The organism is Cellulomonas denverensis, from assembly GCF_012396125.1.
GTDB lineage: Bacteria > Actinomycetota > Actinomycetes > Actinomycetales > Cellulomonadaceae > Cellulomonas > Cellulomonas denverensis.
Genome location: NZ_JAAXOX010000007.1, coordinates 1 through 57671 on the forward strand (window position 1 = coordinate 1; position 57671 = coordinate 57671).

General features: G+C 71.8%; 54 protein-coding genes (1 of these 54 running past the window's edge). 51 read left to right on the top strand and 3 right to left on the bottom strand.

Translation table 11 applies throughout. The features are described from left to right. From HGA03_RS12765 to HGA03_RS12865, 21 genes are all read left to right on the top strand, one after another. A partial coding sequence (locus HGA03_RS12765) for a flagellar hook-length control protein FliK (RefSeq protein WP_168630674.1) occupies positions 1-730 on the top strand: 730 nt, incomplete at its 5' end. Between the two features lie 10 nt (positions 731-740). Next, on the top strand, positions 741-1208 hold the full coding sequence (locus tag HGA03_RS12770; RefSeq protein WP_168630675.1) for a flagellar hook assembly protein FlgD: 468 nt from the start codon (positions 741-743) through the stop codon (positions 1206-1208). Positions 1209-1229: 21 nt separating this feature from the next. After that, entirely contained in the window at positions 1230-2417 is a 1188-nt protein-coding gene (locus HGA03_RS12775) for a flagellar hook protein FlgE (RefSeq protein ID WP_168630676.1), read from the top strand. A gap of 137 nt (positions 2418-2554) precedes the next feature. After that, positions 2555-2863, top strand: a complete 309-nt coding sequence (locus HGA03_RS19400; protein WP_168630677.1) for a flagellar FlbD family protein — start codon at positions 2555-2557, stop codon at positions 2861-2863. Further along, the gene (locus HGA03_RS12785; protein ID WP_168630678.1) at positions 2863-3630 is read left to right on the top strand and encodes a motility protein A; all 768 of its coding nucleotides are present in this window, start codon (positions 2863-2865) and stop codon (positions 3628-3630) included. The genes HGA03_RS19400 and HGA03_RS12785 overlap by 1 nt, the downstream gene beginning before the upstream one ends. Next, on the top strand, positions 3627-4532 hold the full coding sequence (locus tag HGA03_RS12790; protein WP_168630679.1) for an OmpA/MotB family protein: 906 nt from the start codon (positions 3627-3629) through the stop codon (positions 4530-4532). Before HGA03_RS12785 ends, HGA03_RS12790 begins: the two co-directional genes overlap by 4 nt. 1 nt (position 4533) lies before the next feature. Next, positions 4534-5055: a flagellar basal body-associated FliL family protein gene (locus HGA03_RS12795; protein WP_168630680.1), complete on the top strand. Its 522-nt coding sequence runs from the start codon at positions 4534-4536 to the stop codon at positions 5053-5055. A gap of 187 nt (positions 5056-5242) precedes the next feature. Then, positions 5243-6175: a flagellar motor switch protein FliM gene (locus HGA03_RS12800; protein WP_345719372.1), complete on the top strand. Its 933-nt coding sequence runs from the start codon at positions 5243-5245 to the stop codon at positions 6173-6175. Further along, positions 6175-6888, top strand: coding sequence for a flagellar motor switch protein FliN (gene fliN, locus HGA03_RS12805; RefSeq protein ID WP_168630682.1), 714 nt, complete (start codon positions 6175-6177; stop codon positions 6886-6888). Before HGA03_RS12800 ends, fliN begins: the two co-directional genes overlap by 1 nt. 8 nt (positions 6889-6896) lie before the next feature. Continuing rightward, positions 6897-7580 (top strand): flagellar biosynthetic protein FliO, encoded by a 684-nt coding sequence (locus tag HGA03_RS19405; RefSeq protein ID WP_168630683.1) that lies wholly within the window; start codon positions 6897-6899, stop codon positions 7578-7580. Further along, positions 7577-8431: a flagellar type III secretion system pore protein FliP gene (gene fliP / locus HGA03_RS12815; protein ID WP_239073433.1), complete on the top strand. Its 855-nt coding sequence runs from the start codon at positions 7577-7579 to the stop codon at positions 8429-8431. The genes HGA03_RS19405 and fliP overlap by 4 nt, the downstream gene beginning before the upstream one ends. Continuing rightward, positions 8431-8700 (top strand): flagellar biosynthesis protein FliQ, encoded by a 270-nt coding sequence (gene fliQ, locus HGA03_RS12820; protein WP_168630684.1) that lies wholly within the window; start codon positions 8431-8433, stop codon positions 8698-8700. The genes fliP and fliQ overlap by 1 nt, the downstream gene beginning before the upstream one ends. Continuing rightward, positions 8700-9458 carry a flagellar biosynthetic protein FliR gene (locus HGA03_RS12825; protein WP_168630685.1) on the top strand — a complete coding sequence of 253 codons (759 nt, stop codon included), beginning with the start codon at positions 8700-8702 and terminating at the stop codon, positions 9456-9458. The genes fliQ and HGA03_RS12825 overlap by 1 nt, the downstream gene beginning before the upstream one ends. Then, positions 9458-10618 carry an EscU/YscU/HrcU family type III secretion system export apparatus switch protein gene (locus HGA03_RS12830; RefSeq protein WP_239073434.1) on the top strand — a complete coding sequence of 387 codons (1161 nt, stop codon included), beginning with the start codon at positions 9458-9460 and terminating at the stop codon, positions 10616-10618. Before HGA03_RS12825 ends, HGA03_RS12830 begins: the two co-directional genes overlap by 1 nt. Positions 10619-10629: 11 nt before the next feature. After that, positions 10630-12702, top strand: a complete 2073-nt coding sequence (locus HGA03_RS12835; RefSeq protein WP_168630686.1) for a flagellar biosynthesis protein FlhA — start codon at positions 10630-10632, stop codon at positions 12700-12702. After that, positions 12680-14149 carry a hypothetical protein gene (locus HGA03_RS12840; RefSeq protein ID WP_168630687.1) on the top strand — a complete coding sequence of 490 codons (1470 nt, stop codon included), beginning with the start codon at positions 12680-12682 and terminating at the stop codon, positions 14147-14149. Before HGA03_RS12835 ends, HGA03_RS12840 begins: the two co-directional genes overlap by 23 nt. Before the next feature lie 623 nt (positions 14150-14772). Continuing rightward, positions 14773-15174 (top strand): carbon storage regulator CsrA, encoded by a 402-nt coding sequence (gene csrA, locus HGA03_RS19410; protein ID WP_168630688.1) that lies wholly within the window; start codon positions 14773-14775, stop codon positions 15172-15174. A gap of 562 nt (positions 15175-15736) precedes the next feature. Then, positions 15737-18478: a chemotaxis protein CheA gene (locus HGA03_RS12850; RefSeq protein ID WP_247602137.1), complete on the top strand. Its 2742-nt coding sequence runs from the start codon at positions 15737-15739 to the stop codon at positions 18476-18478. Further along, positions 18475-18891 (top strand): chemotaxis protein CheW, encoded by a 417-nt coding sequence (locus HGA03_RS12855; protein ID WP_168630689.1) that lies wholly within the window; start codon positions 18475-18477, stop codon positions 18889-18891. Before HGA03_RS12850 ends, HGA03_RS12855 begins: the two co-directional genes overlap by 4 nt. Positions 18892-19031: 140 nt before the next feature. After that, on the top strand, positions 19032-20717 hold the full coding sequence (locus tag HGA03_RS12860) for a methyl-accepting chemotaxis protein (RefSeq protein ID WP_168630690.1): 1686 nt from the start codon (positions 19032-19034) through the stop codon (positions 20715-20717). Positions 20718-20732: 15 nt separating this feature from the next. Next, on the top strand, positions 20733-21686 hold the full coding sequence (locus tag HGA03_RS12865; RefSeq protein WP_168630691.1) for a 5'-3' exonuclease: 954 nt from the start codon (positions 20733-20735) through the stop codon (positions 21684-21686). Between the two features lie 70 nt (positions 21687-21756). Here the strand turns inward: HGA03_RS12865 and HGA03_RS12870 are convergent, their stop codons facing one another. Continuing rightward, complete coding sequence (locus tag HGA03_RS12870) at positions 21757-25911, bottom strand: S8 family serine peptidase (RefSeq protein ID WP_168630692.1); 4155 nt, start codon at positions 25909-25911, stop codon at positions 21757-21759. Between the two features lie 408 nt (positions 25912-26319). On the opposite strand from HGA03_RS12870, the gene HGA03_RS12875 reads away from it, so the two are divergent. From HGA03_RS12875 to rplL, 9 genes are all read left to right on the top strand, one after another. Beyond that, positions 26320-27531 (top strand): M15 family metallopeptidase, encoded by a 1212-nt coding sequence (locus HGA03_RS12875; protein ID WP_168630693.1) that lies wholly within the window; start codon positions 26320-26322, stop codon positions 27529-27531. An 84-nt stretch (positions 27532-27615) separates the two neighbouring features. Next, the gene (locus HGA03_RS12880; RefSeq protein ID WP_168630694.1) at positions 27616-28056 is read left to right on the top strand and encodes an OsmC family peroxiredoxin; all 441 of its coding nucleotides are present in this window, start codon (positions 27616-27618) and stop codon (positions 28054-28056) included. A gap of 60 nt (positions 28057-28116) precedes the next feature. After that, complete coding sequence (locus tag HGA03_RS12885; RefSeq protein WP_168630695.1) at positions 28117-28344, top strand: FeoA family protein; 228 nt, start codon at positions 28117-28119, stop codon at positions 28342-28344. Continuing rightward, positions 28341-30242, top strand: coding sequence for a ferrous iron transport protein B (gene feoB / locus HGA03_RS12890; RefSeq protein ID WP_168630696.1), 1902 nt, complete (start codon positions 28341-28343; stop codon positions 30240-30242). Before HGA03_RS12885 ends, feoB begins: the two co-directional genes overlap by 4 nt. Positions 30243-30249: 7 nt before the next feature. Continuing rightward, positions 30250-30474, top strand: a complete 225-nt coding sequence (locus tag HGA03_RS12895) for a hypothetical protein (protein WP_168630697.1) — start codon at positions 30250-30252, stop codon at positions 30472-30474. Positions 30475-30594: 120 nt separating this feature from the next. Next, positions 30595-33414, top strand: a complete 2820-nt coding sequence (locus tag HGA03_RS12900; RefSeq protein WP_168630800.1) for an FAD-binding and (Fe-S)-binding domain-containing protein — start codon at positions 30595-30597, stop codon at positions 33412-33414. Positions 33415-33419: 5 nt separating this feature from the next. Further along, positions 33420-33944, top strand: a complete 525-nt coding sequence (locus tag HGA03_RS12905) for a GNAT family N-acetyltransferase (protein WP_168630698.1) — start codon at positions 33420-33422, stop codon at positions 33942-33944. Between the two features lie 227 nt (positions 33945-34171). Then, a complete protein-coding gene (gene rplJ / locus HGA03_RS12910) occupies positions 34172-34699 on the top strand; it encodes a 50S ribosomal protein L10 (RefSeq protein ID WP_168630699.1) in 528 nt (175 codons plus the stop codon). A gap of 81 nt (positions 34700-34780) precedes the next feature. Beyond that, positions 34781-35170 (top strand): 50S ribosomal protein L7/L12, encoded by a 390-nt coding sequence (rplL, locus tag HGA03_RS12915; RefSeq protein WP_168630700.1) that lies wholly within the window; start codon positions 34781-34783, stop codon positions 35168-35170. 86 nt (positions 35171-35256) lie between these two features. Here rplL and HGA03_RS12920 read toward each other — a convergent pair whose 3' ends face one another. After that, positions 35257-35904 (bottom strand): DUF2625 family protein, encoded by a 648-nt coding sequence (locus HGA03_RS12920; RefSeq protein ID WP_168630701.1) that lies wholly within the window; start codon positions 35902-35904, stop codon positions 35257-35259. A 261-nt stretch (positions 35905-36165) separates the two neighbouring features. On the opposite strand from HGA03_RS12920, the gene rpoB reads away from it, so the two are divergent. The 7 genes from rpoB to HGA03_RS12955 all read left to right on the top strand — a co-directional run bounded on the left by rpoB (position 36166) and on the right by HGA03_RS12955 (position 49502). Further along, positions 36166-39672 carry a DNA-directed RNA polymerase subunit beta gene (gene rpoB, locus HGA03_RS12925; RefSeq protein WP_168630702.1) on the top strand — a complete coding sequence of 1169 codons (3507 nt, stop codon included), beginning with the start codon at positions 36166-36168 and terminating at the stop codon, positions 39670-39672. Positions 39673-39790: 118 nt separating this feature from the next. Continuing rightward, a complete protein-coding gene (locus HGA03_RS12930) occupies positions 39791-43657 on the top strand; it encodes a DNA-directed RNA polymerase subunit beta' (protein ID WP_168630703.1) in 3867 nt (1288 codons plus the stop codon). Positions 43658-44012: 355 nt separating this feature from the next. After that, entirely contained in the window at positions 44013-44381 is a 369-nt protein-coding gene (gene rpsL / locus HGA03_RS12935) for a 30S ribosomal protein S12 (protein WP_168630704.1), read from the top strand. Between the two features lie 4 nt (positions 44382-44385). Continuing rightward, positions 44386-44856 carry a 30S ribosomal protein S7 gene (rpsG, locus tag HGA03_RS12940; protein ID WP_168630705.1) on the top strand — a complete coding sequence of 157 codons (471 nt, stop codon included), beginning with the start codon at positions 44386-44388 and terminating at the stop codon, positions 44854-44856. 42 nt (positions 44857-44898) lie between these two features. Then, the gene (fusA, locus tag HGA03_RS12945; protein ID WP_168630706.1) at positions 44899-47001 is read left to right on the top strand and encodes an elongation factor G; all 2103 of its coding nucleotides are present in this window, start codon (positions 44899-44901) and stop codon (positions 46999-47001) included. 111 nt (positions 47002-47112) lie between these two features. After that, positions 47113-48303, top strand: a complete 1191-nt coding sequence (gene tuf / locus HGA03_RS12950; RefSeq protein WP_168630707.1) for an elongation factor Tu — start codon at positions 47113-47115, stop codon at positions 48301-48303. Between the two features lie 251 nt (positions 48304-48554). Further along, a complete protein-coding gene (locus tag HGA03_RS12955; RefSeq protein WP_168630708.1) occupies positions 48555-49502 on the top strand; it encodes a hypothetical protein in 948 nt (315 codons plus the stop codon). Positions 49503-49578: 76 nt separating this feature from the next. On the opposite strand, the gene tsaA is transcribed toward HGA03_RS12955, so the two are convergent. Continuing rightward, positions 49579-50052, bottom strand: a complete 474-nt coding sequence (tsaA, locus tag HGA03_RS12960; protein WP_168630709.1) for a tRNA (N6-threonylcarbamoyladenosine(37)-N6)-methyltransferase TrmO — start codon at positions 50050-50052, stop codon at positions 49579-49581. A 139-nt stretch (positions 50053-50191) separates the two neighbouring features. Between tsaA and HGA03_RS12965 the strand changes: the two genes are divergently transcribed. The 14 genes from HGA03_RS12965 to rplN form a co-directional block, all read left to right on the top strand. Then, positions 50192-50869, top strand: coding sequence for a hypothetical protein (locus tag HGA03_RS12965; RefSeq protein ID WP_168630710.1), 678 nt, complete (start codon positions 50192-50194; stop codon positions 50867-50869). Positions 50870-50968: 99 nt separating this feature from the next. After that, on the top strand, positions 50969-51631 hold the full coding sequence (locus HGA03_RS19415) for a hypothetical protein (RefSeq protein ID WP_168630711.1): 663 nt from the start codon (positions 50969-50971) through the stop codon (positions 51629-51631). Between the two features lie 309 nt (positions 51632-51940). Continuing rightward, the gene (gene rpsJ / locus HGA03_RS12975; RefSeq protein WP_012867945.1) at positions 51941-52249 is read left to right on the top strand and encodes a 30S ribosomal protein S10; all 309 of its coding nucleotides are present in this window, start codon (positions 51941-51943) and stop codon (positions 52247-52249) included. Positions 52250-52271: 22 nt separating this feature from the next. Next, positions 52272-52931, top strand: a complete 660-nt coding sequence (gene rplC, locus HGA03_RS12980; protein ID WP_168630712.1) for a 50S ribosomal protein L3 — start codon at positions 52272-52274, stop codon at positions 52929-52931. 5 nt (positions 52932-52936) lie between these two features. Beyond that, on the top strand, positions 52937-53626 hold the full coding sequence (rplD, locus tag HGA03_RS12985) for a 50S ribosomal protein L4 (protein WP_168630713.1): 690 nt from the start codon (positions 52937-52939) through the stop codon (positions 53624-53626). Then, entirely contained in the window at positions 53623-53925 is a 303-nt protein-coding gene (gene rplW, locus HGA03_RS12990; RefSeq protein WP_168630714.1) for a 50S ribosomal protein L23, read from the top strand. The genes rplD and rplW overlap by 4 nt, the downstream gene beginning before the upstream one ends. Positions 53926-53958: 33 nt before the next feature. Next, positions 53959-54795 (top strand): 50S ribosomal protein L2, encoded by an 837-nt coding sequence (rplB, locus tag HGA03_RS12995; protein WP_168630715.1) that lies wholly within the window; start codon positions 53959-53961, stop codon positions 54793-54795. Between the two features lie 15 nt (positions 54796-54810). Beyond that, positions 54811-55092: a 30S ribosomal protein S19 gene (gene rpsS / locus HGA03_RS13000; RefSeq protein WP_168630716.1), complete on the top strand. Its 282-nt coding sequence runs from the start codon at positions 54811-54813 to the stop codon at positions 55090-55092. A 56-nt stretch (positions 55093-55148) separates the two neighbouring features. Further along, complete coding sequence (rplV, locus tag HGA03_RS13005; RefSeq protein WP_168630717.1) at positions 55149-55517, top strand: 50S ribosomal protein L22; 369 nt, start codon at positions 55149-55151, stop codon at positions 55515-55517. A gap of 2 nt (positions 55518-55519) precedes the next feature. Further along, entirely contained in the window at positions 55520-56353 is an 834-nt protein-coding gene (gene rpsC, locus HGA03_RS13010) for a 30S ribosomal protein S3 (protein ID WP_168630718.1), read from the top strand. Positions 56354-56356: 3 nt separating this feature from the next. After that, positions 56357-56773: a 50S ribosomal protein L16 gene (gene rplP / locus HGA03_RS13015; RefSeq protein WP_168630719.1), complete on the top strand. Its 417-nt coding sequence runs from the start codon at positions 56357-56359 to the stop codon at positions 56771-56773. Then, entirely contained in the window at positions 56773-57012 is a 240-nt protein-coding gene (rpmC, locus tag HGA03_RS13020; RefSeq protein WP_168630720.1) for a 50S ribosomal protein L29, read from the top strand. The genes rplP and rpmC overlap by 1 nt, the downstream gene beginning before the upstream one ends. A gap of 7 nt (positions 57013-57019) precedes the next feature. Next, the gene (gene rpsQ, locus HGA03_RS13025) at positions 57020-57307 is read left to right on the top strand and encodes a 30S ribosomal protein S17 (protein ID WP_168630721.1); all 288 of its coding nucleotides are present in this window, start codon (positions 57020-57022) and stop codon (positions 57305-57307) included. A gap of 83 nt (positions 57308-57390) precedes the next feature. After that, on the top strand, positions 57391-57671 hold the 5' portion of the coding sequence (gene rplN / locus HGA03_RS13030) for a 50S ribosomal protein L14 (RefSeq protein ID WP_168630722.1). It continues 88 nt past the right edge of the window; 281 of the gene's 369 nt are visible here — the first part of the coding sequence; it begins with the start codon at positions 57391-57393; the stop codon falls past the right edge of the window.

Consider the following 57671-nt stretch of genomic DNA (forward strand, 5'->3'; position numbering starts at 1 on the left):
GGCCTGGCGGACGCGCCACACCGGCGCGCGACCGCGCTGGGCGCTGCCCGCCCTCGCCGTCTGGCTGGTGGCCACCGCCGGCTCCGCTCTCCCGCCCGCGGCCGCGCAGCAGCCCACCGCCCCGGCGCTCGCCCCCGCCACCGAGCCGGCCACCGCCTCCGCCTCGACCCGGACCGCCGAGCCGGCCACCCCCGCCGCGTCGGCCCCCGCGGCATCGGCCCCCACCCCGGTGAGTACGCCGTCCGCCCCGGTCCAGGTCGGCTCGGTCGCCCTGCCCACGGCCGCCCGGGAGACGGCCGCCCCGCTGGCCGACCAGCTGGCGGGCAAGCTCGCCGAACAGTTGCCCGCGCTCCGGGCCGCCGGTCCGGGCCGGCACGTGCTGAGCATGACCGTGACCCCGGAGCACTTCGGCACCGTGCAGGTGATCGCGCACATCAGCGCCGAGTCGGTGCGGGTCGAGCTGGTCGGCGCGACCGACGCGGCCCGCGACTCGCTGCGCGCGGCCCTGCCCGACCTGCGCCGGGACCTGGCCGGGTCCGGGCTGTCCTCGGACGTCCAGCTCGGCGACCCCGGGTCCGGCGCCTCCGGTTCCACCGGTGACGGTGGCCGGTCACCGCAGTCCACCCGGACCGGCACCGGCCCGGTCACCCCCGCGACGGCCGACCGGCCCGACCCCGTCCCCACCGTCCGTCCCGGGTCCGCCACCGGCGGGCTCGACCTGCTGGTCTGAGGAGCAGCCCATGTCGATTGACGTCAGCTACATCACCGAGGGTGCCGGGAACTCCGGCACCACTCAGAAGACCGCCTCCAACGAGCTGGACCGGCAGGCGTTCCTCAACCTGTTCGTCGCCCAGCTGAAGTACCAGGACCCGTCCAGCCCGATGGACACCTCGCAGATGATGGCCCAGACCACCCAGCTGTCCACCATGGAGTCGCTGGAGGAGCTGACCGCCACCGCCCGCGAGACCTTCGCCCTGCAGATGCGGATGTCCGCCGCCGACCTGGTCGGCAAGCAGGTGTCCTGGACCGACGCCGACGGGAAGACCCAGAACGGGACCGTCAGCGGGGTGTCCTACGCCGGCTCGGTCCCGATCGTCCTGGTCGGCGACGAGCAGATCAGCCTCAACTCCGTGTCCTTCGTCGCCACCCCCGGCGGGCCGTCCGAGCTGCCCGGCTCCGACGACGACGACACCTCCACCGACGCCTGACCCACCCCGAAGGGATCCACCATGCTCCGCTCGCTCTTCTCCGGTATCAGCGGTCTGCGTTCGCACCAGACCATGCTCGACGTCACCGGCAACAACATCGCCAACGTCAACACCACCGGTTTCAAGTCCTCGCAGACCCAGTTCCAGGACACCCTCAGCCAGCTGGTCACCGGCGCGGGCGCCGCCGAGGCCGGCACCGGTGGCACCAACCCGGCACAGGTCGGCCTCGGGGTCCGGGTCGCCGGGATCACCACGTCCTTCACCCAGGGCGCCTCGCAGCTGACCGGCCGCAGCACCGACATGATGATCCAGGGCGACGGCTTCTTCGTGGTGCGCAAGGGCGCCGAGACCTTCTACACCCGAGCCGGGTCCTTCGACTTCGACTCCACCGGCCAGATGACCCTGCCGGGCGACGGCGCACTGGTCCAGGGCTGGATGGCGGTCAACGGCGTGATCGACACCAACGGCCCGGTCACCGACCTCAAGGTCCCGGCCGGCACCGTGATGGGCGCGGTGGCCAGCACCACCGGTTCCTTCGTCGGCAACCTGCCCTCGGACGCGGCGGAGAACACCGTGAAGTCGCTGGACCTGGAGGTCTACGACGCGCAGGGCAACGCCCGGGACATCACCCTGACCCTGACCAAGACCGCCACCGGCTGGACCATGTCCGCCACCGACGGCACCGCCTCCTACCCGGCCACCGGCACCGAGGCGATGACCTTCAACGCGGACGGCGCGCTCACCTCCACCGGCTCCTTCACCCTGGGCGGGGTGACCGTCGACCTGTCGACCATCACCGGCTACGCCTCGGTGGACACCGTGGCCACCGGCACCCAGAACGGCCGTCCGGCGGGCACCCTGCAGTCCTTCCAGCTCGGCGCGGACGGCACGATCACCGGCTCGTTCTCCAACGGCCTGAAGCAGGCGATCGGCCGGATCGCCCTGGCGAACTTCACCAACCCGGCCGGTCTGCAGAAGGCCGGTGGCTCGCTGTTCAGCTCCTCGGTGAACTCCGGTGACGCCCAGGTCGGCGTGGCCGGCGCCGGTGGCCGTGGCTCGCTGGCCGGTGGCGCGCTGGAGATGTCGAATGTCGACCTGTCCAGCGAGTTCACCTCGCTGATCATCGCCCAGCGCGGGTTCCAGGCGAACTCCCGGGTGATCACCACCTCGGACGAGGTGCTGCAGGAGCTGGTGAACCTCAAGCGCTGACCGTTCGGCCGCCGGAAGCGCTCAGACCGCGCCTCCGGCGGCCGATCAGATCGGGTGAACGGCCCACGGAAGGGCCACCGCGGCAGGCCCGGCAACGGGCCCCGCCGCTTCGGAACCACCAGGGATGGGATACGGCCGTGATCGTCGTGACGCGCTTGAACGGGGCACAGTTCGGGGTGAACCCCGACCTGCTCCAGCGCGTGGACAGCGCGCCGGACACCATCCTCACCCTCATCGACGGGACGAAGTACATCGTCCGCGAGTCGATGGCCGAGGTGATCGCGCGGGTCAACGAGCACCGCGCCCAGCTCCTGGCGCGAGCCCAGGAGCTCCAGGCGGACCCCACCCCCGCGGTCGAGCTGGTCCGGGACGGCGACCCGGAGACCGGTGACGACGACCGCGCCCCGCTCGCCGATCCCGTTCCCCTCCGTCCCAGGAGTCGTTGATGGACCCCGCAGGTTTGATCGGTGTGGTCGTCGCCTTCGCGGCGATCTTCGGTGCGCTGTTCATGGAGGGCGCCGACCCGATGTCGATCTTCCTGCCCGCACCGCTGCTGCTGGTGTGGGTGGGCACGATCGGCGTGGGCATCGCCGGGCACACGCTCAAGGACGTGGTGGCCTCCTTCGCCGCCGTCCCGCGCGCGTTCATGAACAAGGTGCCCGACCCGTCGCAGACCGTGGACACCCTGGTGTCGCTGGCCGACCGGGCCCGCCGCGAGGGGCTGCTGGCGCTGGAGGACGCGGCCAAGGACATCGACGACCCGTTCCTGCGCGGCGGGTTGCAGGCCGCGATCGACGGCACCGACCCGGACGACCTGCGCCTGATCCTGGAGGACAAGATCGCCACCAAGCGGTCGCGGGAGAAGGTCTGGTCCAAGTACTTCCAGGACATGGGTGGCTATGCGCCGACCATCGGCATCATCGGCACGGTGATCTCCCTGGTGCACGTGCTGGAGAACCTGTCCGACCCGTCCAGCCTGGGCCACTCGATCGCCGCGGCCTTCGTCGCCACCCTGTGGGGCATCCTGTCCGCGAACGTGGTCTGGCTGCCGATCGGCACCCGGATCAAGCGGTTCTCCGACCTGGAGTGCGCGCAGATGGAGGTGACGCTGGAGGGGCTGCTGGCCGTCCAGGCCGGCGCCAACCCGCGGCTGGTCGGCGAGCGGCTGCGCAGCCTGCTGCCGGAACAGCCCGCCGCGAAGGAAGCCGCATGAGCACCACCGCCAAGGGCCGCCGCCGCGGTCACGAGGAGGAGGAGCACGTCAACCACGAGCGGTGGCTGGTGTCCTACTCGGACATGATCACCGTGCTGATGGCGCTGTTCATCGTGCTGTTCGCGATCTCCCAGGTCGATCAGGAGAAGTACGTCCAGCTCAAGGCGTCGCTGGCCGCCGGCTTCGGCGACGGCTCGGTGAACCAGTCGGTGCTGGACGGCACCGACGGCTTGATGGACGGCACCTCCGCCGCGGCCGACGCCCCGGATGTCGGCACCGCCGGGGTGGTGGACGCCGACGAGGGGCTGGGCCTGCAGGCCGCGGACCCGGCGACCAACCCGGACCCGGCCACCCAGGTCGATGCCGCCACCCTCGCCGCCGCACAGGCCGAGGCCGCGCACCTGGAGGAGGTCAAGGCGCAGATCACCGCCGCCCTGGCCAAGCAGGGGCTGGACGGCACGGTGCGGTTCCGGATCGACGAGCGCGGGCTGGTGCTCGGGCTGGTCGCCGACGACGTGTTCTTCGCCCCGGCCTCCGCGGAGCTGACCCCGACCGCCCAGGCGGTGCTGGACAACGCCGCACCGACCATCGTGGCGCTGAAGGAGCAGATCGCGGTCGAGGGGCACGCCAACACCATCCCGGTGTCCGGCCGCTACCCGACCAACTGGGAACTGTCCGCCGACCGTGCCACCCAGGTGCTGCGCCGCCTGGTGGAGGTGGACGGGCTGCCCGGCGCCCGGGGCGAGGCCACCGGGTTCGGCGACACCCGCCCCCTGGTGCTCGGCCAGGGCGAGGACGCCATGACCGCCAACCGGCGGGTCGACATCGTGATCCTGAGCGCGGCGCCGGAGACGGTGCGCGCCCTGCTGCCCACCGTGGCGGCCGACGGAACGGAGGGGTGAGATGCCCATCGAACAGCGTGTGATCGGCGGCGGTCAGAAGATCGGCGGCGGCAAGATCGGCGGCACCCCCGCCAAGGAGGAGCCCGCGCCCGAGGCCCCGACGAAGAAGTCCCGCAAGCTGCTGGTGATCGTGCTGGCCCTGGTGCTGGTGATCGGTGGGGCGGCGGCCTACTTCCTGGTGCTCAAGCCGGGCGGCAGCGACGAGCCGGCCGCCGAACCCGAGCCGGAGCCCGGGGAGATCCTCACCGTGGAGCCGATCAGCCTGAACCTGGCCGACGGGCACTACCTGCGATTGGGCTTCGCCGTGCAGCTGTCTGCCGACGCCGCTGCGGACGGCCACGGGGAGCTGGATTCCTCCAAGGCGGTGGACACCGCGATCGAGCTGTTCTCCGGCCGGTCGGTGGCGGACATCTCCGGCGCCGACAGCCGTGCCGCGCTCAAGGACGAGTTCCTCGCCCTGCTGAACGAGGCGTACCACGACGACGTGCTGGAGGTGAACTACACCAACTACGTGACGCAGTGATGCCGTAGCACCGCAGTCGGGGCGCCATGGAGGGCGCCGCATCGCCACGGAGCTGGACGGCCCATGGAGGGCCGGTGCCGTGGACGGGTCCGCGTGTTCCCGGACATTTCCGCCAGGAACAGGACGACCTTTCGGACCTTCCGGACGACCCCTCAACACGGCCTGCCGTGCGCCGATGGGGGACAGCGTGACGGTCCACACCCCGGGGCAGACCCCCGCACGCTCGCGGCGGCGCACGCACGCCCCCGAGCCCTACGACTTCCGCCGGCCCATGACGATGGCCCGCGAGCACGCCCGGGTGCTGGAGATGGCATTCGAGACCTTCGCCCGGCAGTGGGGCAATCAGCTCACCGCCCGGCTGCGCGTGATGGCCCAGGTCACCTTCGACCAGCTCACGCTCACCTCCTACGACGAGTACGTCCGCTCGCTGCCCGGCACCACCACCATGATGTTGTGCACGGTCGAGCAGACCCGGCAGACCGCCGTGGTCCAGCTCCCGCTCAGCACCACGATGACCTGGATCGACTTCCTTCTCGGCGGCCCGGGCATCGGGGAGGCCGAGGAGCGCGAACTCACCGAGATCGAGTTCACCCTGGTGCGCGGCCTGATGCAGGCCACCCTGGGCGACCTGGGCTACGCCTTCGCCGCGCTCACCCCGCTGGAGGTGAACGTCCGCTCGGTGCAGTACAACCCGCAGTTCGTGCAGGTGGTGCCGGCCTCGGACGCGGTGCTGGTCGCCGGGTTCACGCTGCGGATCGGTGAGCGGGAGGACGTCGCCACCGTGATGTTCCCGGCCGAGCTGCTGCTGGGCGCGGTACGCGCCGGCGACGGCACCTCGGGCCGGTCGGACGAGGACCAGCGGGCGCACGAGGCCGCGCTGGCTGATCTGGAGTCCGCGGTGGAGGACGTGCCGGTGGAGCTGGCCGTCCGCTTCGCCCCGCTGACCGTCCGGCCCCGCCAGGTCGTGGACCTGGCCGTCGGCGAGGTCATCCCGCTGTCCCACCCGTCGTCGCAGCCACTGGATGTGGTGGTGGACGGCGTGGTCCTGGCCCGGGCCGCCGCCGGCAACAACGGTTCCCGCCTGGCCTGCATGGTCGTCACCGTCGAGGAGAAGCACTGATGAACGCCCAGACCATCGCCGACACCGGCGCGGTCGCGCTGTCCGCCGCGGCGGCCGCCGCCCGGCTGCTGCCCGCCGCCACCCCGCTCACCCCCGCGCCCGCGCCGGCCGGCCAGGCCCCGGCCGCCGACGCGATCGCCGTGGTCGCCAGCTTCGTCGGGCCGAACAGCGCCGACGTGCTGCTGGTCGCCGACCAAGCAGTCCGCGACGCCCTGGTCGCCGGGGCCCCGGACGGCACCGCCCTGGACCTGGCCGACGCCCTGCGCCCGGCACTGGAGGCCGCGGTCGCCGAGCTGGGCGCCGGGGTGCTGGAGTCCGCCCGGACCGAGCCGGTGTCCACCGCCCTGGCCCCGGACGCCGCCCTGGTCGCCCTGACCGGCGAGGACGGCACCGCCCAGGCCTGGTTCGCGCTCCGGCTGCGCGCCGAGCCCACCCCGCAGGCGGCCGGCGTGCCGACCCAGCGCGCCAGCCTCACCGTGCTCTACGACGTGGAGATGACCCTGACCGCCGAGCTGGGCCGCACCAAGCTGCCGGTCCGCCAGGTGCTGGAGCTGACCCCGGGTGCGGTGCTGGAGCTGGACCGCGCGGCGGGCAGCCCGGCGGACGTGATGGTCAACGGCAAGCTGATCGCCCGCGGCGAGGTCGTGGTGATCGACGAGGAGTTCGGCATCCGGATCACCGAGATCGCCCGCGGCGACGAGACGCAGGGCTGACCGCAGCCATGGACACACTGGTGCTCGCCGCGCGGACCGCGCTCGCCCTGGCCTGCGTGCTCGGCCTGATCTGGGTCGTGGCGCGCAAGGCCGGGTGGGGCAAGGGCGGCCGCCGCGCCACCGGCCCCGCGATCGAGGTGGTCGGCCGCCAGGCGCTCGGCCGGCACGCCGGGGTCGCGGTGCTCGCGATCGGCGAGCGCCGGCTGCTGGTCGGCTTCGGCGAGCAGCAGATCACCATGCTCACCGAGCTGGACCCGGTCGCCGCCGAGGCCGAGCCGGTGCCCGCCGAGCCGGTCCGGTCGGCCAAGCCGCTGTTCTCCTGGCGCCGGACGGAATCCTTCGAGTCCGCGCTGGCCGGGGCGATGGCCGAGACTGAGCCGGCCGCGCCCGCCACCCCCGCAGTCGCCCCGGTCGCTCCGGCGGCCGCCGCCCTGGCCGCGGCGAACTCCGCCCTGGCCACCGCCGCCCGGCTGAACGCCGCCACCGCGGTGCCCACCCAGCCCTCGCCTGGCGAGCACACCACGGTGCCCGGCCTGGCCGGCGCCCGGGTCGCCGACATCGACCCCACGGACCTGGCGCCCGCCGCCGAACCCGCCGCGGTGAACGCCGGTCCGCTGGACGGGTCGATCCTGGCGCCCTCCACCTGGAAGCAGGCGGTCTCCGCGCTGCGCGAGCGGACGGTGCGCCGGTGAGCGACACCCTGCTGCGCGCCCGCGCCCAGCTGCCCCGGATCGCCCTGCTCACCGCGGCGGTCCTGCTGGTCACCCTGTTCCTGGTCACCCTGGCCGCCGCCACCGGGCACGCTGCCCCGGTCCCGCCGGCCGACCCGGCGGCACCCGCCGCACCGGTGGCCCCCACCGACCCGGGCACCGGGCAGGTCTCGGTCGCGATCAACGGCGTCAACGGCACCCCGAGCAGTTCGGTGGTGGTGCTGATCGGCATCACCCTGCTGTCCATCGCGCCGTCGCTGCTGCTGATGATGACCGCGTTCACCAAGATCTTCGTGGTGCTGTCCCTGACCCGGAACGCGCTCGGGCTGCAGGGTGTGCCGCCGAACCAGGTGATCGCCGGGCTGGCGCTGTTCCTGTCGCTGTTCGTGATGGCGCCGGTGCTCTCCCAGGTCAACGACCTCGGGGTGCAGCCCTATCTGGACGGCACGTTGGACTTCCAATCCGCGATCGACGCCGGGTCGGCCCCGCTGCGGGACTACATGCTCGGGCACACCCGGCAGGAAGATCTGGCGCTGATCACCCGGGCCGCCGACCAGGCCAACCCGGAGTCGCCGGAGACGGTGCCGATGCTCACGCTGATCCCGGCGTTCATGCTGTCCGAGCTGCGGTCGGCGTTCATCATCGGGTTCGTCATCTTCATCCCGTTCCTGGTGATCGACCTGGTCGTCTCCTCGGTGCTGATGAGCATGGGCATGATGATGCTGCCGCCGGTGATGGTGTCCCTGCCGTTCAAGCTGCTGCTGTTCGTGCTGGTCGACGGGTGGGGCCTGATCGTCACCGCCCTGATCGGCGCCGCGACGGGTGGTGGCTGATGGACACCTCCGCGGTCCTGGACATCGGCCTGGACGCGCTGATCGTCGCCGCCAAGCTGTGCGCCCCGGTGCTCATCACCGCCCTGGTGATCGGCTTCGCGGTGTCGCTGGTGCAGTCGGTCACCCAGATCCAGGAGGTCACGCTCTCCTTCGTGCCCAAGGCGATCGGTGCCGCGGTGGCGCTGCTGGTCTGCGGGCACTGGATGATCGCCGAGCTGGTCAGCTTCACCAGCCAGCTGTTCGGCCGGATCCCGGAGCTGCTGGGCTGATGGACGTCACGCTGCCGCTGGCCACCGTGCAGACCGCCATGCTCGCCGGGGTGCGGTTCGCCGCCTTCCTGGTGATCGCCCCGCCGTTCGCGCACCGCGGCATCCCGGGCCGGATCAAGGCGATGCTGTCGGTCGGGCTGGCGCTGGCGGTGCTGCCCCGGCTGGAGCAGCACGAGATCGTCTCCACCGGCCAGTTCCTCGGCGAGCTGGTCATGCAGGTGGTGATCGGCGGCGCGCTGGGCTTCCTGGTGTCGCTGGTGTTCAGTGCGGTGCAGGCCGCCGGTGGGCTGATCGACCTGTTCGGCGGGTTCCAGCTCGCCCAGGCCTTCGACCCGATGAACATGACCGCCGGTGCGCAGTTCGCCAAGCTCTACCAGTGGACGGCGCTGGCCCTGCTGTTCGCCTCCGGCGGGTACGGGGTGCTGATCGCCGGGATGGCCCGCTCCTTCGACGCGCTGCCGCTCGGCGCCTCGCTCGACCTGGCGCAGATGGCCTCGGCGGTGACCTCCGGCATCGGGCAGATGTTCCTGGCCGCGCTGCAGATCGCCGGTCCGCTGCTCGCGGTGCTCTTCCTCACCGACGTCGGGCTGGGGCTGCTGACCCGGGTGTCGCCGGCCCTGAACGCCTTCGCGCTCGGCTTCCCGCTGAAGATCTTGATGACGGTCACCTTCGCCGGCTTCGTGTACCTGGCGATGCCGGGCGTGATCAACGGCCTGGCGACCGACGCGGTCGACTCCCTGCTGGGGGTGGCGTCGTAGTGGCCGGCAACGAGTCCGGGGAGAAGACCGAGAAGGCCTCCGCCCAGCGGATGAAGGAGGTGCACAAGGAGGGCAAGCTCTCCCGGTCCACCGACCTGTCCGCCTGGATCGGCCTGGCCGCCGCCGCGATCACGCTGCCGATGGTGGCGGGCAGTGCGGCGGACGCGGCCCGGGACCAGATGTCCGCCGTGGCCGACGCGATCGCCGACCCGGACGCCGGCACCGTCACCCAGCTGCTGTTCGACGGGATGGGCACGATCGTCGGCACTCTGACCCCGATGTTCGCCGTCGTGGTGCTGGCGGTGCTGATCACCGCGGTCGCGCAGGGCGGCGTGCACGTGAAGAAGTTCAAGCCGCAGACCCAGCAGTTCAACCCGGTGAACGGGATGAAGCGGCTGTTCGGCAAGCAGTCCTGGTGGGAGGGCCTGAAGACCCTGATGAAGACCGCCGTGGTCGGGGTGGTGCTCTACACCGTGGTCCAGGGCCTGCTGCCCAAGCTGATGGTCTCCGGCACCATCCCGCTGCCGCACATCCTCGGGGTGGCCGGGGACGGGGTCACCCAGTTGCTCCGGCTCGGCATCGCCGCCGGTGTGCTGCTGGCCGTCATCGACGTGATCGTGGTGATGCGCCGCAACCGCCAGCACACCCGGATGTCGAAGCAGGAGCTCAAGGAGGAGAACAAGCGCACCGAGGGCGACCCGCACGTCAAGGGCGCGATCCGGTCCAAGCAGATGGCGATGTCCCGCAACCGGATGATGGCCGCCGTGGCCGACGCCGACGTGGTGATCGTCAACCCCACCCACGTCGCCGTCGCGCTGCGCTACCAGCCCGGTACCGGTGCGCCCCGGCTGACCGCCAAGGGTGCCGGCGCGGTCGCCGCCCGGATCCGCGAGCGGGCCCAGGAGGCGCACGTGCCGATGATCGAGGACATCCCGCTGGCCCGGGCGTTGCACGCCGCCTGCGAGGTCGACCAGGAGATCCCGGCCTACCTGTTCACCGCGGTGGCCCGGGTGCTCGCCTTCGTCATGCAGCTCAAGCGCCGCGGTGCGGCGATGGGCAAACACGTCATCCCGGGCGGCTCGGTCGCCCCCGACGACGTCCCGACCACTCCCGCGGCCGCCCGCAAGGCCCTCCGCGACGCCGCCACGACTGCCGCCTGAAGGAACCCGCGATGAAGAACCGGTCGATCTCCCAGCTCGCCGTCCCGGTGGGCGTGGTCGGCATCGTCCTGCTGCTGGTGGTGCCGCTGCCCGCCGCGCTGCTGGACGTGCTGATCGCGATCAACATCACCGCCTCCCTGGTGATCCTGCTGACCGCGATGTACGTCAAGCGACCCCTGGACTTCAGCGTCTTCCCCTCGCTGATCCTGGTGTTCACCCTGTTCCGGCTCGGGCTGAACGTCGCCTCCACCCGGCTGGTGCTGCGGGACGGCTTCGCCGGACAGGTGATCGACGCGTTCGGGCACTTCGTGGTCGGCGGGTCGCTGGTGATCGGGCTGGTGATCTTCCTGATCCTGGTGGTCATCCAGTTCGTGGTGATCACCAACGGTGCCGGCCGGGTCGCCGAGGTGGGCGCCCGCTTCACCCTGGACGCGATGCCCGGCAAGCAGATGGCGATCGACGCCGACCTGAACTCCGGGCTGATCGACGAGGACACCGCCCGCAAGCGCCGCGCCGACGTCGCCGCCGAGGCCGACTTCTACGGCGCGATGGACGGTGGGTCCAAGTTCGTCAAGGGCGACGCGATCGCCGGCATCGTGATCACGCTGATCAACCTGATCGGTGGCTTCGTGATCGGCATGGTCCAGATGGGCCTGACCATCAACGAGTCGCTGGAGAAGTTCTCCCTGCTGACCATCGGCGACGGCCTGGTCACCCAGATCCCCGCGCTGCTGCTGTCGGTGTCCACCGGCATCGTGGTCACCCGGGCCACCGCCGAGGGCGACATGGGCACCGCGGCGTCCAAGCAGCTGATGCAGTCCCAGTCGGCGCTGATGATCGCCGGCTGCGGGGCGATCGCGCTGGCCCTGCTGCCGTCGATGCCCAAGCTGCCGTTCGTGCTGGTCGGCGCCTCGCTGATCGTGATGGCGCAGCGGGTCAAGGCCGGGCAGAAGAAGGAGGCGGCCGCGGCGGAACAGGCGGCGCAGCTCACCGCGACCGCCGCCCCGGCCAGCGCGGACACCCCGGAGGCCCTGATCGAGCAGATGCGGGTGCACGCCCTGGAGATCCTGCTCGCCCCCGACCTGGTCGACCTGGTCGGCAACGGCCCGGACCAGGACCTGCTGCACCGGGTCCGCGGGCTGCGCCGCAAGATCGCGATGGAGCTGGGCATCGTCGTCCCGCCGGTCCGCACCCGGGACTCGGTGGACCTGCCGCGCTCGACCTACGTGGTGCGGATCTCCGGCGTCGAGGTCGGCCGGGGCGAGACGCCCTCCGGGAAGGTGCTGGCGCTGGGCGACGACCTGGCCGCACTGCCCGGGCAGACCACGGTCGAGCCGGTGTTCGGCCTGCCCGGCAAGTGGGTGCCCGCCGAACTGCGGCACGCCGCGGAGATGTCCGGCGCCACCGTGGTCGACCGGGTCTCGGTGCTGATCACCCACCTGGGCGCGATCATCACCCGCAACGCCCCCAGGCTGCTCGGCCGGGAGGACGTCCGGGTGCTCACCGAGGGGGTCAAGCAGGTCAACCCCTCGGTCGTCGACGAACTGATCCCCGGCCTGCTGTCCCTCGGCGAGGTGCAGCGGGTGCTGCAGGGCCTGCTGGCCGAAGAGGTGCCGATCCGCGACCTCGGCCGGATCTACGAGGCGCTCACCCTGCGCGCCAAGGTGTCCACCGACCCGGAGGGCCTGATCGAGGCCGCCCGTGGTGCGCTCGGCCCGGCACTGGCCGCCCAGTACGCCTCCGACGGCGTGCTGCGGGTGCTCACCCTCGACCCGGTGTGGGAGCAGCAGCTGGTCGAGGCGCTGCGGCCCTCCGACAGCGGCGTGCAGATCGTCACCGACCCGAGCCGGCTGGAGGCGATGCTCGAACGCCTGCGCCTTGCGGTCGCCGAGGCCGAGGCCAGCGGGCGCACCGTCGTCCTGGTCTGCGCCCCCGCCCTGCGCCCGGCGCTGCACAAGGTGATGCTGCTCGGCGGCCCCGGCACCGAGCGGCTCGCCGTGCTCTCCTACTCCGAGGTCACCGGTGGTGGCGTCCAGATCGAGACGGTCGGGACGGTGAGCGGTGCCCACGCGATTGCTGCTTGAGGGCTCCGACCTGGCCGAACTCATGGCCCAGGTCCGCGCCGAGTTCGGGCCGGCCGCCCGGATCGTCCGTGCCGAACGGGTGCGCACCGGGGGACTGGCCGGGTTCTTCGCCCGCGAGCGCTACGAGCTGACCATCGACGTCCCCGACGCCCCGGTCACCACCACCCCCAGCCTGCGCGCCCGCCGTGCCGCCCTCGCCGGCCGGACCGGCGCCCCCGCCCTGTCCGGGATGGACGCCCTGCTGGCCGCCGCCGACGCCGCCGACGGTGCCCCCGCCCTGGCCGCCGTCCCCAGCCAGGCCGGCCCCGACGACGCGCCCCGGGTCTCCACCGGCGAGGCCGCCTTCGCCGACCTGCTGGACCAGATGCGCGCGCTGTCCGGCCTGCCGCCGGAGGACCGGGTGGTGGAGGGGGAGGACCTCGGCGCCTACGACGCGCGGGGGCGGACCGGGGGTGCGGGGGCGGTTGCCGGTGCGCCGGGTGCGGGGGCGGTTGCCGGTGCGCCCCTCGCCGACGCGGGGCCCAGCGGTTGGCCCGCCCCGGACTCGGGGTCCGACGGATTGCCTGCCCCGGACGCGGGGCCCAGCGGTTGGCCCGACTCGGCCTCGGGGCCCGCCGGTTCGCCTGCCCTGGACGCGGGGCCCACCGGTTGGCCCAACCCGGCCTCGGTGCCCAACGGCTCGCCCGAGCGTGACCCGGGCACTGCCGGTGCTTTCGAGCGTGACCCGGGGTCCGCGTCCGCCCCCGATCGCGACCGCTGGACCACGGGCTCCGCCGGTCCGGATCCGGCACCCCCCACCGGCCCGGTCACGCGGCACCACCTGGCCGACCTCGGTGTGCCCGCCCACCTGCTCACGATCGTCGGCGACGGCCCGGTGCAGTTGTCCCGGCTGCTCGCCGCCGTACCGCCCGCTCCGCCGCTGCCCCGCGACCCCGGCAGCGTCCTGGTCGTCGCCGGTCTGCCCGAGGACGCCCTCCGGGTCGCCGAGCTGCTGGTCCTGCGGCACACCTCCGGCGGCGCCGTCGTCCGGGCCGGTGACCTGGACGCCCCCGCCGCCCGCCGGCTCGCCACCCCTGCCGTCGCCGCCCGCTGGCGCACCCAGCTCGATCCCGGCGCCGACCTCACCGTGGTCGCCGTCGGCGCCACGCCCGGGCGCTCCCGCGAGTCCGCCGCCGCCGAGCTGATCGCCGCCCTCGACCCCACCCAGGTCTGGGCCGTGGCCGACGCGCGCTCCAAGCCCCGCGACTGCACCCGCTGGCTCGGTGCGGTCGGCGCCCACCGCCGGATCGACGCCCTCGCCGTCACCGGCCTGTTCGACACCAGCGAGCCCGGCACCGTCCTCGGCCTGCCGGTCCCGGTCGCCTGGATCGACGGTGTGCCCGCCTCCCGGATGGCCTGGGCCGCCGCCCTCGGCGAACACCTCCCCGAGGGCACCGACTGGGGCTGACCGGCCCCGCCTCGGCCCCGCCCGAGTCGCGCGCCCCGCCTGCCCCGCAGCCCGACGCTCACCGCCCACGCCGCACCGCGTCGCCTGGCCCGGCCGGTGCCGAGCCCGCGCCGCGCTGCCCGGCCAGGCCGGTGCCGCAGACGGCCCAGGCCGGGCCGAGCCTCTGCGCCGCGTCGCACGCCCCGGGCTGGCCCGAGCGACCCGCACCGCGCCGCCCCGTCGCGGCTGCCGCCGGACCCGCCTGCGGACCCTGCGTCAGCCGAGAGTGCACGAATGCACGCCTCCCGGGCTCTGAGGCGTGCATTTGTGCACTCTCGGCGCAGCGGCCCCGCGGACAGCCAGGGCCGGGCTGAGCGTCCAGTCCCGCGCCGCCCGCCCGGGGTTGGCCCGAGCGTCCCGCCCCGCGCCGCCCCGTCGCGCCTGCCGCAGGACCCGCCTGCGGACCCCGCGTCGACCGAGAGTGCACGAATGCACGTCTCCCGGGCTCTGAGGCGTGCATTCGTGCTCTCTCGGCGCAGTGACGCCGCGGACGGCCCGCTGGGCCGGGTGATCGTGGCGGGTGAACGGCCGCGCGGCGGTTCGGCGCGGTGATTCGGGCGACTTGGGCGGGTAGGGTCGGCGGCATGCTGGTGCTGAGCAGGCGGGTCGGGGAGCGACTCGTGATCGGAGACGACATCGTCGTGACCGTGATCGAGGTCCGCAGCGACGGGGTCCGCCTGGGGATCGACGCCCCCCGCTCGGTCGCCGTGCACCGCGCCGAGGTCCTGGAGGCCGTCACCGCCGCCAACGTCGCCGCCAGCTCGGCCGACGACGACGATGCCGAGTCGCTGCGCACGCTCCTCGCGCCCCGCCCGGCGGACGGCAGCTCGGCCGACCAGCAGGTCCCGGCCGACCGCAGTGCTGCCGATCAGCGTGATTCGACGGTTGCGGCTCCGGCCGAGGAGCCCGCCCCGGAGGCACGGACAGCCAGTGCCGAGCCTTCCCGCGGCTCCCGCCCGGTCCCGCGCCCCCGCCCGCGTGCCTGACCGACGGCTTCCGCGGGACTGCTCCGGCTCTCGCGCCTGAGCGCGCAGTCCCGACTCTGCGGTCGAGCCGCGCAGCCCGGTCCCCGCGGCCGACCAGCGTCGCGCCGGGAGGGCGGGCCGCGCCTCCGGCGCACGCCAGCGTGCCTGACTCGCCCGGCTCCGATTCCACGGCTGCCCCGGTCCCGCGCCCGCCCGCCTGGCTGCCGGCTCGGCGCGTGCCGGTCCACTTGGCTGCCGGCTCGGCGCGTGCCCGTCCGACCCTCGCGCGCTGCCCGACTTCCCCGGCGCCCTCGTCGAGTGCGGAGTTCCTGAGGCGTTTCGGGCGGAATCGGGCTCAACTTCTCCGCATTCGACGTCGGGGTCCGGGCGACCCGACCCGTGAGGACGGTGCGGCCCTGCTGCCACCGGCGGCACAGGGGGTCGGTCGCGCGCCGGGCGGTCTGCGGCGGCTCGGCTTCACCCGGGCGCGGTGCGCGCTCGGCCGCGGAAAGGCTCACGACCCTGCTCGCGCCGCCGATGTGCACCCTGACGGGCAGTGCCGGAGGAGGCAGACGTGGAGGACATGGACGAGATCGTCCGCGAGTTCCTGGTGGAGAGCTACGAGAACCTGGACCAGCTGGACCAGGACCTCGTGGCCCTGGAGAGCGACCCCGGTTCCCGGGCGCTGATCGCCAGCGTGTTCCGGACGATCCACACCATCAAGGGCACCAGCGGGTTCCTGGCGTTCTCGAACCTGGAGCGGGTCGCGCACGCGGGGGAGAACCTGCTGGTCGAGCTGCGGGACGGTCGCCGGTCGATGGATCAGCCGACCACCGACGTGCTGCTGCGGCTGGTCGACACGATCCGCGACATCTTGCGCTCGATCGAGAACGAGGGTGGCGAGGGCGCGGTGCAGGTCGACCCGGTGATCGCCGCGATCGAGGCGGTGCAGGCCCGCGACCCCCAGGCCGCCGAGCAGGCTCAGCCCAGTGGTCAAGCCGCTGCCGAGCCGGCCCAGCCCAGCGCTCAGGCCGCAGCCGAGTCGGCCCAGCCCAGCGCTCAGGTAGCCGCCGAGTCGGCCCAGCCCGCTGGTCAGGCCGCCACGGCGGAACCGGCCGGACCGGCCGATCAGTCCGGCCCGACGCAGCCGTCCGGGCCAGTCGACGAGGCCGCCGCCGAGCACCGGGCACCCGAGCAGCAGGTCCCGGCGCCGACCGTCGCCGGGAGCCTCTCGCCGACCATCACCCCGGCGGCCGGCGCACCGGCAACCGAGGCCGTCGCCGAGCCTGCACCCGCCCCGGCGGGCCTGATCCAGCCCCAGTCGGCCCCGGCCGTCGAGCGCATCCCGGCAGCGACCCAGGCCACCCCGGCGACCCAGGCCACCCCGGCCACCCCGGCGACCCAGGCCACCATCGAAGCCCAGGCCCTCGCCACCCCCGCGGCTCCGGCCCCTGCGGCTCCGGCCCTCGCCACTCCCGCGGCCCCGGCCCCCGCCACCCCCGCGGCGCACCAGCCCGCACCGGCACCCACCCCGGCAACCCCGGCCGCCGCCACCCCGGCAGCACCCCCCGCCGCACCCCCGACCCCGCCCGCGGAGGAGGTCGGCGCCCTGCGCACCGGCGCCGCCGACGCGTCCATCCGGGTGGACGTCGACCTGCTGGACGCCCTGATGCGCCAGGTCGGCGAGCTGGTCCTGGCCCGCAACCAGATCAGCCGCCTGGCCTCCGGCACCGAGGACGTCGACCTGGCCCGTTCCGCGCAGCGGCTGAACCTGATCGCGGGGGAGCTGCAGGAGGGCGTGATGAAGACCCGGATGCAGCCGATCGAGCACGTCTGGTCGAAGATGCCCCGGATCGTGCGCGACCTGGCGGCGGTCTGCCATCGCGAGGTGCGTCTCGACCTGTCCGGTGGTGACACCGAGCTGGACCGCAGCCTGTTGGAGGCGGTGAAGGACCCGCTGACCCACCTGGTGCGCAACGCGGTGGACCACGGCATCGAGTCCGCCGAGGACCGGGTCGCCGTGGGCAAGTCGCCGAAGGGTGAGCTGGCGCTGCGGGCGTATCACGCGTCCGGGCAGGTGGTGGTGGAGGTCGCCGACGACGGCCGGGGCATCGACCCGGAGAAGATCGGCGCGAAGGCGGTCCAGCGCGGGCTGCGCACCCAGGCGCAGGTGGACGCGATGAGCCCGTCCGACCTGTTGCAGCTGCTGTTCCTGCCCGGGTTCTCCACCGCGGAGGCCGTGACGAACGTGTCCGGCCGCGGGGTCGGGATGGACGTGGTCCGGACCAAGATCGAGGCGATCGGCGGTGCGGTCGAGGTCGACTCGGCAGTCGGCCGGGGCACGACCTGGCGGCTGCGGATCCCGCTGACCCTGGCGATCATGCCCGCGCTGACCGTGGAGTGCGCCGGTGACCTGTACGCGATCCCGCAGGTGAACCTGCTGGAGCTGGTGGCGCTGGACTCGCAGCGTTCGGAATCGGGCATCGAGCACATCCACGAGGCCCCGGTGTACCGGCTGCGCGGCGAGCTGCTGCCGCTGGTATCGCTGTCCAGCGTGCTGGAGGTGCCGGCCGACAGCGCCGCGCAGGTGATCGCGGTGGTGCAGTCGGACCACCAGCGGTTCGGCCTGCTGGTCGACCGGGTGCTGAACACCGAGGAGATCGTGGTCAAGCCGCTGTCCGCCCGGCTGAAGGCGATCGGTGCCTATGCCGGTGCGACGGTGCTCGGCGACGGGCACGTGGCGCTGATCCTGGATGTGCAGGCGATCGCCCGGCGCGCCCTGGCCGGGGAGCTGGAGCTCGCGGCCCGGGAGGCGCATGCGGCGGCGGCCGCTGCCGAGGCGCACGACCTGCAGCAGGTGCTGGTGGTCGGCATCGGTGGTGGCAGGCAGGTGGCGATGCCACTGGCGTCGGTGGCCCGGCTGGAACATGTCCGGGCGGACCAGGTCGAGTGGGTCGGCGGCCGGGAGGTGGTGCAGTACCGGGGCACCATCCTGCCGCTGGCCCGGCTGGATCGGATCCTGGGTGCCTACGGCGAGGAGGAGTCCTCCGAGCTGCTGCTGGTGGTGTACTCGCGGGCCGGTCGCAGTGTCGGCCTGGTGGTCCGGGAGATCGTGGACATCGTCGACGACGACTCTGCCCGGCACTCCGACATCGAGGACGCCGGCCTGGTCGGTTCCACGGTGCTCGGCGACCGAGTGACCGAACTGCTGGACGTGCGCCGGGCGATCCTGGCCGCGGATGCCGCCTTCTACGACGAGCGGGTCGAGGCGGCCGTGCTGCCGACCCAGTTCAGCGCCGACGACCTGGTGGGAGTGGCCCGATGAGCCAGTACGTGACCTTCGCCCTCGGCGGCAGCCTGTACGGGGTCGATGTGACCCGGGTGCAGGAGGCGCTGCGGTCGCACACCCGGACCCGGGTGCCGCTGGCCCCGCCTGGGGTGGCCGGGTTGGTGAACCTGCGCGGGCAGGTGGTGCTCACCGTGGACCTGCGCCCGCGGCTGGGCCTGGCGCCGCTGGACGAGGACGCCGAGCCGATGATGGTGGTGGTGCAGGTGGACGGTGAGCCGGTCAGCCTGCTGGTGGACGAGATCGGCGACGTGATGGAGGTCGGCCCGGACTCGTTCGAGGCCCCGCCGGAGACCCTGGACGCCGGGCTGCGCCCGCTGATCCTGGGCGCGCACAAGCTGGACGGCCGGCTGTTGCTGGTGCTGGACGTCGACCAGGCCACCGCCGCCTGATCCGGACCGCACACGAGGGCGGGCACCCACACCGGGTGCCCGCCCTCGGTCGTTCTCACCCGGCGCATCCCCTCACAGCCCTCCGCACGGGGCCGATCAGACCGCCGCAGGGACCGCACACTCACGCCGAAGGACCGACCATGCCGACAGCGACGTCCACCCACACCGCGCTCATCCCGACCCAGCGCGGCGCCCACCCCTCGGAGACCGGGCACCGGCCCACCCGGCGCGGCACCGCCTGGTTCACCAACCGGGGGGTGCGCACCAAGATCCTGATGCTGCTGGCCCTGCTCGGCGTGGTCTCGGTGGTGATCGGCACGGTCGCCACGGTCCGGCTGAACTCGCTGGCCGCCTCCACCGCCACGGTGACCGACGTGAGCCAGAACGTGATCGCCCCGCTGGCCGTGGTGCATCAGGAGGAGATCAAGGCCCGGATGCTGATCGCCCAGGCCGGTGCGGTGGACACCAGCACCCAGGACGAGCAGGACGCCGCCCTGGCAGGGATGGCCGCCACCGACGCCGACCTGCAGGCCGCCGCGGACGCCTTCGAGCAGGGGATCGGCAGCACCGTGGTCCCGGGCTGGAGCGACTTCAAGGACGCCTGGGCCGCCTGGACCCAGATCCGGGACGACCAGCTGGTGCCCGCCGCCTTCGCCTCCGATCAAGCCGCGTTCGAGCAGCTCAGCGAGGAGGTCTCCCAGCCGGCGATCGACGCCATGGTCACCGCCCTGGAGCAGGCCGAGCAGTCCGCGCAGGACTACCTGTCCACCGTTTCGGACACTGCCGCACACGAGGCGTCGTCGGCGACCCGACTGCTGCTGACCCTGCTGGTGGTCGGGATCGGCCTGGTTGCCGGGGTCGGCCTGGTGATCGCCGGGATCATCCGCCGTCAGGTGCAGGAGGTGCAGCGCGCGATCGTGGCGATGGCGGACGGCGACCTGACCGTGGCCCCGCGGGTGGACACCGACGACGAGCTGGGGCAGATGTCCCGGGCGCTCGCGGTCGCCCAGACCAACCTGCGCGACACCATCTCCGGCGTGGTCGAGACCGCCCAGACCGTGGCCGCCGCCGCCGAGGAACTGTCCGCCGCCTCGACCCAGGTGGTCGCCGGCTCGGACCAGACCTCCGCCCAGGCCGGGGTGGTCGCCGCGGCCGCCGAGCAGGTCTCGCGCAACGTGCAGACCGTCGCGGCCGGCGCCGAGCAGATGGGTGCCAGCATCCGGGAGATCGCCCAGAACGCCTCGCAGGCGGCCAAGGTCGCCGGCCAGGCCACCGACGTCGCGGTCGCCACCAACGACCAGGTGTCCCGGCTGGGCGAGTCCAGCCAGGAGATCGGCAACGTGGTCAAGGCGATCACCTCCATCGCGGAGCAGACCAACCTGCTGGCCCTGAACGCCACGATCGAGGCGGCCCGCGCGGGGGAGGCCGGCAAGGGCTTCGCCGTGGTCGCCGGTGAGGTCAAGGAGCTCGCCCAGGAGACCGCCAAGGCCACCGAGGACATCGTGCGCCGGGTCGAGGCGATCCAGGCCGACACCGGTGCCGCCGTGACCGCGATCGGGGAGATCGGCCACATCATCGCCAGCATCAACGACTACCAGCTCACGATCGCCTCGGCGGTGGAGGAGCAGACCGCGACCACCACCGAGATGTCCCGGTCGGTCGCCGAGGCCGCCACCGGCTCCGGGGAGATCGCCACCAACATCACCGGGGTGGCGTCCGCTGCCTCGTCCTCCAGCCAGACCCTGGGCCAGATGGGCGACGCGATCGCCGAGCTGGCCCGGATGTCCGAGGACCTGCGCGGCCGGGTCGCCCGGTTCACCTACTGAGCCTAGGTTTCCCCCATGACCGCCACCGGCCCCCTGATGCTGCTGGACACCGCGTCCCTGTACTTCCGCGCCTACTACGGCGTCCCGGACTCGGTGAAGGCGCCGGACGGCACCCCGGTGAACGCGGTCCGGGGCCTGCTGGACATGATCGCCCGGCTGGTCACCGACCACCGGCCGACCCGGCTGGTGGCCTGCTGGGACGAGGACTGGCGGCCGGCTTTCCGGGTCGAGGCGATCCCGTCCTACAAGGCGCACCGGGTGGCCGAGGGCTCCACCGAGCAGGAGGAGGTCCCGGACACCCTGGCGCCCCAGGTGCCGGTGATCGCCGAGGTGCTGGCCGCGCTCGGGATCGCCCGGGCCGGTGCGGCGGGGTTCGAGGCGGATGACGTGATCGGCACCCTGACCCACCGGGAGTCCGGTCACGGCCCGGTGCTGGTGGTGACCGGCGACCGGGACCTGTTCCAGCTGGTCGACGACGACGCCCCGGTGCGGGTGCTGTACACGATCCGCGGGATCAAGGACATCGAGCAGGTGGACACCGCCCGGTTGGCCGAGAAGTACGCGGTGGCGTCGGGCAGCGCCTACGCCGACATGGCGGTGCTACGCGGCGACCCGAGCGACGGGTTGCCGGGGGTGGCCGGGATCGGGGAGAAGACCGCGGCGGCGCTGCTGGCCCGGTACGGCGACCTGGCCACGCTGCTGGCCGCCCGGGATGCCGGCGACCCGGGGCTGACCGCCACCCAGCGCCGCCGCCTGACCGAGGCCGCCGACTACCTGGCGGTCGCCCCCGGGGTGGTCCGGGTCGCCACCGACGCCCCGGTCACCCTGGCGCCCCGCCGGGCCGGTGGGGACTCCTTCGACCTGCCGCGCGAGCCGGCCGATCCGGAGGCGCTGGTCGACCTGACCGCGCGCTGGGGGCTGGAGTCCTCGGTCCGCCGGGTGCTGAACGCCCTGGCCCAGCAGCACTAGCCGGCCCCGGACGACGCGAGGCCGGACCGGTATCGCACCGGCCCGGCCTCGCAGCTCATCGTCCCGCGGGTCAGCGCACCCGCAGCACCCCGATGGTCAGTGACGGGGTGTACCCGCCGTCACCGGTGTAGATCGCCGTCACCGTGGTGGTCCGGCTCACCGCGGGCAGGGTCACCTGGGCCGTGCCGTCGGTGAGTGCCACCGCGGGCAGTGCCCGCAGCCCGACCAGGATGGTCACCTTGCCGCCGGCCGCCGGGGCGCCCGCCGGGCCGGAGACCGTGACGGTCACCGTCGGGGTGGAGTCCTTGCCGACGGTCCAGCTGTCGGTGTCCAGGGTGACCCGCGGCACCACCGGGCTGACCCGGTAGGTGGCCTTCGCCGAGCTGGACGAGGCCACGTCGGCGCTGCCGGTGTAGACCGCGGTGATCTTGTGCGACCCGGACGTCAGGTCGCGGGGCAGCGCGATGGTGGCGGTGGCGGTGGTCCCGGTGCCGGCGACCAGCTCGCCGGTGGCCAGGACCGTGTTGCCCTCGCGCAGTTCGACGGTGCCGGCCGGGACGAGGGTCCGCCCGGTGACGGTGACCGTCGCGGAGACCTCGTCGCCGTAGCGGCCGGAGGACTTCGACAGTGCGAGGGTGGTGGTCGAGCCGTCGGCGGCGACGTCGACGGTCACCGGGCTGCTGGCCGACCCGGCGTACGCCCCGTTGTCCGGCACGAACTCGGCGACCAGGGTGTGCTTCCCGCCGCCCAGCCGGATCGTGGCCTGCGCCCGGCCCTCGGTCACCGGGGCGGTGGCCAGCTCGGTGTCGCCCTCCAGGAACCGGACGGTGCCGGTGGCGCCGGCCGGGGCGACGGTGGCGGTCAGCCGGATGTCCTGCCCGGCCTTCGGGTGCTTCGACACCGCCAGGGTGGTCCGGGTCTCGGTCGGGGCGGGCACCGTCACGTCCACCACCTGGGCCCGGGTGTCCGGGTCGGCGTTGTGGCTGTGCAGCACCAGCAGCCGGCCGTCACCGGCGGAGGCCGACCGGTGCACGGTGACCGAGGACTGGTCCGCGGCGGGGTACCACAGCGCGTCGGTCACCCCGGAGTCGAACCAGTACGGCGGGTCGAACGGGTCCACCGTGAACGGCTCCACCGCGTCCACCTGACCGGAGTCGTCGGCGGCGTAGGAGGAGGAGGTCCACACCCGGACGCTCGGCGTGTTGCCGGGCTCCAGGCCGAGGGCGGCGATCGACACCGGCGCGACCAGCACCGAGTTGTCGAAGACCGTGGTGTCCACGTCGCCGAAGTAGCCGTTGACCGCCTGCAGGTCCAGGACGTCGCCGGTGGCCAGGTCGAAGGTGGCGGCCACGGTCACGTCGGTGGCCGCCGACAGCTTCTGCACCACGGTGCGGAACTCCGGGCTGCCGTCCTGGTCGACATCCCAGTCGACCACCGGCCGGACCGCCTGGCCGAGGGTGGCCCACTCGCCCTGCACCGCGATGCCGATGCCCAGGTAGCCGTCCGCGGGGTCGCCGCCGGCCGCCGCCTGTTGTGGTGCGGTGGAGGCCCAGCCGGCCCAGCGCAGGTCACCGGAGGCGATCGCCGAGTCGGAGGTGACGAAGTCCGGGTCCTCGGGCAGGGCGTCGCTCTCGGCGCCGAGCACCAGCGGGGCGACCAGCGAGGTCCAGCCGCCGGAGTCGATCCCGCGGCCGGACAGCGTGATCGCGGCCTCGGTGGCACCGGCGTCCGGGAAGGACACGTCACCGGCGGTCAGCTCGCTGACCAGGCGGGGCGCGGCCTGCACCGGCACCCGCAGCTCACCGGTCGCACCGCCGGTCAGCACCAGCCGGCCGGACAGCGAGGCGACGTACTCGCGCGGTACCCCGCCCTGGGCGGTGGCCTGGGTCGGGTCGATCTCCCGCTCCAGGGTCGCCGGGTCGGCGGTCAGGGTCAGCGTGACCTCGGCCTGCCCGCCGGCCGGCACCTGCACGGTGGCCGGGGAGGTGGTGATGGTGGCGCCGCCGGTGGTGGTCGCCGCGACGAAGGAGGTGTCGTAGGAGACCGCCTCGCTGCCGGTGTTCTGCACGGTCACCGTCTTGCTGGCGGTGACCGTCTCGGCGCCGACGTCCACCACGCCGAAGGTCACCGACACCTGGTCGGGGTCGTCGGTGCCGTAGGCCAGCACCGGGTCGGCGACCGCGTTCACGGCGTCCACCCGGCCGGAACCGACCCGCTGCGGGCCGTAGGCGGTGCCGGACTGGTTCGCGCCGGTCCACACGTCGTGGGTGGCGGTGTTCATGATCGCGGCCTTCACCTGCGCCGGGGTCCACTCCGGGTGGGTGGCCCGGACCAGGGCGCCGATGCCCGCCACGTGCGGGGAGGACATCGAGGTGCCGGACAGCGAGTGCGCCGCCGCGCCGGTCCCGGAGGCGGCCGAGAAGATCAGCGTGCCCGGGGCGGCCACGTCGGGCTTGATGATGCCCAGCGAGCCGTGCGCCCCGCGGGACGAGCCGGGGTTGAGCGCGTCACCGGCCTCGTCGGCCTGGACGGTCGCCGCCAGCGACGGGCCGAGGTGCGCGACCACCCCGCCGGCCTGGATCGACGGCAGCAGCGCGTCGGTGGAGGCGGCGGTCAGCTGCGCACCGGGCAGGGTGGCGTTCCCGGCGATGCCGGCGCTGAACACGGTGTTCTCGGTGCCGATCAGCACGCCGACCGCGCCGGCGGCCTGGGCGTTGTTCCACCGGGCGGCCGAACCGCAGGCCCGGGTGGCGTCGTCGTCGTCCCACCACAGGTAGACGATCGTGCCGGCCACCGCGGGGTCGAGCGGCGCGCAGCCGTCCACCCCGTCACCGGCATAGGTCACCGGGGCGGTCACGTCGCCGCCGGTGTAGGAGATCGAGTTCTGCGCGGCGTACACCCCGGGGGTGGCACCGGCGGTGATCTCCACCCCGTCGTAGGTCTGCGGGCTGCCGACCGAGTTGGCCACGGTCAGCCCGGAGGCCGCGCTGCCCGGCGAACCACCGACGTCGGTGATGTCCGCCGAGTTGCCCGCGGACAGCACCGCCAGGGTGCCCAGATCGGAGAGCCGGTCGATCAGCAGGTTGTCCGGGTCGTCCGACGGCGTGGCCGAGGCGCCCAGCGACAGGTTGATCACGTCCAGGTGGTCGGAGAAGTCGCCGTCGCCGTCCGGGTCGGCCGCCCGGTCCAGCGCCAGGCCGGTCAGGTCGGTGGACCCGCCGATGTCGCCGAACACCTTCAGCGCGTAGATCCCGGCCTCCGGCGCCGACCCCGGTCCGACCTGCCAGTCGGACAGGTCGGTCAGCCCGGCGTAGTCCCCGTCGAAGGTGGTGCCGTCGGCCTGCACGCCGTAGCCGGCCGCGGTGCCCGCGACGTGGGTGCCGTGCCCGGAGTTGTCCGAGGTGTACACGCTGTCGATCGGGTTCTCGTCCGGCGTGGGGGTCTGGGTGGCGCCCGGCAGCTCGGACTCCGGGTCCGCGTCGTACAGCGGCCCGGCGAAGTCGTAGCCGCCCAGGTACTTGTCCGGGTCGAACAGCCCGTCCGGCACCGGTGCGGTGCCGTCCTCGCCGTAGGCCTGGGCGTAGGCCTCCTCGGTGCCCGGGCCGCCGAAGTCGGCGTGGGTGTAGTCCAGGCCGGTGTCGATCACGCCGATCCGGATGCCCTCGCCGGTCTGCCCGGTGTCCTGCCAGACCTGCAGCGCGCGGGTGAAGGCGTCGGTGCTGGAGTTGTCCGCGGTCTTGGTGGTCACCCGGTAGACGGCCACCACCTGGTCGTCGGCGGCCAGGTCGCGCACCTGTGCGGCGTCGCCGGTGACCAGGGTGCCGGACACCAGGTTGGCCAGGGTGGCGATCCGCTGCGGGGCGGCGGTGGCGGAGCGGGCGCCGGCCTGGGTCTGCGGCACCACCTGCTCGGCGACCTGCTCGACCTCCGCGGTCGCCTGCTGCACATCCGCGGAGCTGCCGCCGGACTCGGCGACGTCCAGGCCGGACGGGGTGTCGAGCTGGACGAAGGCGGTCACCGGGCCGTCGGCCTGCGTCAGATCGGCGCTGACCTTGCCGGCGAGCGGGTCGAGCGGGTCGTCCGGCGCGACCGGGTCACCGGCCGCGGTGGCACCCGGTGGACTGGCGGGGGCGGTCCCGGCCGCCGTGCTCGTGGCGGCCGAGGTAACCGTGAGGGTGAGCAGCGCGAGGGCCGATACGGCGGCGCGCAGGGGTCGACGGGACATCGTGCTCCGTTCTCCAGCGGAATCGAGCGGCCAGCCGTGATCGCAGTCACGATGGGTGCTGACTGTGCGTCAGAGTAGAGATGTCTGGGCGATTCGTCACCGTTCTGGTGGAATTTGGATCACCAGGCGGACGGCATCCGCTACTCAACGGGCTGCGGAGCCGCGCAACTTCGGGCGTCGACACCACTCCTTCGCATCGTGGTGACACCTGGTCCCCACAATGCCGAGCCTGGTCTGCCTAACCTCGTCGGCGTGGTCGACAACCTGCCCGGAACGCGGCGTTCGTCGCGCACCGGGTCGGACGAGTCGCCGGTGTGCGGCCCGGCCACGCCCTCCCCAGCGGTCCTGACCCGGCGCGACCTGCGCCTGGCGGGACCGTCCCTCCCTCAGCTCAACGAACAGCCGACCGTGGATCTGAACTCACCCTCCTCCCTGCCCTCCGCCGCCCCCCTCACCCGCCGTGCCCTGCGCGAGTCCGGCGACCTCACCCTCACCCGCTCCGAACGCCGCGAACGACGGCACCGCGATCACCCGTCCGGTGCCGGCCCTCGGGTCGGCGCGCGGGTCGCCAAGGGTGCGGTCGCGGTCGGACTGGCCTTCGGGGTCGGTGGCTTCACCGCTGCCGCCGAGCGCGGTGCCCAGGAGTCCCCGGAGGTGGTGGCCGAGCCCGTCACCCCGGTACTGACCCCGACCGCCCTCGCCGAGCGCCGGGACGCCGCCGGCCAGGCCTCCGCCGTCGCCGCCGAGGCGCAGCAGACCCGGAGTGCCGCCGAGGCCGCCGCGGTCTCCGCCGACAGCGTCGCCACCCTGGAGCGCGCGATCAACGAGCTGGGGATCATCCTCACCACCGCGCAGCAGACCCAGCCGGCGGTCACCCACCTCACCCCGGTCACCGAGACCGAGGACGTGCCGGTGGTGGTGCAGTCCTCCACCGCGGCCACCGAGGCGCTGACCACCGCACAGCCCGAGCCGTCCGGTTCGGCCTCCGAGGCCGCCGACGAGACCGAGACCGTCTCCGACCCGGCCGCCGCGCAGCTGCTGGACGCCACCGAGCGGGTGCGCACCCTGACCCAGCAGATCCAGGTGGTCACCGAGATCGCCGACCAGGCCGCGGCCGAGGAGGCGGCCCGGGTCGCCGCCGAGGAGGCCGCCCGGCAGGAGGCGGAGGCGCTCGCCGCCGCCCAGGCGGAGGCCGAGCGCCGCGCCGCCCAGGCCGCCTCGCTGGACGCCTACGAGAACGGCCGGATCCCGTCCGAGGCGCTGTGCGGGCTGGACTTCACCTCCGGCCAGCTGCGCTGTGACGCCGCCGAGGCGCTGAACGCGCTGAACCAGGCCTACCGCGCAGAGTTCGGCACCGACATGATCGTGTCGGACACCTACCGCTCCTACGCCGCGCAGGTTGCCTGCGTCGCGGCCAAGGGTGCGCTGTGCGCCACGCCGGGCACCTCGAACCACGGCAACGGCACCGCGGTGGACCTGGGCGGCAAGCTGTCCAGCTTCGGCACCACCCAGCACGGCTGGCTGCTGGAGCACGCGCAGGAGTACGGCTGGGACCTGCCGTCCTGGGCCCGGGCGAACGGGTCGAAGCCGGAGCCGTGGCACTGGGAGTTCACCGCCTGACCAGCGGGTGCGGTCCCGGGCGGGGCGACCTAGCGTGAGTGCGGCGGCCGGTCGGCCGCCACCGTCCCACCGTGAGGAGCACTCATGCCCACCCGTACCGCCCGCACCGCCTGGAACGGCTCCCTGAACGAGGGGTCGGGCCAGGTCGAGCTGACCAGCTCCGGCGTCGGCACCTACGACGTCTCCTTCCCCAAGCGCGCCGCCGACGACGCCCAGGGCACCACCAGCCCCGAGGAGCTGATCGCCGCCGCGCACACCTCGTGCTACGCGATGCAGCTGTCCGCCCTGATCGGCGAGGCCGGCGGCACCCCGGTGGCACTGCACGTGAGCGCCGATGTCACCCTGGGCCCGGACTCCGCGGACGGCGGGTTCCGGATCAGCGGGATCGCCCTGACCGTGCGCGGTGAGGTCGACGGCCTGGACGAGGCGGGCTTCCTGCAGGCCGCGCAGGCCGCGAAGGCCACCTGCCCGGTGTCCAAGGCGCTCACCGGCACCGAGATCACCCTGGACGCCGCACTCGACTGAGCCGATCCCGGGACCTGGGTCCCATGAGGAAAGGCTGTCCTCAGTTCTAGCGTCGGGGCCATGGACCTCGCGCAGCTCGCACCGATGACGGACGGGCGGGTCGTCGACGTCGGCCTGCCCGTCCCACAGCGGAGGCGGCTGGCCGAGCTCGGCCTGCGACCGGGTGCCGTGCTGCGGGTGACCCAGCGGGCGGCCTTCGGCGGCCGGGTGGTCGCCCTCGGCGCCGAGCGGTTCGCGGTGGACGCGGCCACCTGCGCCCGGGTCGAGGTCGGCCCGGTGACCGGGTGAGCTGCCACGAGCCCGCGCCCTCCCCGCGGGCTGGCGCCGGCCTCGCGCAGCAGCCGCTGGTCGCCCTGGTCGGCAGCCCGAATGTCGGCAAGTCCACCCTGTTCAACGCGCTCACCGGCGCCCGGCAGCGGGTGATGAACGCCCCGGGCACCACCGTCGAGTTGCAGACCGGCACCTGGCGACACGGCCGCGACCGGCTGCGCCTGCTCGACCTGCCCGGCACCTACTCGCTGCTCGCACGCTCCCCGGACGAGCAGGTCACCGCGGACGCGGTCGCCGGCACCGGCAGCCTCGGGGTGCCCGACCTGGTGCTGGTGCTGGTGGACGCCACCGCGCCGTCCCGCTCGCTCTACCTGCTCGGCCAGGTCGCCCGGACCGGTGCGCCGCTGTTGGCCGTGCTCACCATGAACGACGTGGCCCGCACCCGGGGCGTGGCCGTCGACCCCGGCGCACTGTCCGCCGTGCTCGGCATCCCGGTGCTGGCGACCGACCCCCGGGCCGGCACCGGGCTGGACGACCTCGGCGCCGCCGTCCAGCACGCGCTGGCCGAGGGCGTGCCGCCGGTGCGCGGCCTCGACCCCGGCGCCGACGACGAGCAGGTCTTCGACTGGGCGGACGCGACCGTCCGCGCGCTCGGCACCGACCGCACCCCCCGCCGGACCCGCAGCGACCGGGTGGACCGGGTGCTGCTCGACCCGCGGGCCGGGGTGCCGGTGTTCCTGGCCGTGATGTGGGCAATGTTCCAGCTCACCACCACGGTCGTCGGCCCGCTGATCGACGCGGTGGACTCCGCGATCAACGGCACCCTGGCGGACTGGGTCTCCGGCTGGCTGCCCGGGCCGCCACTGGTGCACGCGCTGGTGATCGACGGCGTGCTGGTCGGGGTGGGCACGGTCCTGTCCTTCGCCCCGCTGATGGCGCTGGTGTTCCTGGCCTTCGCGCTGCTGGAGGACTCCGGCTACCTGGCCCGGGCGGCCTTCGTCGCCGACCGGGCGATGCGGGCGATCGGACTGGACGGCCGGGCGATGCTGCCGCTGGTGATCGGCTTCGGCTGCAACCTGCCCGCGCTGTCCGCCGCCCGCACCCTGCCGCACGCCCGCAGCCGGCTGATGACCGGGCTGCTGATCCCGTACACCGCCTGCCCGGCCCGGCTGTGGGTGTTCATCCTGTTCGCCGGGGTGTTCTTCCCGGACCACGCCGGCACGGTGATCTTCGCGTTGTACTGCGCCTCGATCGCGCTGGTGGTGCTCGGGGGCCTGGTGCTGCGCCGGGTGCTGTTCCGCGACCTGGAGCGTGAGCCGCTGGTGCTCGCCCTGCCCGCCTACCAGCGGCCCCGGCCGACGGCGCTGCTGATCTCGGTCTGGACCCGGGTGCGCTCGTTCGTGATCAAGGCCGGCACGGTGATCGTCTCGACGCTGGTGGTGGTCAGCGTGCTGCAGGCGGTGCCGGTGACCGGGTCGCACCGGGTCGGCGAGGTGCCGGTCGAGGACAGCGCCTTCGGGGCGGTGGCGACCGCGATCGCGCCGGTGTTCGCCCCGGCCGGCTTCGACGACTGGCGGATGTCCGCGGCGCTGGTCACCGGCTTCGTCGCGAAGGAGGTGGTGGTCGGCTCGCTGGCGCAGTCGTACCACGTCGCCGAACCCGAGGACGCGGCCGAGGCCGGCGGTCTGGGCGAGCAGATCCACGCCACCCTGGAGCGGACCTCCGGCGGGCACGGATCGGCGGCGGCCCTGGCGTTCATGCTGTTCGTGCTGGCCTACACCCCCTGCCTGGCGACCGTCGGCGAACAGCGGCGGCTGTACGGCGGGCGCTGGACCGGCGGCGCGGTGCTGACCCAGCTCGCGGTGGCCTGGTTGCTCGCGGTGGCCGTGTTCCAGCTCGGCCGGGCGTTCTGGTGAGCGCGCGATGAGCCTGCTGCACGCGGTGCTGGACGAGTCCCGCCGGGGGCTGCGGCCGGAGGCGATCGCACTCCGGCTGGGCGTGGACCGGGAGCTGGTGGCGGCGGCGCTGGACCACTGGGTGCGGGTGGGGGAGGCGACCACGGTCACCGCACTCGGCCTCGGCTGCGCCGGCTGTGCCCCGGTGGCCGGCTGCGCGAGCTGCCCGGTGCTGCAGTCCCGGCCGCACTGATCCGCCGACCGGCAGGTGGACCGTCCCACCCACGGGCACCGGCGGGGTGGAACACTGGCCGCCGTGTCCGCTGCCACGACCACCGCCGCCACGGAGCTGACCCACGCGCTGCGCACCGTGATGCGCGGAGCGGTCGACGACTCCACCCGCCGCCGCGCCGAGTACAGCACCGACGCCTCCAACTACCGGGTGGTGCCGCAGGTGGTGGCCTTCCCCCGGGACGTCGACGACGCGCTCGCGGCCCTGGAGACCGCTCGCGGGCTCGGGGTCCCGGTGACCTCCCGCGGCGGCGGCACCTCGGTGGCCGGCAATGCGGTCGGCACCGGCCTGGTGCTCGACTGGTCCCGGCACGTGAACCGGGTGCACGCCATCGACCCGGAGGCCGGCACGGCCCGGATCGACCCGGGCGTGGTGATGGCCGCGCTGCAACGCCAGGCCGCCTCGCACGGACTGCGGTTCGGCCCCGACCCGTCCACCCAGGCCCGGGCGACCCTGGGCGGGATGATCGGCAACAACGCCTGCGGGCCGCGGGCGGTGGCCTACGGCCGGACCGCGGACAACGTGCTGGAGCTGGACGTGGTGGACGGCCGCGGCCGCCGGTTCACCGCCGGGAAGGGACTGGACCCGGTGCCCGGCCTGGACGCCCTGGTCGGCGGCGAGCTGGAACTGCTGCGCACCGAGCTCGGCCGGTTCGGCCGCCAGGTCTCCGGCTACTCGCTGGAACACCTGCTGCCCGAGCGCGGCGCCGACCTGGCCAAGGCGCTGGTCGGCACCGAGGGCACCGTGGTGACGCTGCTCGGCGCCACCGTCCGCCTGGTGCCGATCGCCGCGTCCCCGGTGCTGGTGGTGCTCGGGTACCCGGACATGCCCAGCGCGGCCGACGCGGTGCCCGCGCTGCTGGCGCACGGGCCGCTGGCGATCGAGGGGATGGACGCCCGGCTGGTCGACGTGGTCCGCCGGGTGAAGGGCGCCACGGCCGTCCCGCCGCTGCCCGAGGGTGCCGGCTGGCTGATGGTCGAGGTCGGCGGCGCGGATCTGGACGAGGCGATGGCCCGGGCCGGTGCGCTGGCCGCCGACGCCGGGACCGCCGCGGTGGGCATCTTCCCGCCCGGGCCGCAGGCGGCGGCGATGTGGCGGATCCGGGAGGACGGCGCCGGGCTGGGCGGCCGCACCCCGTCGGGTGCCCAGGCGTGGCCCGGCTTCGAGGACTCGGCCGTTCCGCCGGAGAAGCTGGGCGGTTACCTGCGCGAGCTGGAGGCCCTGATGGCCCGGCACCGGGTGGACGGGCTGGCCTACGGGCACTTCGGCGACGGCTGCCTGCACCTGCGGCTGGACGTGCCGATGGAACGCGGCGGGCAGCCGCTGCGCGAGTTCATGACCGACGCCGCCCACCTGGTCGCCGCGCACGGCGGGTCGATGTCCGGCGAGCACGGGGACGGCCGCGCCCGCTCCGAGCTGCTGCCGGTGATGTACTCCGAGCGCGCGATCCGGGTGTTCGAGGCGTTCAAGGACCTGCTCGACCCGGACGACCTGCTCAACCCCGGGGTGCTGGTCCGGCCCCGCCCCCTGGATGCCGACCTGCGCCGCCCGCACGCCCGCCCGCTGCCGGCCGCCTCCGGATTCTCCTTCGCCCACGACGCCGGGGACTTCACCACCGCGGTGCACCGCTGCGTCGGGGTGGGCAAGTGCCGGGCCGACTCCACCGCCACCGGCGGCTTCATGTGCCCGTCCTACCTGGCCACCCGGGACGAGAAGGACTCCACCCGCGGCCGGGCCCGGGTGCTGCAGGAGATGGCCAACGGTTCGCTGGTCTCCCGCGGCTGGTCCTCGCCGGAGGTGCACCAGGCGCTGGACCTGTGCCTGTCCTGCAAGGCGTGCTCCTCGGACTGCCCGGCCGGGGTGGACATGGCGCAGTACAAGGCCGAGGTGCTGCACCGTACCTACCGGCGCCGGCTGCGCCCGGTCAACCACTACGTCCTGGGCTGGTTGCCGCGCTGGTCCCGGCTGGTCACCGGCGTGCCCGGCCTGGCCCGGCTGGCGAACGCCGCCCTGGGTATCCGGCCGCTGGCCAAGGCGGTGCTGCGGGTCGGCGGGATGGACACCCGGCGGCAGATGGTCTCCTTCGCCCCGACCCCGTTCCGCGCCGCGGTCCGGCGTGGCCGGGTCGAGGTCAGCTCCGGACAGGGCACCTCCACCCGGCCCCCGGTGCTGCTCTGGACCGACTCGTTCAGCGACTCCCTGGCCCCGAGCGTCCCGGCCGCCGCGGTCCGGGTGCTCCGGGCGGCCGGCTACGAGGTGATCGTCCCGGACCACGACGCCTGCTGCGGCCTGACCTGGATCTCCACCGGCCAGCTGGACGGCGCCCGCGACCGGCTGCGGCATCTGCTGGAGGTGCTCGGCCCCTACGCGGTGAACGGCATCCCGATCGTCGGCCTGGAGCCGTCCTGCACCGCGGTGCTCCGCTCGGACCTGCTCGACCTGCTGCCGGACGACCCACGCGCGGTGGCGGTCTCCCGGGCCACGCACACCCTGGCCGAACTGCTCACCGCCCCGGCGCCGGTCGGCCCGGGGGACCGGTGGCAGCTGCCGGACCTGTCCGCGGTCACCGCCGTGGTCCAGCCGCACTGCCACCACCACGCGGTGATGTCCTACACCGCCGACCGCGGCCTGCTCACCGAGGCCGGCGCCACCTTCTCCACCCTGGCGGGCTGCTGTGGCCTGGCCGGCAACTTCGGGATGGAGCGCGGCCACTACGAGGTGTCGGTGCAGGTCGCCGAGAACGCCCTGCTGCCCGCCCTGCGCGCGGCCGCCCCCGGCGACGTCCTGCTGGCGGACGGCTTCTCCTGCCGGACCCAGGCCGATCAGCTGGCCGGCGTGCGTGGCGTCCACCTGGCCGAACTGCTCGCCGAGCACCTACCCGGCGCAGGCGTGACACGCTAGGGGACATGACCTTCGGCGGATCGGGCGACCTCACCGTCCGCCTGTTCCGCGACGACGATGCCGGCCCGCTCACCGCGATGCTGCACCGGGCCTACGCCGACCTGGCCGCCGGCGGACTGAACTACACCGCGGCGACCCAGGACGAGGCGACCACCCGGCACCGCGCCCGTGGCGGCCGGTGCTGGGTGGTCGAGTGCGCCGGGGCGCCGGTGGCGACCCTGACCATCTCCGTCCCGCCGGGTCGGGGCATCCGCGCCCTGACCCCGATCGCCCGCGAACCCGGCCGCGCCTGGCTGAACCAGCTCGCGGTCGCCCCGGAGCACCGGGGCCGGGGGCTGGCCCGCGCACTGTGGGCCGAGGGCCTGGCCTGGGCTCGCGAGCAGGGCGTCACCGCGATCGGCGCCGACACCGCGATCAGCGCCGATCGCCTGGTCGGGATGTACGGCCGCTGGGGCTTCGAGCACGTCGACACCGTGCACTGGGCGGGCAAGACCTACGACTCCGCGGTGCTGCTGCGCCGGGCGATTTGAGTCCGGGCCCCCGATCTGCCTAGACTTCACGCGCCCAAGACCGCAGGTCGCTGGTCGCCGTTCACGGTGACCGCCCGAAGTCCCGCTCCGGCGGAGGCCCGCGCAGGTGAAGGATTCGATGGTCGCACGCCCCGGCGTGCGCGGTGCGAGCCCCGACCTGCGTCGGGGCTCTTCTCATGTGCGGGATCGACGGTGACCCGCGGCACCACCATCGGAAGGATTGCCACATGGCGAGGCCGGACAAGGCAGCCGCCGTCGCAGAGCTCACGGAGCAGTTCCGTGACGCGAACGCGGCCGTGCTGACCGAGTACCGCGGGCTCTCCGTCGCCCAGCTCAAGCAGCTGCGGCGGTCGCTCGGCGGCAACGCAACCTACGCCGTGGTGAAGAACACGCTGACCGCGATCGCGGCCAAGGAAGCCGGTATCGAGGGTATCGCCGACGGTCTCAAGGGCCCGTCCGCCATCGCCTTCGTCTCCGGTGACCCGGTCGAGGCCGCCAAGGGTCTGCGTGACTTCGCCAAGGCGAACCCCGCGCTGGTCATCAAGGGCGGTGTCCTCGACGGACGCGCCCTGACCGCCGAGGAGATCACCAAGCTCGCGGACCTCGAGTCCCGTGAGGTCCTGCTGGCCAAGGCGGCCGGTGCCATGAAGGCCAAGATGTTCCAGGCCGCGTACATGTTCACCGCCCCCGCCGCACAGGCCGTGCGCACCGTCGAGGCCCTCCGCGTCAAGCAGGAGTCCGAGACCGCAGCCTGAGCCACCGGGCTTCGGCGCATCACCACTACTCTCCCGCCGGTCGGCGTGACCGACGGGAACCGAACGGAAGGAACCGCCATCATGGCGAAGCTCAGCACCGAGGAGCTCATCGAGCAGTTCAAGGGCCTGACCCTGATCGAGCTCTCCGACTTCGTGAAGGCCTTCGAGGAGGTCTTCGAGGTCACCGCTGCCGCGCCGGCCGCCGTGGCCGTCGCCGCCCCCGCCGGTGGTGCCGGTGAGGCCGCCGCCGAGGAGGAGAAGGACGAGTTCGACGTCATCCTCGAGTCGGCCGGCTCCGGCAAGATCGCCGTCATCAAGGAGGTGCGCGGTCTGACCTCCCTCGGTCTGAAGGAGGCCAAGGACCTCGTCGACGGTGCCCCCAAGCCGGTCCTGGAGGCCGTCAACAAGGAGACCGCGGAGAAGGCCAAGGCTGCCCTGGAGGGCGCCGGCGCCACCGTCACCCTCAAGTGACCCGCGCCCGGGTCACCCGCTGACCCGGAGCTCTTCGTACGAGGCCCGTCCCGCACTGCGCGGGGCGGGCCTCGTCGTGTGCCCGGTCAGAGCTGGGCGCCGGCCTGCGCGTAGAACCCCAGCAGCTCGGTCAGCGGCACCGCACGCCGGGCCACGGCGGCGACGTCGCGGCCCTCGGCGGTGAACGGCGGCGGCCACAGCGACAGACCCTGGTCGAGCGACAGGGCCGCGACCTCCGCCTGCCAGCCCGGCCAGCGCAGCGACGCGAAGGGCTCGGCGAGTGCCCCGGTCAGCACCGCCTGGACGAAGGCGCCGTGACCGCCACCCAGTCCGCCCCAGGCCAGCGAGTCCGGGCCGAAGTAGCAGACCTCGCCCGGTGCCACCCCGAGCCCACCGCCGTCCACGGCGAAGGTCCCGCCCAGGGCGTCGTAGCCGACCACCACGGCACCCGGCAGGTCCACGCCGGCGGCGACCAGATCCGGCAGCCCTGCCGTCCCGCCGCCGAGCAGCCGGAACCAGCCGGAGTCGGCGACCAGCCCGCCGCAGTGCCACGCCAGTGCGCCGAGCGGCGACCGGGTGCTGACCCGCAACTCCGCGAGGGTGTGTGCCGCCCGCTCCGGGTCGGCGGGCAGCACGGTGACCGGGGTGGGGGACTGTGCCGCCCAGTCCTGGATCAGCGGCCAGGCGTCGTCGGGGTCGATCAGGTGCCGGATGCCGGCGGTGGGGTCGGCCATCCGGCGAGGCTAGCCGGACGGCTCGCCCGCGACCCGGATCCGGCGTGCCGGGGTGACAGCCCGCGTCGGTCGCGTCTATCCTCTTCTTGACCTCCGGACTGGCGTCGGCTACGCTAGCGCTTTGCGCTGGCCTGTGCCCGCGACACCAGATAACCCGGGACCACCGACATCGTCATGATCGATGCACGGGGTCATCGAGGCGGGGTGTCGGGGAACGCCGGGTCAGCCGCAGGGAACTCGATCTGCTGGGAAGGACCCCTCTTGGCTGCCTCGCGCACCCCTACTTCCATCTCCGAAGCCATCGCGAACCGTACGGCTTCCCGCCGTCTCTCCTTCGCCCGGATCGACGAGCCGCTGGAGGTCCCCAACCTCCTCGGCCTGCAGACCGAGAGCTTCGACTGGCTCCTCGGCAACGAGCGGTGGCAGGCGCGGGTCGCCGCCGCCCTCGAGGCCGGCCGCCAGGACGTCCCGGAGACCGCCGGTCTGGAGGAGATCTTCGAGGAGATCTCCCCGATCGAGGACTTCGGCGGGACCATGTCCCTCTCCTTCCGTGAGCACCGCTTCGAGCCGCCGAAGTACACGGCCGAGGAGTGCAAGGAGAAGGACTTCACCTACGCCGCGCCGCTGTTCGTCACCGCGGAGTTCGTGAACTACACCACCGGCGAGATCAAGTCGCAGACCGTCTTCATGGGTGACTTCCCGCTCATGAGCGACCGCGGCACCTTCATCATCAACGGCACCGAGCGTGTCGTGGTGTCCCAGCTCGTGCGCTCCCCGGGCGTCTACTTCGAGCGGACCCCGGACAAGACCTCCGACAAGGACATCTTCTCGGTCAAGGTCATCCCGAGCCGTGGCGCCTGGCTCGAGTTCGAGATCGACAAGCGCGACAACGTCGGCGTCCGCGTCGACCGCAAGCGCAAGCAGAACGCCACCGTGCTGCTCAAGGCCCTCGGCATGACCGAGTCGGAGATCCGCGAGGAGTTCGCGCAGTTCCCGGCCGTCATCGACACCCTGGAGAAGGACCACGTCCAGACCCAGGACGAGGCGCTGCTCGACCTGTACCGCAAGATCCGCCCGGGCGAGCCGCCCACGGTGGAGGCCGGTCGCGCGCTGATCGAGAACTTCTACTTCAACCCCAAGCGCTACGACCTGGCGAAGGTCGGCCGCTACAAGCTGAACAAGAAGCTCGGCATCGACGTGCCGCTGGCGGACTCGGTGCTGTCCAAGGACGACATCGTCGCCGCGATCAAGTACATGGCCGCGCTGCACGCCGACGTGGCGACCCTGCCGGGCACCCGCAACGGTGAGCCGGTGGAGATCCGGGTCGAGACCGACGACATCGACCACTTCGGCAACCGCCGGATCCGCGCGGTGGGCGAGCTGATCCAGAACCAGGTCCGCACCGGCCTGTCCCGGATGGAGCGCGTGGTCCGCGAGCGGATGACCACCCAGGACGTCGAGGCGATCACGCCGCAGACCCTGATCAACATCCGCCCGGTCGTGGCCTCCATCAAGGAGTTCTTCGGCACCTCGCAGCTGTCGCAGTTCATGGACCAGAACAACCCGCTGGCCGGCCTGACGCACAAGCGGCGTCTGTCCGCGCTGGGCCCGGGTGGTCTGTCCCGTGACCGCGCCGGCATGGAGGTCCGTGACGTCCACCCGTCGCACTACGGCCGGATGTGCCCGATCGAGACCCCTGAGGGTCCGAACATCGGTCTGATCGGCTCGCTGGCGACCTTCGCCCGGATCAACCCGTTCGGCTTCGTCGAGACCCCGTACCGCAAGGTCGAGCACGGTCAGATCACCGACGAGGTGCACTACCTGACCGCCGACGACGAGGACCGCTTCGTCATCGCGCAGGCCAACGCCGTGATCGACGCGAACGGCAAGTTCGTCGACGAGACCGTGCTGGTCCGGGTCAAGGGTGGCGACACCGAGGACGTGCCGGCCGACATCGTCGACTACATCGACGTGTCCCCGCGCCAGATGGTGTCCGTCGGTACCGCGCTGATCCCGTTCCTGGAGCACGACGACGCCAACCGCGCGCTGATGGGCGCGAACATGCAGCGCCAGGCGGTGCCGCTGGTCCGTTCCGAGGCGCCGCTGGTCGGCACCGGCATGGAGTGGCGTGCCGCGGTCGACGCCGGTGACGTCATCGTCGCGACCAAGGCCGGTGTGGTCACCGAGGTGTCCGCCGACCTGATCACCGTCGCCAACGACGACGCGACCACCAGCACCTACCGGGTGGCGAAGTTCCGCCGCTCGAACCAGGGCACCTCCTACAACCAGCGCGTGCTGGTGGACCAGGGCGCCCGGGTCGAGGTCGGTTCGGTGCTGGCGGACGGTCCGGCGACCGACGAGGGCGAGCTCGCCCTGGGCCGCAACCTGCTGGTGGCGTTCATGTCCTGGGAGGGTCACAACTACGAGGACGCGATCATCCTGTCGCAGCGCCTCGTCCAGGACGACGTGCTGTCCTCGATCCACATCGAGGAGCACGAGGTCGACGCCCGCGACACCAAGCTCGGCCCGGAGGAGATCACCCGGGACATCCCGAACGTCTCCGAGGACGTCCTGGCCGACCTGGACGAGCGCGGCATCATCCGGATCGGTGCCGAGGTCTCGGCCGGTGACGTGCTGGTCGGCAAGGTGACCCCCAAGGGTGAGACCGAGCTGACCCCGGAGGAGCGCCTGCTGCGCGCCATCTTCGGTGAGAAGGCCCGTGAGGTCCGCGACACCTCGCTGAAGGTGCCGCACGGCGAGTCCGGCACCGTGATCGAGGTCCGTACCTTCAACCGTGAGGACGGCGACGAGCTGCCCGCCGGGGTGAACGAGCTGGTGCGCGTGTACATCGCCCAGCGCCGCAAGATCACCGACGGCGACAAGCTGGCCGGCCGTCACGGCAACAAGGGCGTCATCTCCAAGATCCTGCCGGTCGAGGACATGCCATTCCTGCCGGACGGCACCCCGGTGGACATCATCCTGAACCCGATGGGTGTCCCCGGCCGGATGAACGTCGGCCAGGTGCTGGAGGTCCACCTCGGGTGGATCGCCAAGCAGGGCTGGGACGTGAAGCTGGCCGAGGGTGACCTGGAGTGGATCGACCAGGTGCCGGAGATCGCGAAGGCGTCGACCCCGGGCAACCCGGTGGCGACCCCGGTGTTCGACGGTGTGCCGGAGGAGACCCTGACCGGTCTGCTCGGCTCCACGCTGCCGAACCGCGACGGCGAGCGGATGGTCGGCTCCAACGGCAAGGCCCGGCTGTTCGACGGCCGCTCCGGCGAGCCGTTCCCGGAGCCGGTGTCGGTGGGCTACATGTACATCCTGAAGCTGCACCACCTGGTCGACGACAAGATCCACGCCCGGTCCACCGGTCCGTACTCGATGATCACGCAGCAGCCGCTGGGTGGTAAGGCGCAGTTCGGTGGCCAGCGCTTCGGTGAGATGGAGGTGTGGGCCCTGGAGGCGTACGGCGCTGCGTACACCCTGCAGGAGCTGCTCACCATCAAGTCGGACGACATCCCCGGCCGCGTGAAGGTGTACGAGGCGATCGTCAAGGGCGAGAACATCCCGGACTCGGGGATCCCGGAGTCGTTCAAGGTGCTGCTCAAGGAGATGCAGTCCCTGTGCCTGAACGTCGAGGTGCTGTCCAGCGACGGCGTCTCGATCGACATGCGCGAGAACGACGACGAGGTGTACCGGGCCGCGGAGGAGCTGGGCATCGACCTGTCCCGCCGCCCGAACGCCGCGAGCTCCGTCGACGAGATCTGACGCCGAGCCCCGTCGGGCCGGACCCCACCCGGGCCGGCCCGACGGGCGCCGACACACCGACTTTGAGATTCCTCCGGTCGGGGACACCCCCACCGGAACGCGAAGGAAGTAGGACCCCTTGCTCGACGTCAACGTCTTCGACGAGCTGCGTATCGGCCTGGCCACCGCCGACGACATCCGTGCCTGGTCGCACGGCGAGGTCAAGAAGCCCGAGACCATCAACTACCGGACCCTGAAGCCGGAGAAGGATGGTCTGTTCTGCGAGAAGATCTTCGGTCCCACCCGGGACTGGGAGTGCTACTGCGGCAAGTACAAGCGCGTGCGCTTCAAGGGCATCATCTGTGAGCGCTGCGGCGTCGAGGTGACCCGCTCGAAGGTCCGCCGTGAGCGGATGGGCCACATCGAGCTGGCCGCCCCGGTCACCCACATCTGGTTCTTCAAGGGTGTGCCGTCCCGCCTCGGCTACCTGCTCGACCTGGCTCCGAAGGACCTGGAGAAGGTCATCTACTTCGCGGCCTACATGATCACGTGGGTCGACGAGGAGGGTCGCCAGGAGGACCTCCCGAACCTCCAGAACGAGATCGACCTGGAGCGCAAGGAGATCGCGGACCGCCGCGACAACGACATCAACACCCGCGCCGCCAAGCTCGAGGCCGACCTGGCCGAGCTGGAGGCCGAGGGCGCCAAGGCCGACGCGCGCCGCAAGGTGCGTGACTCGGCCGAGCGCGAGATGGCCCAGCTGCGCAAGCGTGCCGACGCGGAGATCGACCGCCTCGACACCATCTGGGACCGGTTCAAGAACCTCAAGGTCGCCGACCTCGAGGGCGACGAGCTGCTCTACCGCGCCCTGCAGGACCGGTACGGCAACTACTTCGAGGGCTCGATGGGCGCCGCGGCGATCCAGAAGCGCCTGGAGAACTTCGACCTGGAGGCCGAGGCCGAGTCGCTGCGCGAGACCATCCGCACCGGCAAGGGCCAGCGCAAGACCCGTGCCCTCAAGCGCCTGAAGGTCGTCAACGCCTTCCTCACCACCACCAACTCGCCCACCGGCATGGTGCTGGACGCGGTCCCGGTCATCCCGCCGGACCTGCGCCCGATGGTGCAGCTGGACGGTGGCCGGTTCGCGACCTCCGACCTGAACGACCTGTACCGCCGCGTGATCAACCGGAACAACCGCCTCAAGCGGCTGCTCGACCTGGGCGCGCCGGAGATCATCGTCAACAACGAGAAGCGGATGCTCCAGGAGGCCGTCGACTCGCTGTTCGACAACGGCCGCCGTGGTCGTCCGGTCACCGGCCCGGGCAACCGGCCGCTGAAGTCGATCTCCGACATGCTCAAGGGCAAGCAGGGCCGGTTCCGCCAGAACCTGCTGGGCAAGCGCGTGGACTACTCGGGCCGTTCGGTCATCGTGGTCGGCCCGCAGCTCAAGCTGCACCAGTGCGGTCTGCCCAAGCAGATGGCGCTGGAGCTGTTCAAGCCGTTCGTGATGAAGCGCCTGGTCGACCTGAACCACGCGCAGAACATCAAGTCGGCCAAGCGGATGGTCGAGCGCGCCCGCCCGGTGGTGTGGGACGTGCTGGAAGAGGTCATCACCGAGCACCCGGTGCTGCTGAACCGTGCGCCCACCCTGCACCGCCTCGGCATCCAGGCCTTCGAGCCGCAGCTGGTCGAGGGCAAGGCCATCCACCTGCACCCGCTGGTCTGCGCGGCGTTCAACGCGGACTTCGACGGTGACCAGATGGCCGTGCACCTGCCGCTGTCCGCGGAGGCGCAGGCCGAGGCCCGCATCCTGATGCTGTCCTCGAACAACATCCTCAAGCCGTCGGACGGCCGTCCGGTGACCATGCCCTCGCAGGACATGATCATCGGCCTGTTCCACCTGACCTCCGACAAGGAGGACGCCCTGGGCGCCGGTCGTGCCTTCGGCTCGGTCTCCGAGGCGATCATGGCCTTCGACCAGGGCAGCCTGGACCTGAACGCCGTGGTCAAGATCCGGATGGACGGTCTGGTCTTCGGTGAGGAGGGTGCACCCGAGGGCTTCGTCGAGGGTCAGCCCTTCCTGTTCGAGACCTCGCTCGGCCGGGCACTGTTCAACGAGCTGCTGCCGGTGGACTACCCGTACGAGAACGGCGTCGTCGACAAGAAGCGCCTCTCGGTCATCGTCAACGACCTGGCCGAGCGGTACCCGAAGGTCGAGGTGGCCGCCTCGCTGGACGCCCTGAAGGAGGCCGGCTTCCGCTGGGCCACCCGCTCGGGCGTGACCATCGCGATCTCCGACGTGGCGGCCCCGGCCGGCAAGACGGAGATCCTGGCCGAGCACGAGGCCCGTGCCGCCAAGGTCCAGGGCCAGTACGACAAGGGTCTGATCACCGACGACGAGCGCCGTCAGGAGCTCATCGAGATCTGGACCCAGGCCACCGACAAGGTCGCCAAGGCGATGCAGGAGAACTTCTCCGCCCGGAACACCGTGTTCCGGATGGTGGGTTCCGGTGCCCGTGGTAACTGGATGCAGGTCCGTCAGATCGCCGGTATGCGTGGTCTGGTGGCCAACCCGAAGGGCGAGATCATCCCGCGCCCGATCAAGTCCAACTACCGCGAGGGCCTGTCGGTCCTGGAGTACTTCATCGCGACGCACGGTGCCCGTAAGGGTCTGGCGGACACCGCACTGCGGACCGCCGACTCGGGCTACCTGACCCGTCGTCTGGTGGACGTGTCCCAGGACGTCATCGTCCGCGAGGAGGACTGCGGCACCGAGCGCGGCCTGACCCTGCCGATCGGGGTCAAGGTGGGTGACGGCTTCCGTCGTCACGACAAGGTCGAGACCTCGGTCTACGCCCGCACCCTGGCCACCGACGTGGAGCTGGACGGCGAGATCGTCGGCCGGGCCGGTGAGGACGTCGGCGACGTCATGCTGGACCGCCTGATCGCGGCCGGCGTCACCGAGATCAAGGTCCGCTCCGTGCTCACCTGTGAGTCGCGAGTCGGCACCTGCGCCAAGTGCTACGGCCGCTCCCTGGCCACCGGCAAGCTGGTGGACATCGGCGAGGCCGTCGGCATCATCGCGGCGCAGTCCATCGGTGAGCCCGGTACCCAGCTGACCATGCGTACCTTCCACACCGGTGGTGTCGCCTCCGCGGAGGACATCACCCAGGGTCTGCCGCGTGTGCAGGAGCTGTTCGAGGCCCGTACCCCCAAGGGTGAGAGCCCGATCGCGGAGTTCTCCGGCCGGATCGCCATCGACGAGGCCGACCGCACGCGCAAGATCATCCTGACCCCGGACGACGGCTCGGAGGAGATCGCCTACCCGATCACCAAGCGGTCCCGGCTGCTGGTGAACGACGGCGACCACGTCGAGGTCGGCACCCAGCTGGTCCAGGGTGCGGTGGACCCGAAGAAGGTCCTGCGCATCCTCGGCCCCCGCGCCACCCAGAAGCACCTGGTGGACGAGGTCCAGGAGGTCTACCGCTCCCAGGGTGTGGACATCCACGACAAGCACATCGAGGTCATCGTGCGGCAGATGCTGCGGCGCGTGACCGTGCTGGACTCCGGCGACTCCGACCTGCTCCCCGGCGAGCTGGCCGAGCGTGGCCGGTTCGAGGACGCCAACCGCAAGGCCGTGGCGGAGGGTGGCCACCCGGCCTCCGGCCGTCCGGAGCTGATGGGGATCACGAAGGCGTCGCTGGCCACCGACTCGTGGCTGTCGGCGGCGTCCTTCCAGGAGACGACCCGCGTCCTCACCGAGGCCGCGATGTCGGGCCGCTCCGACCCGCTGCTGGGCCTGAAGGAGAACGTGATCCTCGGCAAGCTGATCCCCGCCGGCACCGGGCTGCCCCGGTACGCCGACGTGGTGGTCGAGCCCACCGAGGAGGCGAAGGCGGAGCTGTACCCGTCCTTCGGCTACGACGAGATCGACTTCCCCGCCCTGGGCCTCGGCTCGGGCGAGGCGATCCCGCTCGAGGACATCGACTTCGGCGACTTCCGCTGATCCCGGTGTCCTGACCGCCCCGCGGTGACGAGGGGCCTCCACCCACTGGGGTGGGGGCCCCTCGTCCGTGCCCGCGGTCACGCTCGGAACGCTTTGATTCTCAGGTCCCGCGCGGGTAACGTAGGACACCGTGCCCGCGCCGTCGGGCTCTCGCGCGCGCTCGCGCAGCCGAGGTGGTTCCCGCAGGGGAGCGACCCCGGGTGTGGGGCCCCGGACGACACGCCCGGGCGCGGGGGCCGGAGCGGGACGCAAGACCTCCGGGGTAGCTGCACGACGGGCAGCGATCCGGGACGAGCCGGCCGTCCAGGGTGACGGGTGCCGGTCAGACCAGACTCATCAACAAGACGGAGACGTAGTGCCTACGATCCAGCAGCTGGTCCGCAAGGGCCGGCAGGCGAAGACCAAGAAGTCGAGCACGCCTGCTCTCAAGAGCTCCCCGCAGCGCCGGGGCGTGTGCACCCGCGTGTACACCACCACCCCGCGTAAGCCGAACTCTGCCCTCCGGAAGGTCGCCCGTGTGCGCCTCTCGACCGGCATCGAGGTCACCGCGTACATCCCCGGCGAGGGCCACAACCTGCAGGAGCACTCGATCGTGCTCGTGCGCGGCGGCGGCGTGAAGGACCTGCCCGGTGTCCGCTACCAGATCATCCGTGGTGCCCTGGACGCTCAGGGCGTGAAGAACCGTAAGCAGGCGCGTAGCCGCTACGGCGCGAAGAAGGGCTGAACCGATGCCTCGTAAGGGTCCGGCCCCCCGTCGGCCGCTGATCGTCGACCCGGTCTACGGGTCCCCGGTCGTCACGCAGCTCATCAACAAGGTGCTCCTGGACGGCAAGAAGTCCGTCGCGGAGGCCATCGTCTACAGCGCCCTCGAGGGTGTGCGCGAGAAGACCCAGTCCGACCCGGTGGTCGTGCTGAAGCGCGCGCTGGACAACGTCCGGCCGTCGCTGGAGGTCCGCTCCCGCCGCGTCGGTGGCGCCACCTACCAGGTCCCGGTCGAGGTCCGCCCGGTCCGCCAGACCACTCTGGCGCTGCGCTGGCTGACCGACTTCTCCCGCGCCCGTCGCGAGAAGACCATGACCGAGCGCCTGATGAACGAGATCCTCGACGCCTCCAACGGCCTGGGTGCCGCGGTGAAGCGTCGCGAGGACATGCACAAGATGGCCGAGTCCAACAAGGCGTTCGCCCACTACCGCTGGTAATCCCAGCGGCTGAGCGAGCTCGATAATCGAGGGGCTGAACCTGTGGCACTGGACGTGCTGACGGACCTCAACAAGGTCCGCAACATCGGCATCATGGCGCACATCGATGCCGGCAAGACCACCACCACCGAGCGGATCCTGTTCTACACCGGGGTCAACTACAAGATCGGTGAGACGCACGACGGCGCGTCGACGATGGACTGGATGGAGCAGGAGCAGGAGCGCGGCATCACGATCACGTCGGCCGCGACGACCTGTTACTGGAAGAACAACCAGATCAACATCATCGACACCCCGGGCCACGTGGACTTCACGGTCGAGGTGGAGCGTTCGCTCCGCGTCCTCGACGGTGCGGTCGCGGTGTTCGACGGCAAGGAGGGCGTGGAGCCCCAGTCGGAGACCGTGTGGCGGCAGGCGGACAAGTACGACGTCCCGCGCATCTGCTTCGTCAACAAGATGGACAAGCTCGGTGCGGACTTCTACTTCACCGTGCAGACCATCAAGGACCGTCTCAAGGCCAAGCCGCTGGTCATCCAGCTGCCGATCGGCTCCGAGAACGACTTCATCGGTGTGGTCGACCTGATCGAGCAGCGTGCTCTGGTCTGGCGCGGCGAGACCGCGATGGGCGAGAAGTACGAGATCGAGGAGATCCCGGCCGACCTGCAGGAGAAGGCGGAGCAGTACCGCGCCGAGCTCCTGGAGTCCGTCGCCGAGGCCGACGAGGAGCTGCTCGAGAAGTACCTCGGCGGCGAGGAGCTGTCGGTCGAGGAGATCAAGTCCGGCATCCGCAAGCTGGTCATCGCCACCGAGGCCTTCCCGGTCCTGTGTGGTTCGGCGTTCAAGAACAAGGGCGTGCAGCCCATGCTCGACGCCGTGATCGACTACCTGCCGACCCCGCTGGACGTGCCGGCCGTGGACGGTCACGACCCCAAGGACGAGGAGAAGGTGCTCCAGCGTCACCCCGACGCCTCCGAGCCGTTCTCCGCGCTGGCCTTCAAGGTCGCCGTGCACCCGTTCTTCGGCCGCCTGACCTACGTCCGGGTGTACTCCGGCAAGGTCTCGCAGGGCGACATGGTCCTCAACGCGACCAAGGGCAAGAAGGAGCGCATCGGGAAGCTCTTCCAGATGCACTCCAACAAGGAGAACCCGGTCGACTCGGCGAGCGCCGGTCACATCTACGCGTTCATCGGCCTCAAGGACACCACCACCGGTGACACCCTGTGCGCCCAGGACGCGCCGATCGTGCTCGAGTCGATGACCTTCCCCGAGCCCGTGATCGACGTGGCCATCGAGCCGAAGACCAAGGGCGACCAGGAGAAGCTCTCCACCGCCATCCAGAAGCTGTCCGAGGAGGACCCGACCTTCCGGGTCCGCCTGGACGAGGAGACCGGCCAGACCGTCATCGGCGGCATGGGCGAGCTCCACCTGGACGTGCTGGTCGACCGGATGCGCCGCGAGTTCAAGGTCGAGGCCAACGTCGGTAAGCCCCAGGTGGCCTACCGCGAGACCATCCGCCGCAAGGTGGACAAGATCGACTACACGCACAAGAAGCAGACCGGTGGTTCCGGCCAGTTCGCGAAGGTGCAGATGTCCTTCGAGCCGCTGGTGTCGGAGGAGGGCGAGCTCTACCAGTTCGAGAACGCCGTCACCGGTGGTCGTATCCCCCGTGAGTACATCCCGTCCGTCGACGCTGGTATCCAGTCGGCGATGGAGCAGGGTGTGCTGGCCGGCTTCCCGCTGGTCGGGGTCAAGGCGACCCTGCTCGACGGTGCCTACCACGACGTCGACTCCTCGGAGATGGCGTTCAAGATCGCGGGTTCCATGGTCCTGAAGGAGGCGGCCCGCAAGGCGGACCCCGCGCTCCTGGAGCCGATCATGGCCGTCGAGGTGCGTACGCCCGAGGAGTACATGGGCGACGTCATCGGCGACATCAACTCGCGTCGCGGCATGATCCAGTCCATGGAGGACGCGACGGGCGTGAAGGTGATCCGCGCCCAGGTGCCGCTCTCGGAGATGTTCGGGTACGTCGGGGACCTGCGGTCGAAGACCCAGGGCCGCGCCGTGTACTCGATGCAGTTCGACAGCTACGCCGAGGTTCCTCGGAATGTTGCCGACGAGATCATCAAGAAGACCCGGGGCGAGTAGTCCCACCGGTCGTCACCACCATCAACAACCCGACCAGTAGGACCGTTCGTCGGCGGGGTAACCCACCTCGCCTCGACCGGCAATCTCTACACCTGTCCTGAGGAGGACCCAGTGGCCAAGGCCAAGTTCGAGCGGACCAAGCCGCACGTCAACATCGGGACCATCGGTCACGTCGACCACGGCAAGACGACGCTGACCGCTGCGATCTCGAAGGTGCTGCACGACAAGTACCCGGACCTGAACCCCTTCACGCCGTTCGACGAGATCGACAAGGCGCCGGAGGAGAAGCAGCGCGGTATCACGATCAACATCGCGCACGTCGAGTACGAGACCGAGAAGCGCCACTACGCGCACGTCGACGCTCCGGGTCACGCTGACTACATCAAGAACATGATCACCGGTGCCGCCCAGATGGACGGCGCGATCCTGGTGGTCGCCGCGACCGACGGTCCGATGGCCCAGACCCGTGAGCACGTGCTGCTCGCGCGTCAGGTCGGCGTGCCCTACCTGCTCGTGGCGCTGAACAAGTCCGACATGGTCGACGACGAGGAGATCCTCGAGCTCGTCGAGATGGAGGTCCGTGAGCTGCTGTCCTCGCAGGGCTTCGACGGCGACAACGCCCCCGTGGTGCGCGTCTCCGGCCTGAAGGCGCTCGAGGGCGACCCGACCTGGGTCAAGTCGGTCGAGGACCTGCTGGACGCGGTGGACGAGTCCATCCCGGAGCCGGTCCGTGACATGGACAAGCCGTTCCTGATGCCGATCGAGGACGTCTTCACCATCACCGGTCGTGGCACCGTCGTCACCGGCAAGGTCGACCGCGGCAAGCTCGCGATCAACTCTGAGGTCGAGATCGTCGGTATCCGTCCGGCGCAGAAGACCACGGTCACCGGTATCGAGATGTTCCACAAGCAGATGGACGAGGCGTGGGCCGGCGAGAACTGTGGCCTCCTGCTCCGCGGTACCAAGCGTGAGGACGTCGAGCGCGGCCAGGTCGTCGTGAAGCCGGGTTCGATCACCCCGCACACCGACTTCGAGGGCCAGGTCTACATCCTGACCAAGGACGAGGGTGGGCGTCACAACCCGTTCTTCTCCAACTACCGTCCGCAGTTCTACTTCCGGACCACCGACGTCACCGGTGTCATCACGCTGCCCGAGGGCACCGAGATGGTCATGCCGGGCGACAACTCGGAGATCACGGTGGAGCTGATCCAGCCCATCGCCATGGAGGAGGGCCTCGGCTTCGCCATCCGTGAGGGTGGCCGCACCGTGGGCTCCGGCCGGGTCACCAAGATCATCAAGTGATCGTGCGCCCCTAGGGGCACAGTTCGACCGGGAGGGCCCGGACACCCGCGAGGGTGTCCGGGCCCTCCTGCCGTCTCCGCCCCGCGCGACCCGCGGCCAGCGGAATCTCGATCCACATGCGTCAAGAGACGCCTGTCCCGCGGATTCCCGTGGGTACCGACTCGTCCACAGGCGCACGCGCCCCGCAGTTGTCCCCAGGGTGCGGTGGCGGAGGATGCCGAGACGGTGCCGGCCGGGTCACGCTGCGGGCCATGGACGACGTGCTGCGCACCCTGCCGACCGGGCTGATCCTCGCCTCACACGCCGCCGCCGGCGGAGTCGGCGTCGACGCCCTGCAGCGCGCCGTGCGATCCGGGCTGCTGGTCCGGTTGCGGCACGGCGCCTACCTGCGAGCCGCCGACTGGGAGCCTGCCTCGCCCGATCGGCGCTACCGGTGGGTGGTGGAGGCCGCTGGACGACAACTGCACGATCCCGTGTTCACGCACGAGTCCGCCGCGGTGATCTGGGGGCTGCCGCTGATCGCACCGTCGCGCACCGTGCATGTCCTCGGGTCGCCGTCCCCCGGCCAGGCAGCCCACGGGTTCGGCGTGCGCGGCGGGGTGCATCGGCACGGCAGCGCCACGATGCCGACGGTGGTCCGGGTCGACGGACTCCGGCTGACCACGGTCCCGGACACGCTGGTCACGCTCGCTGCGGCCCGGTCGGTGGAGGTGGGGTTGGCCGCGGCCGATCATGCGCTGCGACGCGGACTGGCCACCGCAGAGTCGTTGTGCGCGGCCGTCTGCGAGTCCGGGCGCCGGCACGGGGTGCGGCGGGCGCGGGTGGTCGCGGAACTGGCGGATGCCAAGGCCGAGTCACCGGGGGAGTCGGTCAGTCGGGCCCGGATCCATCTGGAGGGCCTGGTCGCCCCAGAACTCCAGGTGCCGTTCACCGACCGGACGGGGCGACGCAGCCGGGTGGACTTCTGGTGGCCGCAGGCTCGGGTGATCGGTGAGTTCGACGGGCGGATGAAGTACCGGGTGGACGGAGTCGCCGACCGGCGATCGGTCGAGGACCGTGTGTGGGCGGAGAAGCGTCGAGAGGACCGGCTGCGATCGACTGGTGTCCGGGTCGTCCGCTGGACCTGGGCAGACCTCTGGCGCCCGGGCGCCCTACCGGACCTCCTCCGCACGGCCGGCGTTCCCCTCCGCGACCGGTGACGTCGCCAGCACATGCGGATCCTCGCGCGGCAGACGCACACACGCATGTGTGCGGAGAGTTGCCGCATGTCGCGGGCTACACGTGACGGAGCACGTGCGACCAGTCGAAGTCCGCGGACTCCTCGATGGTGCCCGGCCAGCCGGCCGCCCAGTCCGGTACCACCGGGTGTGCGGGGCGGTCGACGCTGGGGGAGTAGGGCTTGATGTCCAGCACCGGGGTGCCGTCCTCGGCGTCCAGCCAGTCCACCCGGAGCAGGTCGTCCGCCACGCCGAGGATCCGCGGGACCGACAGCCCGATCGGGTTCGGGCGCACCGGCGACCGGGTGGCGAACACCCCCAGGGTGTCCGGGCCGCCGGCGTAGGGGCCGTCCAGCTCGGTCCGGGTGCGCAGTTCGGGGTCGTCGACCTTGTCGGCCCACCAGAGCACGATCGCGTGGCTGAACCCGGCCAGGCCGTGCAGCGCGCGGGTGTACTCCGGTGTCAGCAGCACGGCCGGTCCGTCCGGCCGGTGCTGTACGTGGCCGATGGGTTGGGCGATATCGGCGGGCATGGCGCTCCTCGGGGTGGTGGCTGCGGCTGAGGGGCGCGCCCGACGCTAGGGGACCGGCATCCGCGGTGTCACTCTTTCGCTGGTCCATCTGGCGTACAGCCGGTCCACGGGGATCGTGGCCTGTGCCACGCTTCGCGCCATGAAGATGACCCTGGACGAGTTCCGGCAGCGGGCGGTCGTACCCCGGCTCGCCGGCTCCATCGCCGCCGTGGTCGGCGGCATCCTGCTCCTGCTCCTGCTGTACAACGCCCGGTCTGCCTGGGAGTCGATGGACGCCAACCCGTGGGCCTCGTTCTGGGACCTGTTCTGGGTGACCACCGGGGAGAACGGCAGCACCAGCCCGGTGCTGGTCGCGCTGGTGTGGGGTCCGGTGGTGCTGCTGCCGGTGATCCTGGTCCTGGTGGTCGTCGACCTGCTCACCCACGAGGGCCGGGTGGACAAGGTGTACCAGCGCTACCTGCAGGACGGATGGGTCGCCGAGCAGCTGCCCACCGGCGTCCGGGTCAAGGTCGGCCGCAACCAGGTCGACGTGGTCGTGCTCTCCGGTCCGGGCCAGCCGCCGGCCGAGCTCGCCGGTCCGGCCGCCTCGGTCGGGGCGCGGGTGGCCGCGATGGACAAGAAGCAGCGCCGGGCCTGGGAGGCCGCGGTGGCCCGGCAGGTGCAGGACGGTTTCCCGGTCGGGGACCTGATGCCGGAGCTGCCGCCGCGGGTGCTGGCCTGCGCCCGCCGCGGCAAGTCCTCGCAGGCGATCGTGGTCGGCGGGGAGTCGCTGGCGATCCTCGCGGTGAAGCCCGCCCCGGCGCCGGTCACCGCCTGACGCTCCCACCGCCGCCCGGGTGCGGGGCACCACCCAGTCCCGCACCCGGGCGGCGCACTGTGCGACCGGGTGGTGGCCCGCCGATGTGAGCCTGCGGTCATGCAGCTCACCCGGGAGCAGTTCGCGAGGCAGGTGATCGTGCCCGCCGGGCCGGCCGGCGCCATCGCCCCGCTGGTCGGCTCGATCGCGGTCCTGCTGCTGCTGACCAACCTGCGGACCTGCTGGCGATCGAGGGAACTGAATCCCGGGGTGTCGTTCTGGCAGTTGTTCTGGGGGCTGAGGGACGCCGGGGACCTGGATCCGGTGCGCCTGCTGCTGGTGGGTGGGCCCCTGCTGCTGGTGCCGGTGGTGCTGGCCCTGGTGCTGGCGGACCGTGCCGGCCGGGGCGCCCGGGTCGACCGGCATTACCGGGCCTACCTGCGTTCCGGGTGGACGGCGGTGCAGATCCCGACCGGGGTGCGGGTGCCGGTGAACCGGGTCCGGTTGCCGCTGGTGGTGCTGTGCGGGCCGCAGGAGTCGCCGCCTGCGATGGCCGCTGCCGCGGCGCGGGTGGGCGCCCGGGTTGCCGCGATGGACCGGCAGGAGCGGCGCGAGTGGGAGTCCCGGTTGCCCACTACGGTGGAGAGCGGCTTCCGGGTCGGCGGGCTGATGCCGGAGCTGCCGCCGTCCACGCTGGCCTGCACCCGGCGCCGCCGCACGGACCGGGTGCTGGTGATCGGCGACGGGATCGTCCTGCGCGTGCGGCACCGGCGCGGAGTGTGACGCAGCACCGGATTGGCTTGATCACGCGCCGTCTGGCACACTGGACAAGTTGCCCGAGGACGGGACCGCCTGCGCGCGTGCGCTCGGGCCGGTGAACCGCGGCGGGCAGTGATGGATATGACGCGTTGTGGGCTCACCACGGGCCGGGGTCACCCGGTGCCGAGCCCCCACATCACCATCGACCCCATCCTGGTGTGTCGCCCTCGGGTGTGCCGCCGGGACCAGCGCCACGGTATGTCGCTCGATGCGACACGCCCGAGTGCGGGGGTCGGACAGAAGCAGTTCGAAGAGAGAGAAGTAGACGACGCCATGGCGGGACAGAAGATCCGCATCCGGCTCAAGTCCTACGACCACGAGGTCATCGACAGTTCGGCGCGCAAGATCGTCGACACGGTGACCCGCGCTGGTGCGACGGTCGTGGGCCCGGTGCCGCTGCCGACGGAGAAGAACGTCTTCTGCGTCATCCGGTCGCCTCACAAGTACAAGGACAGCCGTGAGCACTTCGAGATGCGCACGCACAAGCGGCTGATCGACATCATCGATCCCACGCCGAAGGCCGTCGACTCGCTGATGCGGCTCGACCTGCCCGCGGACGTGAACATCGAGATCAAGCTCTGACGCTGGGAAGGAACTGATCTTCATGGTTACCCAGCAGAACGCGCGCCCCGTGACGGCGGTGCTCGGGACCAAGCTCGGCATGACTCAGGTGTGGGACGCCGAGGGGCGTCTCGTTCCGGTCACCGTCGTGCAGGTCGGCACGAACGTCGTCACCCAGGTGCGCTCCGCTGAGACTGACGGTTACGCCGCGGTGCAGCTGGCCTTCGGCCAGATCGACCCGCGCAAGGTGACCAAGCCGCTCAAGGGCCACTTCGAGAAGGCCGGGGTCACCCCCCGTCGCCACGTGGCCGAGATCCGCACGACGAACGCGGCCGAGTTCACACTCGGCCAGGAGATCACCGCCGAGGTCTTCGAGGCCGGGCAGCTGGTCGACGTGATCGGCACCACCAAGGGCAAGGGCACCGCCGGTGTCATGAAGCGGCACGGGTTCGCCGGTGTGAGCGCCTCGCACGGTGCGCACCGCAACCACCGCAAGCCCGGTTCGATCGGTGGCGCCTCCACCCCGTCGCGCGTCTTCAAGGGTCTGCGCATGGCCGGCCGCATGGGCCACGTCCAGCAGACCACTCAGAACCTGACCGTCCACGCGGTCGACGCCGAGAAGGGCCTGCTGCTGCTCAAGGGCGCAGTTCCCGGTCCCAAGCGCGGGGTCGTCGTCGTGCGTACCGCTGTGAAGGGGGCATGAGCTTCATGACCACCCAGACTGTCGACGTGCTCGACGCCGCGGGCAAGAAGGCCGGCACCGCCGACCTTCCGGCCGAGGTCTTCGACGCGCAGACCAACATCCCGCTGATCCACCAGGTCGTCGTCGCCCAGCTCGCCGCGGCGCGCCAGGGCACCCACGACACCAAGACCCGTGGTGAGGTCCGGGGTGGCGGCAAGAAGCCGTACAAGCAGAAGGGCACCGGCCGCGCCCGTCAGGGTTCGACCCGTGCGCCGCAGTTCGCCGGTGGTGGGACCGTCCACGGTCCGCAGCCGCGCGACTACTCGCAGCGGACCCCCAAGAAGATGAAGGCCGCGGCGCTCCGCGGTGCTCTGTCCGACCGGGCCCGTGCGGGCCGCGTCCACGTCGTCACCGGCTTCGGTGTCGACCAGGCGCCGTCCACCAAGGCCGCGCTGGCGGTGCTCGGGCAGCTGTCCGACCGCAAGCACGTGCTGGTCGTGGTCGAGCGTCAGGACGAGCTGGCCTGGAAGTCGCTGCGCAACGTCGAGCGGGTCCACCTGCTCGTCGCCGACCAGCTCAACACCTACGACGTGCTCGTCTCCGACGACGTCGTGTTCACCCAGGGTGCGCTCGACACGTTCCTGGCCGGCCCCGCCAAGGGCAAGTCGGCCACGGCCGTGGCGTCGTCCGCTGAGGTCGAGGAGGACACCAAGTGACCACGGTCGCCAAGGACCCGCGCGACATCCTGATCGCGCCGGTCGTCTCCGAGAAGAGCTACGGCCTGATCGACGAGGGCAAGTACACGTTCATCGTGGACCCCCGCGCGAACAAGACCGAGATCAAGATCGCCGTGGAGCAGATCTTCGGCGTGAAGGTTTCTTCGGTGAACACCGCCAACCGGAAGGGCAAGGCGCGCCGGACCAAGTTCGGCATCGGTCGTCGTAAGGACACCAAGCGCGCCATCGTCACCCTCCGCGAGGGCACGATCGACATCTTCGGCGGACCGGTCGGCTGACCGGGCTCAAGAGCAGAACGAGGACAGATCCCCATGGGAATCCGTAAGTACAAGCCGACGACGCCGGGCCGCCGCGGTTCGTCCGTCGCCGACTTCGTCGAGATCACGCGCTCGGAGCCGGAGAAGTCGCTGGTCCGCCCGCTGCACAAGACGGGTGGTCGCAACTCGACCGGCCGCGTCACCGTGCGGCACCACGGCGGTGGCCACAAGCGCGCCTACCGCGTGATCGACTTCCGTCGCCACGACAAGGACGGCGTGCCGGCCAAGGTCGCTCACATCGAGTACGACCCCAACCGCACCGCTCGCATCGCCCTGCTGCACTACGCAGACGGCGAGAAGCGCTACATCATCGCCCCGAACAAGCTGTCTCAGGGTGACATCGTCGAGGCCGGTGCCGGCGCCGACATCAAGCCCGGCAACAACCTGCCGCTGCGCAACATCCCGACCGGTACGGTCATCCACGCCATCGAGCTCAAGCCCGGTGGCGGCGCGAAGATCGCCCGCTCGGCCGGTGTCTCGGTGCAGCTGGTGGCCAAGGACGGGCCCTACGCGCAGCTGCGCATGCCCTCCGGCGAGATCCGCAACGTCGACCTGCGCTGCCGCGCCACGGTCGGCGAGGTGGGCAACGCCGAGCAGTCGAACATCAACTGGGGCAAGGCCGGCCGCATGCGGTGGAAGGGCAAGCGCCCGACCGTCCGTGGTGTGGCGATGAACCCGATCGACCACCCGCACGGTGGTGGTGAGGGCAAGACCTCCGGTGGTCGCCACCCGGTCAGCCCGTGGGGTCAGCCCGAGGGCCGTACCCGCCGGCCGAACAAGCCGAGCGACAAGCTCATCGTCCGTCGCCGCCGTACCGGCAAGAAGCGCTGATAGGAGCCGGGAGACATGCCTCGCAGCTTGAAGAAGGGGCCCTTCGTCGACGGGCACCTGCAGAAGAAGGTCGACGCGCAGAATGCGGCCGGCTCCAAGAACGTCATCAAGACCTGGTCCCGCCGTTCGGTCATCACGCCGGACTTCCTGGGCCACACGTTCGCGGTGCACGACGGTCGTAAGCACACGCCGGTGTTCGTGACGGAGGCGATGGTCGGGCACAAGCTCGGCGAGTTCGCCCCGACGCGGACGTTCCGCGGCCACGAGAAGGACGACCGGAAGGGCCGTCGCCGCTGACCCCCGGGTCAGTGTCGCGACAGCCTGGACGGCTGAGACAAGAAGGCAGGACAGCAATGGAAGCCAAGGCGAAGGCGCGGTTCGTCCGCGTCACGCCCCAGAAGGCCCGGCGCGTCGTGGACCTCATCCGTGGCAAGCAGGCCGGCGAGGCCGTGCAGGTGCTGAAGTTCGCACCGCAGGCCGCGGGTGAGACGGTCCTCAAGGTCGTCGAGTCCGCGATCGCCAACGCCCGCGAGCTCGCGAAGCGGGACGGGGAGCGATTCGACGAGGGTGCGCTGTACGTCGCAGAGGCGTTCGTCGACGAGGGTCCGACCCTCAAGCGGTTCCGCCCCCGGGCGCAGGGCCGCGCGAGCCAGATCCTCAAGCGGACCAGCCACATCACCGTGGTGGTCGCTGAGCGTGAGACCACGAAGGGAAGGGCCTGACAGTGGGACAGAAGGTCAACCCGCTCGGGTACCGCCTGGGCATCACGACCGACCACCGCTCTCGGTGGTTCGCCGACTCGACCAAGCCGGGTCAGCGGTACCGCGACTACGTCCGTGAGGACGTCCAGATCCGGAAGCTGATGAGCACCGGCCTGGAGCGTGCCGGCATCGCCAAGGTGGAGATCGAGCGCACCCGTGACCGGGTTCGCGTCGACATCCACACCGCGCGTCCGGGCATCGTCATCGGTCGCCGTGGCGCCGAGGCGGACCGCATCCGCGGCGAGCTGGAGAAGCTCACCGGCAAGCAGGTGCAGCTGAACATCCTCGAGGTGAAGAACGCCGAGATCGAGGCTCAGCTGGTTGCCCAGGGCATCGCCGAGCAGCTCGCCTCCCGTGTGTCCTTCCGCCGTGCCATGCGCAAGGGCATCCAGTCCGCGCAGCGTGCCGGCGCCAAGGGCATCCGGGTGCAGGTCTCCGGCCGCCTCGGCGGTGCGGAGATGAGCCGTACCGAGTTCTACCGCGAGGGGCGCGTGCCGCTGCACACCCTGCGCGCGAACATCGACTACGGCTTCTACGAGGCCCGCACCACCTTCGGCCGGATCGGCGTGAAGGTCTGGGTCTACAAGGGCGACATGACCGAGCGCGAGTTCGCTCGTGAGCAGGCGTCGCAGGCACCGCGTTCCCAGGGCCGTGGCCGTGGCGAGCGTGGGGACCGCGGCGGCGACCGTGGCCCGCGTGGCGGTGGCCGCCGGAACGAGCGTGCGGAGGCCCCCCGGGCCGCCGAGGCTGCCGCTCCGGCCGAGACCGCCGCTCCTGAGACCGGAACGGAGGCCTGAGCCGTGCTGATCCCGCGTCGGCTGAAGCACCGCAAGCAGCACCACCCCAAGCGCTCCGGCGCCGCCACGGGTGGCACCACGATCGCCTTCGGCGACTTCGGCATCCAGGCTCTCGAGCCCGCCTACGTCACCAACCGGCAGATCGAGGCTGCGCGTATCGCCATGACCCGCCACATCAAGCGTGGTGGAAAGGTCTGGATCAACATCTACCCGGACCGTCCGCTCACCAAGAAGCCCGCCGAGACCCGCATGGGTTCCGGTAAGGGTTCCCCGGAGTGGTGGGTCGCCAACGTCAAGCCCGGCCGAGTGATGTTCGAGCTCGCCGGTGTCCCGGAGCCGCTGGCTCGCGAGGCCATGCGCCGCGCGCAGCACAAGCTCCCGATGAAGACCCGTTTCGTGGTTCGCGAGGGTGGTAACTGATGGCTATCGGCACCAAGGACCTGGCTCCCAGCGAGCTGGACACCTTTGACGACGAGCGCCTCGTGGCCGAGCTGAAGAAGGCCAAGGAGGAGCTGTTCAACCTGCGGTTCCAGTCGGCCACCGGCCAGCTCGAGAGCCACGGGCGCCTCAAGGCCGTGCGTCGCGACATCGCGCGGATCTACACGATCCTGCGCGAGCGCGAGCTCGGTATCCGGACTGCGCCGAGTGCGAGCGAGTGAGGACTCGATGAGCGAGAACACCAACGAGACCACTGCCGTGCAGGCGCGGCCGTACCGCAAGACGCGGCGCGGCTACGTGGTCAGCGACAAGATGGACAAGACCGTCGTGGTCGAAGTCGAGGACCGGGTCAAGCACCCGCTCTACGGCAAGGTCATCCGGCGGACGAGCAAGGTCAAGGTCCACGACGAGGCCTCGCAGGCCGGCGTCGGCGACCTGGTCGTGATCATGGAGACCCGCCCGCTGTCCGCCACCAAGCGGTGGCGTCTGGTGGAGATCCTCGAGAAGGCGAAGTAGGCCTTCCCTCTTCTCCCCCCTTATCCGTTCGGCCAGGCTCGCACCTCGCGGCGTGAGAACCGGCAGACGACAGGAGTTAGTCAATGATTCAGCAGGAGTCGCGACTTCGGGTCGCCGACAACACGGGTGCCAAGGAGATTCTGTGCATCCGCGTTCTCGGTGGGTCCGGCCGTCGCTACGCCGGTATCGGTGACGTCATCGTCGCCACCGTCAAGGACGCGATCCCGGGCGGCAACGTCAAGAAGGGCGACGTCGTCAAGGCGGTCGTCGTGCGCACCCGCAAGGAGCGCCGGCGCGTGGACGGCTCGTACATCAAGTTCGACGAGAACGCTGCGGTGATCCTCAAGAACGACGGCGAGCCGCG

Coding starts and splice junctions, on each gene's coding strand:
- HGA03_RS12770 (WP_168630675.1), top strand. CDS start 741: ATGTCGATTGACGTCAGCTACATCACCGAGGGTGCCGGGAACTCCGGC.
- HGA03_RS12775 (WP_168630676.1), top strand. CDS start 1,230: ATGCTCCGCTCGCTCTTCTCCGGTATCAGCGGTCTGCGTTCGCACCAG.
- HGA03_RS12785 (WP_168630678.1), top strand. CDS start 2,863: ATGGACCCCGCAGGTTTGATCGGTGTGGTCGTCGCCTTCGCGGCGATC.
- HGA03_RS12790 (WP_168630679.1), top strand. CDS start 3,627: ATGAGCACCACCGCCAAGGGCCGCCGCCGCGGTCACGAGGAGGAGGAG.
- HGA03_RS12795 (WP_168630680.1), top strand. CDS start 4,534: ATGCCCATCGAACAGCGTGTGATCGGCGGCGGTCAGAAGATCGGCGGC.
- fliN (WP_168630682.1), top strand. CDS start 6,175: ATGAACGCCCAGACCATCGCCGACACCGGCGCGGTCGCGCTGTCCGCC.
- HGA03_RS19405 (WP_168630683.1), top strand. CDS start 6,897: ATGGACACACTGGTGCTCGCCGCGCGGACCGCGCTCGCCCTGGCCTGC.
- fliQ (WP_168630684.1), top strand. CDS start 8,431: ATGGACACCTCCGCGGTCCTGGACATCGGCCTGGACGCGCTGATCGTC.
- HGA03_RS12825 (WP_168630685.1), top strand. CDS start 8,700: ATGGACGTCACGCTGCCGCTGGCCACCGTGCAGACCGCCATGCTCGCC.
- HGA03_RS12835 (WP_168630686.1), top strand. CDS start 10,630: ATGAAGAACCGGTCGATCTCCCAGCTCGCCGTCCCGGTGGGCGTGGTC.
- csrA (WP_168630688.1), top strand. CDS start 14,773: ATGCTGGTGCTGAGCAGGCGGGTCGGGGAGCGACTCGTGATCGGAGAC.
- HGA03_RS12850 (WP_247602137.1), top strand. CDS start 15,737: ATGGACGAGATCGTCCGCGAGTTCCTGGTGGAGAGCTACGAGAACCTG.
- HGA03_RS12855 (WP_168630689.1), top strand. CDS start 18,475: ATGAGCCAGTACGTGACCTTCGCCCTCGGCGGCAGCCTGTACGGGGTC.
- HGA03_RS12860 (WP_168630690.1), top strand. CDS start 19,032: ATGCCGACAGCGACGTCCACCCACACCGCGCTCATCCCGACCCAGCGC.
- HGA03_RS12865 (WP_168630691.1), top strand. CDS start 20,733: ATGACCGCCACCGGCCCCCTGATGCTGCTGGACACCGCGTCCCTGTAC.
- HGA03_RS12870 (WP_168630692.1), bottom strand. CDS start 25,911: ATGTCCCGTCGACCCCTGCGCGCCGCCGTATCGGCCCTCGCGCTGCTC.
- HGA03_RS12880 (WP_168630694.1), top strand. CDS start 27,616: ATGCCCACCCGTACCGCCCGCACCGCCTGGAACGGCTCCCTGAACGAG.
- HGA03_RS12885 (WP_168630695.1), top strand. CDS start 28,117: ATGGACCTCGCGCAGCTCGCACCGATGACGGACGGGCGGGTCGTCGAC.
- HGA03_RS12895 (WP_168630697.1), top strand. CDS start 30,250: ATGAGCCTGCTGCACGCGGTGCTGGACGAGTCCCGCCGGGGGCTGCGG.
- HGA03_RS12900 (WP_168630800.1), top strand. CDS start 30,595: ATGCGCGGAGCGGTCGACGACTCCACCCGCCGCCGCGCCGAGTACAGC.
- HGA03_RS12905 (WP_168630698.1), top strand. CDS start 33,420: ATGACCTTCGGCGGATCGGGCGACCTCACCGTCCGCCTGTTCCGCGAC.
- rplJ (WP_168630699.1), top strand. CDS start 34,172: ATGGCGAGGCCGGACAAGGCAGCCGCCGTCGCAGAGCTCACGGAGCAG.
- rplL (WP_168630700.1), top strand. CDS start 34,781: ATGGCGAAGCTCAGCACCGAGGAGCTCATCGAGCAGTTCAAGGGCCTG.
- HGA03_RS12920 (WP_168630701.1), bottom strand. CDS start 35,904: ATGGCCGACCCCACCGCCGGCATCCGGCACCTGATCGACCCCGACGAC.
- rpsG (WP_168630705.1), top strand. CDS start 44,386: ATGCCTCGTAAGGGTCCGGCCCCCCGTCGGCCGCTGATCGTCGACCCG.
- HGA03_RS12955 (WP_168630708.1), top strand. CDS start 48,555: ATGGACGACGTGCTGCGCACCCTGCCGACCGGGCTGATCCTCGCCTCA.
- tsaA (WP_168630709.1), bottom strand. CDS start 50,052: ATGCCCGCCGATATCGCCCAACCCATCGGCCACGTACAGCACCGGCCG.
- HGA03_RS12965 (WP_168630710.1), top strand. CDS start 50,192: ATGAAGATGACCCTGGACGAGTTCCGGCAGCGGGCGGTCGTACCCCGG.
- HGA03_RS19415 (WP_168630711.1), top strand. CDS start 50,969: ATGCAGCTCACCCGGGAGCAGTTCGCGAGGCAGGTGATCGTGCCCGCC.
- rpsJ (WP_012867945.1), top strand. CDS start 51,941: ATGGCGGGACAGAAGATCCGCATCCGGCTCAAGTCCTACGACCACGAG.
- rplC (WP_168630712.1), top strand. CDS start 52,272: ATGGTTACCCAGCAGAACGCGCGCCCCGTGACGGCGGTGCTCGGGACC.
- rplD (WP_168630713.1), top strand. CDS start 52,937: ATGACCACCCAGACTGTCGACGTGCTCGACGCCGCGGGCAAGAAGGCC.
- rplB (WP_168630715.1), top strand. CDS start 53,959: ATGGGAATCCGTAAGTACAAGCCGACGACGCCGGGCCGCCGCGGTTCG.
- rpsS (WP_168630716.1), top strand. CDS start 54,811: ATGCCTCGCAGCTTGAAGAAGGGGCCCTTCGTCGACGGGCACCTGCAG.
- rplV (WP_168630717.1), top strand. CDS start 55,149: ATGGAAGCCAAGGCGAAGGCGCGGTTCGTCCGCGTCACGCCCCAGAAG.
- rpmC (WP_168630720.1), top strand. CDS start 56,773: ATGGCTATCGGCACCAAGGACCTGGCTCCCAGCGAGCTGGACACCTTT.
- rpsQ (WP_168630721.1), top strand. CDS start 57,020: ATGAGCGAGAACACCAACGAGACCACTGCCGTGCAGGCGCGGCCGTAC.